54 protein-coding genes (2 of these 54 only partly in view) are annotated in these 56577 nt (G+C 68.8%); 28 read left to right on the forward strand and 26 right to left on the reverse strand.

Going from position 1 to position 56577, the window contains the following annotated elements:
• On the forward strand, positions 1–748 hold the 3' portion of the coding sequence (locus KXC42_RS05695) for a PhoH family protein (protein WP_198162483.1). The gene continues 617 nt to the left of window position 1, outside the view; the window shows 748 of its 1365 coding nt (coding positions 618–1365); its start codon lies beyond the left edge, outside the window; the stop codon is at positions 746–748.
• A gap of 54 nt (positions 749–802) precedes the next feature.
• Here the strand turns inward: KXC42_RS05695 and KXC42_RS05700 are convergent, their stop codons facing one another.
• Both KXC42_RS05700 and KXC42_RS05705 read right to left on the reverse strand, forming a co-directional pair.
• Entirely contained in the window at positions 803–1231 is a 429-nt protein-coding gene (locus KXC42_RS05700; protein WP_019288724.1) for a carboxymuconolactone decarboxylase family protein, read from the reverse strand.
• 91 nt (positions 1232–1322) lie between these two features.
• The gene (locus KXC42_RS05705) at positions 1323–1745 is read right to left on the reverse strand and encodes a limonene-1,2-epoxide hydrolase family protein (protein WP_019288723.1); all 423 of its coding nucleotides are present in this window, start codon (positions 1743–1745) and stop codon (positions 1323–1325) included.
• 160 nt (positions 1746–1905) lie between these two features.
• Between KXC42_RS05705 and KXC42_RS05710 the strand changes: the two genes are divergently transcribed.
• From KXC42_RS05710 to KXC42_RS05720, 3 genes are all read left to right on the forward strand, one after another.
• Positions 1906–2496, forward strand: coding sequence for an LGFP repeat-containing protein (locus KXC42_RS05710; protein ID WP_232238033.1), 591 nt, complete (start codon positions 1906–1908; stop codon positions 2494–2496).
• A gap of 126 nt (positions 2497–2622) precedes the next feature.
• A complete protein-coding gene (locus KXC42_RS05715) occupies positions 2623–3078 on the forward strand; it encodes a hypothetical protein (RefSeq protein WP_039583527.1) in 456 nt (151 codons plus the stop codon).
• Complete coding sequence (locus tag KXC42_RS05720) at positions 3051–4097, forward strand: DDE-type integrase/transposase/recombinase (protein WP_219129769.1); 1047 nt, start codon at positions 3051–3053, stop codon at positions 4095–4097. The genes KXC42_RS05715 and KXC42_RS05720 overlap by 28 nt, the downstream gene beginning before the upstream one ends.
• A 72-nt stretch (positions 4098–4169) precedes the next feature.
• Here KXC42_RS05720 and KXC42_RS05725 read toward each other — a convergent pair whose 3' ends face one another.
• On the reverse strand, positions 4170–5585 hold the full coding sequence (locus KXC42_RS05725; protein ID WP_006553903.1) for a class II fumarate hydratase: 1416 nt from the start codon (positions 5583–5585) through the stop codon (positions 4170–4172).
• Positions 5586–5704: 119 nt separating this feature from the next.
• A complete protein-coding gene (gene glpX, locus KXC42_RS05730) occupies positions 5705–6739 on the reverse strand; it encodes a class II fructose-bisphosphatase (RefSeq protein ID WP_006553904.1) in 1035 nt (344 codons plus the stop codon).
• A 183-nt stretch (positions 6740–6922) separates the two neighbouring features.
• Here glpX and KXC42_RS05735 point away from each other — a divergent pair, with 183 nt between their 5' ends.
• Positions 6923–7492, forward strand: coding sequence for a DUF4245 domain-containing protein (locus KXC42_RS05735; protein WP_024103281.1), 570 nt, complete (start codon positions 6923–6925; stop codon positions 7490–7492).
• Between the two features lie 44 nt (positions 7493–7536).
• Here the strand turns inward: KXC42_RS05735 and KXC42_RS05740 are convergent, their stop codons facing one another.
• From KXC42_RS05740 to KXC42_RS05750, 3 genes are read right to left on the reverse strand one after another with little or no spacing between them, the layout of a single operon-like run.
• Positions 7537–7800, reverse strand: a complete 264-nt coding sequence (locus KXC42_RS05740; protein WP_006553906.1) for an exodeoxyribonuclease VII small subunit — start codon at positions 7798–7800, stop codon at positions 7537–7539.
• Positions 7797–9062, reverse strand: a complete 1266-nt coding sequence (gene xseA / locus KXC42_RS05745) for an exodeoxyribonuclease VII large subunit (protein WP_033097245.1) — start codon at positions 9060–9062, stop codon at positions 7797–7799. Before xseA ends, KXC42_RS05740 begins: the two co-directional genes overlap by 4 nt.
• Entirely contained in the window at positions 9059–9763 is a 705-nt protein-coding gene (locus KXC42_RS05750) for a lipid droplet-associated protein (RefSeq protein ID WP_071934520.1), read from the reverse strand. Before KXC42_RS05750 ends, xseA begins: the two co-directional genes overlap by 4 nt.
• A gap of 99 nt (positions 9764–9862) precedes the next feature.
• Here KXC42_RS05750 and KXC42_RS05755 point away from each other — a divergent pair, with 99 nt between their 5' ends.
• A complete protein-coding gene (locus KXC42_RS05755; RefSeq protein ID WP_006553909.1) occupies positions 9863–10861 on the forward strand; it encodes a 4-hydroxy-3-methylbut-2-enyl diphosphate reductase in 999 nt (332 codons plus the stop codon).
• A 78-nt stretch (positions 10862–10939) separates the two neighbouring features.
• Here KXC42_RS05755 and KXC42_RS05760 read toward each other — a convergent pair whose 3' ends face one another.
• Both KXC42_RS05760 and KXC42_RS05765 read right to left on the reverse strand, forming a co-directional pair.
• A complete protein-coding gene (locus KXC42_RS05760) occupies positions 10940–11839 on the reverse strand; it encodes a DUF6542 domain-containing protein (protein WP_232238034.1) in 900 nt (299 codons plus the stop codon).
• A 24-nt stretch (positions 11840–11863) separates the two neighbouring features.
• Positions 11864–13027 carry a DNA recombination protein RmuC gene (locus KXC42_RS05765; RefSeq protein ID WP_219130009.1) on the reverse strand — a complete coding sequence of 388 codons (1164 nt, stop codon included), beginning with the start codon at positions 13025–13027 and terminating at the stop codon, positions 11864–11866.
• Positions 13028–13104: 77 nt separating this feature from the next.
• On the opposite strand from KXC42_RS05765, the gene KXC42_RS05770 reads away from it, so the two are divergent.
• Positions 13105–14283, forward strand: coding sequence for an exonuclease SbcCD subunit D (locus tag KXC42_RS05770; protein WP_219130010.1), 1179 nt, complete (start codon positions 13105–13107; stop codon positions 14281–14283).
• A complete protein-coding gene (locus KXC42_RS05775) occupies positions 14280–17258 on the forward strand; it encodes an AAA family ATPase (protein WP_219130011.1) in 2979 nt (992 codons plus the stop codon). Before KXC42_RS05770 ends, KXC42_RS05775 begins: the two co-directional genes overlap by 4 nt.
• 7 nt (positions 17259–17265) lie before the next feature.
• On the opposite strand, the gene KXC42_RS05780 is transcribed toward KXC42_RS05775, so the two are convergent.
• Entirely contained in the window at positions 17266–18483 is a 1218-nt protein-coding gene (locus tag KXC42_RS05780; RefSeq protein ID WP_235367203.1) for an AI-2E family transporter, read from the reverse strand.
• A 172-nt stretch (positions 18484–18655) separates the two neighbouring features.
• On the opposite strand from KXC42_RS05780, the gene KXC42_RS05785 reads away from it, so the two are divergent.
• The gene (locus tag KXC42_RS05785; protein WP_083543721.1) at positions 18656–19093 is read left to right on the forward strand and encodes a hypothetical protein; all 438 of its coding nucleotides are present in this window, start codon (positions 18656–18658) and stop codon (positions 19091–19093) included.
• Between the two features lie 36 nt (positions 19094–19129).
• Positions 19130–20209: a redox-regulated ATPase YchF gene (ychF, locus tag KXC42_RS05790; RefSeq protein WP_016693933.1), complete on the forward strand. Its 1080-nt coding sequence runs from the start codon at positions 19130–19132 to the stop codon at positions 20207–20209.
• Positions 20210–20308: 99 nt separating this feature from the next.
• Here ychF and KXC42_RS05795 read toward each other — a convergent pair whose 3' ends face one another.
• A complete protein-coding gene (locus KXC42_RS05795) occupies positions 20309–21088 on the reverse strand; it encodes an alpha/beta fold hydrolase (RefSeq protein ID WP_219130012.1) in 780 nt (259 codons plus the stop codon).
• A gap of 55 nt (positions 21089–21143) precedes the next feature.
• Here KXC42_RS05795 and KXC42_RS05800 point away from each other — a divergent pair, with 55 nt between their 5' ends.
• Positions 21144–22907 carry a GNAT family N-acetyltransferase gene (locus KXC42_RS05800; RefSeq protein ID WP_219130013.1) on the forward strand — a complete coding sequence of 588 codons (1764 nt, stop codon included), beginning with the start codon at positions 21144–21146 and terminating at the stop codon, positions 22905–22907.
• A 25-nt stretch (positions 22908–22932) separates the two neighbouring features.
• Here KXC42_RS05800 and KXC42_RS05805 read toward each other — a convergent pair whose 3' ends face one another.
• From KXC42_RS05805 to KXC42_RS05815, 3 genes are all read right to left on the reverse strand, one after another.
• The gene (locus KXC42_RS05805; protein ID WP_219130014.1) at positions 22933–24108 is read right to left on the reverse strand and encodes an NAD(P)/FAD-dependent oxidoreductase; all 1176 of its coding nucleotides are present in this window, start codon (positions 24106–24108) and stop codon (positions 22933–22935) included.
• Positions 24109–24222: 114 nt separating this feature from the next.
• On the reverse strand, positions 24223–25848 hold the full coding sequence (locus KXC42_RS05810) for a LuxR family transcriptional regulator (RefSeq protein WP_219130015.1): 1626 nt from the start codon (positions 25846–25848) through the stop codon (positions 24223–24225).
• Between the two features lie 87 nt (positions 25849–25935).
• On the reverse strand, positions 25936–26406 hold the full coding sequence (locus tag KXC42_RS05815) for a TetR/AcrR family transcriptional regulator (RefSeq protein ID WP_257606035.1): 471 nt from the start codon (positions 26404–26406) through the stop codon (positions 25936–25938).
• 3 nt (positions 26407–26409) lie between these two features.
• On the opposite strand from KXC42_RS05815, the gene KXC42_RS05820 reads away from it, so the two are divergent.
• A complete protein-coding gene (locus tag KXC42_RS05820; RefSeq protein WP_257606036.1) occupies positions 26410–27384 on the forward strand; it encodes an ABC transporter permease in 975 nt (324 codons plus the stop codon).
• Here KXC42_RS05820 and KXC42_RS05825 read toward each other — a convergent pair.
• The 3 genes from KXC42_RS05825 to KXC42_RS05835 form a co-directional block, all read right to left on the reverse strand.
• Positions 27381–27860, reverse strand: a complete 480-nt coding sequence (locus KXC42_RS05825) for an ATP-binding protein (RefSeq protein WP_232238039.1) — start codon at positions 27858–27860, stop codon at positions 27381–27383. The genes KXC42_RS05820 and KXC42_RS05825 overlap by 4 nt on opposite strands.
• Before the next feature lie 105 nt (positions 27861–27965).
• Positions 27966–28754: a hypothetical protein gene (locus tag KXC42_RS05830; protein WP_006550668.1), complete on the reverse strand. Its 789-nt coding sequence runs from the start codon at positions 28752–28754 to the stop codon at positions 27966–27968.
• 74 nt (positions 28755–28828) lie between these two features.
• Complete coding sequence (locus KXC42_RS05835; RefSeq protein WP_019287979.1) at positions 28829–29803, reverse strand: pseudouridine synthase; 975 nt, start codon at positions 29801–29803, stop codon at positions 28829–28831.
• Positions 29804–29925: 122 nt separating this feature from the next.
• On the opposite strand from KXC42_RS05835, the gene KXC42_RS05840 reads away from it, so the two are divergent.
• Entirely contained in the window at positions 29926–31197 is a 1272-nt protein-coding gene (locus tag KXC42_RS05840; protein WP_219130017.1) for an MFS transporter, read from the forward strand.
• 16 nt (positions 31198–31213) lie between these two features.
• On the opposite strand, the gene KXC42_RS05845 is transcribed toward KXC42_RS05840, so the two are convergent.
• The gene (locus KXC42_RS05845) at positions 31214–32128 is read right to left on the reverse strand and encodes a hypothetical protein (RefSeq protein WP_138842094.1); all 915 of its coding nucleotides are present in this window, start codon (positions 32126–32128) and stop codon (positions 31214–31216) included.
• A gap of 81 nt (positions 32129–32209) precedes the next feature.
• Positions 32210–32476, reverse strand: a complete 267-nt coding sequence (locus KXC42_RS05850) for a helix-turn-helix domain-containing protein (protein WP_006550664.1) — start codon at positions 32474–32476, stop codon at positions 32210–32212.
• Positions 32477–32568: 92 nt separating this feature from the next.
• Between KXC42_RS05850 and map the strand changes: the two genes are divergently transcribed.
• The 4 genes from map (at position 32569) to KXC42_RS05870 (ending at position 35597) form a co-directional block, all read left to right on the forward strand.
• Complete coding sequence (gene map / locus KXC42_RS05855; protein WP_019287982.1) at positions 32569–33348, forward strand: type I methionyl aminopeptidase; 780 nt, start codon at positions 32569–32571, stop codon at positions 33346–33348.
• An 89-nt stretch (positions 33349–33437) separates the two neighbouring features.
• Positions 33438–33728: an FmdB family zinc ribbon protein gene (locus KXC42_RS05860; protein WP_219130018.1), complete on the forward strand. Its 291-nt coding sequence runs from the start codon at positions 33438–33440 to the stop codon at positions 33726–33728.
• 40 nt (positions 33729–33768) lie between these two features.
• Complete coding sequence (gene fmdA / locus KXC42_RS05865; RefSeq protein ID WP_039586368.1) at positions 33769–35022, forward strand: formamidase; 1254 nt, start codon at positions 33769–33771, stop codon at positions 35020–35022.
• A gap of 86 nt (positions 35023–35108) precedes the next feature.
• Complete coding sequence (locus KXC42_RS05870; protein WP_006550660.1) at positions 35109–35597, forward strand: FBP domain-containing protein; 489 nt, start codon at positions 35109–35111, stop codon at positions 35595–35597.
• An 18-nt stretch (positions 35598–35615) separates the two neighbouring features.
• Here the strand turns inward: KXC42_RS05870 and KXC42_RS05875 are convergent, their stop codons facing one another.
• On the reverse strand, positions 35616–36200 hold the full coding sequence (locus KXC42_RS05875) for a helix-turn-helix domain-containing protein (protein WP_019287984.1): 585 nt from the start codon (positions 36198–36200) through the stop codon (positions 35616–35618).
• Positions 36201–36248: 48 nt separating this feature from the next.
• Here KXC42_RS05875 and KXC42_RS05880 point away from each other — a divergent pair, with 48 nt between their 5' ends.
• Both KXC42_RS05880 and KXC42_RS05885 read left to right on the forward strand, forming a co-directional pair.
• Positions 36249–37094 carry a trans-aconitate 2-methyltransferase gene (locus KXC42_RS05880; RefSeq protein ID WP_219130019.1) on the forward strand — a complete coding sequence of 282 codons (846 nt, stop codon included), beginning with the start codon at positions 36249–36251 and terminating at the stop codon, positions 37092–37094.
• On the forward strand, positions 37091–38068 hold the full coding sequence (locus KXC42_RS05885; RefSeq protein WP_006550657.1) for an NAD(P)/FAD-dependent oxidoreductase: 978 nt from the start codon (positions 37091–37093) through the stop codon (positions 38066–38068). Before KXC42_RS05880 ends, KXC42_RS05885 begins: the two co-directional genes overlap by 4 nt.
• Before the next feature lie 64 nt (positions 38069–38132).
• Here KXC42_RS05885 and KXC42_RS05890 read toward each other — a convergent pair whose 3' ends face one another.
• On the reverse strand, positions 38133–39590 hold the full coding sequence (locus KXC42_RS05890; RefSeq protein WP_006550656.1) for a benzaldehyde dehydrogenase: 1458 nt from the start codon (positions 39588–39590) through the stop codon (positions 38133–38135).
• A gap of 609 nt (positions 39591–40199) precedes the next feature.
• On the opposite strand from KXC42_RS05890, the gene KXC42_RS05895 reads away from it, so the two are divergent.
• Positions 40200–41222, forward strand: coding sequence for an alpha/beta hydrolase (locus KXC42_RS05895; RefSeq protein WP_033097259.1), 1023 nt, complete (start codon positions 40200–40202; stop codon positions 41220–41222).
• Here KXC42_RS05895 and KXC42_RS05900 read toward each other — a convergent pair.
• A complete protein-coding gene (locus tag KXC42_RS05900) occupies positions 41212–41925 on the reverse strand; it encodes a type 1 glutamine amidotransferase domain-containing protein (protein ID WP_059381546.1) in 714 nt (237 codons plus the stop codon). The genes KXC42_RS05895 and KXC42_RS05900 overlap by 11 nt on opposite strands.
• 129 nt (positions 41926–42054) lie before the next feature.
• Positions 42055–43014 carry a ferritin-like domain-containing protein gene (locus tag KXC42_RS05905; protein ID WP_219130020.1) on the reverse strand — a complete coding sequence of 320 codons (960 nt, stop codon included), beginning with the start codon at positions 43012–43014 and terminating at the stop codon, positions 42055–42057.
• A gap of 342 nt (positions 43015–43356) precedes the next feature.
• Here KXC42_RS05905 and KXC42_RS05910 point away from each other — a divergent pair, with 342 nt between their 5' ends.
• The 8 genes from KXC42_RS05910 to KXC42_RS05945 all read left to right on the forward strand — a co-directional run bounded on the left by KXC42_RS05910 (position 43357) and on the right by KXC42_RS05945 (position 55175).
• Positions 43357–43692 carry a hypothetical protein gene (locus tag KXC42_RS05910; protein ID WP_037215768.1) on the forward strand — a complete coding sequence of 112 codons (336 nt, stop codon included), beginning with the start codon at positions 43357–43359 and terminating at the stop codon, positions 43690–43692.
• 66 nt (positions 43693–43758) lie between these two features.
• Positions 43759–44259 carry a DUF2505 domain-containing protein gene (locus tag KXC42_RS05915; protein WP_006550651.1) on the forward strand — a complete coding sequence of 167 codons (501 nt, stop codon included), beginning with the start codon at positions 43759–43761 and terminating at the stop codon, positions 44257–44259.
• A 165-nt stretch (positions 44260–44424) separates the two neighbouring features.
• Positions 44425–44622: a hypothetical protein gene (locus KXC42_RS05920; protein ID WP_019287992.1), complete on the forward strand. Its 198-nt coding sequence runs from the start codon at positions 44425–44427 to the stop codon at positions 44620–44622.
• A gap of 99 nt (positions 44623–44721) precedes the next feature.
• Positions 44722–44952: an RNA-binding S4 domain-containing protein gene (locus KXC42_RS05925; protein WP_019287993.1), complete on the forward strand. Its 231-nt coding sequence runs from the start codon at positions 44722–44724 to the stop codon at positions 44950–44952.
• A 129-nt stretch (positions 44953–45081) separates the two neighbouring features.
• Positions 45082–48375 (forward strand): exodeoxyribonuclease V subunit gamma, encoded by a 3294-nt coding sequence (recC, locus tag KXC42_RS05930; protein WP_219130021.1) that lies wholly within the window; start codon positions 45082–45084, stop codon positions 48373–48375.
• Between the two features lie 14 nt (positions 48376–48389).
• A complete protein-coding gene (locus KXC42_RS05935) occupies positions 48390–51722 on the forward strand; it encodes a UvrD-helicase domain-containing protein (RefSeq protein ID WP_219130022.1) in 3333 nt (1110 codons plus the stop codon).
• A gap of 8 nt (positions 51723–51730) precedes the next feature.
• The gene (recD, locus tag KXC42_RS05940) at positions 51731–53608 is read left to right on the forward strand and encodes an exodeoxyribonuclease V subunit alpha (RefSeq protein WP_037215769.1); all 1878 of its coding nucleotides are present in this window, start codon (positions 51731–51733) and stop codon (positions 53606–53608) included.
• Positions 53609–53747: 139 nt separating this feature from the next.
• The gene (locus KXC42_RS05945) at positions 53748–55175 is read left to right on the forward strand and encodes a lipase maturation factor family protein (RefSeq protein WP_219130023.1); all 1428 of its coding nucleotides are present in this window, start codon (positions 53748–53750) and stop codon (positions 55173–55175) included.
• Between the two features lie 25 nt (positions 55176–55200).
• Here KXC42_RS05945 and KXC42_RS05950 read toward each other — a convergent pair whose 3' ends face one another.
• The 3 genes from KXC42_RS05950 to KXC42_RS05960 form a co-directional block, all read right to left on the reverse strand.
• Entirely contained in the window at positions 55201–55785 is a 585-nt protein-coding gene (locus KXC42_RS05950; protein WP_228044938.1) for a hypothetical protein, read from the reverse strand.
• A 76-nt stretch (positions 55786–55861) separates the two neighbouring features.
• Positions 55862–56416 (reverse strand): sugar O-acetyltransferase, encoded by a 555-nt coding sequence (locus tag KXC42_RS05955; protein ID WP_033097265.1) that lies wholly within the window; start codon positions 56414–56416, stop codon positions 55862–55864.
• 22 nt (positions 56417–56438) lie between these two features.
• Positions 56439–56577, reverse strand: the 3' end of a protein-coding gene (locus tag KXC42_RS05960; protein WP_016693896.1) for an ABC transporter ATP-binding protein. It continues 941 nt past the right edge of the window; the window shows 139 of its 1080 coding nt (coding positions 942–1080); the start codon falls outside the window, past its right edge; it ends in the stop codon at positions 56439–56441.

The following is a 56577-nucleotide window of genomic DNA, read 5'->3' on the forward strand; positions in this document are numbered from 1 at the left end:
GTGCCACACGGGGATCAGGCTTCTCGGTGGCTCCTCCAGCGCGCTCGGCCGGGTCACCGCCGACAAGCGGGTGCAGCTCGTCCGCGGCGACCGGGAGGCGTTCGGACTGCACGGGCGCTCCGCCGAACAGCGCGTCGCCCTCGACCTGCTGCTCGACGAATCCGTCGGCATCGTCTCCCTCGGCGGCAAGGCCGGAACCGGAAAGTCCGCGCTGGCACTGACGGCGGGACTCGAGGCCGTCCTGGAAAGACGAACCCACCGCAAGGTGGTGGTCTTCCGGCCGCTCTACGCGGTGGGTGGGCAGGAACTCGGCTACCTGCCGGGTACCGAGGCCGAGAAGATGAATCCGTGGGGGCAGGCGGTCTTCGACACCCTCGAAGGACTCGCCAGCCCGGCGGTGCTCGAGGAGGTGCTCAGCCGCGGAATGCTGGAAGTGCTGCCGCTCACGCACATTCGCGGCCGGTCGCTGCACGATTCGTTCGTCGTCGTCGACGAGGCACAGTCGCTCGAACGCAACGTGCTGCTCACCGTCCTGTCGCGGCTCGGTGCGGGATCGCGCGTCGTGCTCACCCACGACGTCGCCCAGCGCGACAACCTGCGTGTCGGCCGGCACGACGGTGTCGCGGCGGTCATCGAGAAGCTCAAGGGACATCCGCTGTTCGCGCACATCACGCTCACCCGCAGTGAGCGGTCGCCGATCGCGGCGCTGGTGACGGAGATGCTCGAGGAGTTCGCTCCGGGCGCCTGACGCCCGGGCACGGCCGACACGGCGCGTCCGGCAATGCCGGACGCGCCGTCGTCGTCAGGCCTCGTCGGAGGTGTCGGTGTCCTCGGGGAGAGGGCCGAGTTCGGTCTCGAGCACTTCCTGGACGACGCGCATCGCAGCGAGTCCGGCGGGAGCGCCGCAGTACGCCGAGCAGTGGATGACGGATTCGACGATCTCCGTGCGGTCGAGTCCGTTGCGCAGGGCACCGCGGACGTGTCCGCGCAGTTCGTTCTCGGCACGCAACGCGATGAGCATGCCCAGGTTGAGCAGGCTGCGGCTGCGGCGGTCCAGGCCGGGGCGCGACCACACGGCGCCCCAGGCGTGCTCGGTCACGAACTCCTGCATCGCCTCGGAGTCGGTGCCACGGGAACGCTCGAACGCCCGCTCGACGAAGTCGTCACCCATCACTTCGCGCCGGATCTCCAGACCCGTCGTGAATCCCGGAGTGTGCTCGGCGTCGGACATGTCATCGCTCCCTGCTGATCCGTCGCCGAACGGTTCGGCGACGAACGGATTCTATGCGGGCAGCCTCGGGAAGCGGTGAGGGCGAGGAGCGTCAGGAGCGACGCAGGACGGCGCGCAGGACGCCCACGACGGTTCCGCGGAGGAAGGTGAGGACGTCGAAGTGGTCGTCCCACAAGGCGATCCGCCCGTCGCGCAGTTCGAAGGTGCCGCACACCCAGAACTCGATGCGCACCGGCCCGAAGCGCAGGATGTCGGTGCGTTCGGTGAGCACGATGTCGCCCTCGGCTGCGATGTGGTGGACGACGACGCCGAAGCCCACCGACGGTCGCGCGAGACCGGCAAGGATCTTCCGGACCCGGGCGCCGCCGCGGACGGTGGGGAGCCAGGTGTTGTGCCACGCGATGTCGTCGGTGATCAGAGAGGCGGCGCGGTCGATGTCCTCGGCGGCCGTTGCCTCCAGGAAATCGGTCACCGTGGCGACGGCGTCGTGCGCGGTGACGGTCTGTGTGCTCATCGTTCTCCTCGGCGTCGGCTGCGTCGCATGGTAACGGCAGGAGACCTGGGGTGGGGCGGATTGGTGCACGGCACGGAATCACCGGAAACCGGGTTGTGTCGCCGAGGAGTCGGGCACCCTGAAATCAGGTACCCGTCCTCTCAGTGACAGGAGCGAACCGATGAATCGAATTCCCCGACGCAGAGCAGCGTTGGTGGCGGCCGCAGCGGCGATCGGACTGGTGGTCGCCGGTTGCAGCGACGACCAATCCGCGGAGGACACGGTGGGCAGCGCGACCAGCGCGGTCCAGTCCGCCGCGGAGAGCGTGGCATCCGGGGCGGAGAGCGCCGTCGAATCGATCACGCAGGGCGACGATTCGCCCGAGGCCGACGAGCCCGCGGCGGATCGGTCCAGTGCGGTGCCGGGACCGGACGGCGAGCAGGTCGAACTCAGCGGGCCGATCCTGCAGAAGTACGCCGAGGTCGGCGGTGCGTCCAGCCCGCTCGGCGCCGCGACCGGCCAGCAGGAGGAAGTCGGCGACGGTTACGTCGCGGAGTTCGAGGGCGGCATCATCGCGTGGAGCCCCGACACCGATTCCCACATCGTGTGGGGTGAGATCCGCACGGCCTGGGAGGCCGCGGGTGGTGCCGGTGGCGACCTGGGCTTCCCGATCACCGACGAGGAACAGACCCCCGACGGTGCGCGAAGCAACTTCCAGTTCGGTTACATCACGTGGGCGCCCGGCGCCGGGACCGAGGTGGTCCAGGAATGAGGTGACTCCCCGACTCGCTGAGCCCTCGCTATCCGCTCACGTTTTCGCCATCCGCTACAGCAATTCGCTGGTTGTCAGGATGTTCGTGAGACACCTGGCAATCAGCGCGGGGATCGGAGCACACCAATGATCGACATCCCTGTTGGGCGGACCCGCACCGGCAAACGCGCGTTCTCCATCGCCTACAAGATCGAGTTCCTACGGCAGTGGGACCAATGCATCGAAGTCGGTGCCAAGACCCGCCTACTGCGCGAGACCAACCTCGACTACGCCACCATCGCACGTTGGATCCACGCCCGGGATTCGGGAGACTTGGAAGCGTCGATGGTGACCGCAGCAGACAAGTCGAGGGACCGAGTGGACAGTCGAGACCGTGCGGAGCTGGCCAAACTCCGCAAAGAGAACGAACGCCTCCGCGAGAAGGTCGCCCAGGGCGACGCCGCCGTGGAAATCCTGGGAAAAGCATTCGAGCTCTTGCAAGGGATCACCAAGAGCTCGACCGACGAGGACCCGCAGATCCCGCCGTCGTTGATGAGTGCCCGCGAGTACGCGCAATGGCTCGAACGCCGAGGACTGTCCTGACCGACACCGTCACCGCGTTGGCCGCAGCCGGCGTGCCGATCGTGCGTGGCTGCGCATTGCTGGGGATCCCCCGGGCCCGCTACTACCGGGAGGTGCGCGGGTATCGGCACTATCGGCCGGTGTCCGATCCGATCCGGCAGCGGGACCGGCACCAGCCGGCCGCGTTGTCACCGGCCGAGAAGGACACCATCGTCGAGGTGATCCTCGCCGAGGGGAACACCCATCTGTCTGTGTGCCAACTGTATTGGCGGTCCTTCGATGAAGGGCTGGTGGAGTGTTCCCAGTCGAGTTTCTATCGAGTGGCGCACTCGCAGAACCTGGTCGGGGACCGACGCCGCAGCCGCAGCGGCGGCCCGGGATCGGGGATCAGCCGCCGCAAACCGGTCGTTCCGGCTCCGGCGGTGGGCACATTGTGGTCGTGGGACATCACTGTGCTCAAGGGGCCACGCACCCAGGACCGGTATCTGCTGTATCTGGTGATCGATGTGTATTCGCGGTTCCCGGTGGCCTGGCGCATCGAGTACGCCGAGACCGCCGCTGCGGCGGTGGAAATGTTCACCGAAGCGTTCACCGCGTTCGGGGCACCGACGGTGCTGCACGCCGACAACGGGGCCTCGATGCGCTCGACCGCACTGCTCGATGCGCTCGACGAGCAGCAGGTCCTGCCCTCGTACTCACGGCCGCGGGTCAGTGACGACAATCCGTTTTCCGAGTCGTTGTTCAAAACCATCAAGTACGACCTGTCGTGTCCGCACCGGTTCGACAGCATCGACCATGCCCGGCGGTGGACCGAGGAATTCATGACCCGATACGCCCTCGAACACCGCCACAGTGGGTTGGGTCGACACACCCCCGCGTCGGTGTTCCTCGGCACCGCCGTCGAGGAACACCGACGCCGGCAGGACCGACTCGACCGGATCCATGCCCGGCACCCGCAGCGGTTCCAGCGCCGGCCGCTGGCACCACCACTACCTCGACCGACCGGAATCAACATCACCCATCTGTCTCAGACAGGTTGACAACTTCCGAATTGCTGTAGCGGATGGCGAAAATCGTAGCGGATGCAGACAGGTCGATCGGAACCCTGCGGGTCAGGACTTCTCGTCCACCCGCGTCATCGCCAGGACGTCGAGGCGGCGGTCCAGTTCCTCCTCGCTCAGGCGGTCGCCGACGAGGCCGCGGTCCACGACGGTCTGACGGATCGTCTTCTTCTCCTTCAGCGCCTCCTTGGCGACGGCGGCCGCCTCCTCGTATCCGATCGCGGAGTTGAGGGGAGTGACGATCGACGGCGACGACTCCGCCAGTGTGCGCAGATGTTCGACGTTCGCGACCAGCCCGGTGATGCAGCGATCGGCGAACAGTCGGGAGACGTTGGCGAGCAAACGAATCGACTCGAGGACGTTGCGGGCCATCACCGGGATGTAGACGTTGAGTTCGAACGCCCCGGCGGCGCCGCTCCACGCCACAGTGGTGTCGTTGCCCACCACCTGTGCGGCGACCTGCGTAACCGCTTCGGGAAGAACGGGATTGACCTTGCCCGGCATGATCGAACTACCGGGCTGCAGATCGGGGAGCTGGATCTCGGCCAGACCCGTGAGCGGACCGGACCCCATCCAGCGGATGTCGTTGGCGATCTTCGTCAGCGACACGGCGACGGTGCGCAGCGCCCCGGACACCTCGACCAGAGCGTCACGCGCGGCCTGAGCCTCGAAACTGTTGCGGGCCCCCTGCAACTCGTCGAGCCCCGTGGTCTCGACGAGCACGGCCACGACACGCGCCCCGAAATCCGCCGGTGCGTTGAGGCCCGTGCCCACCGCGGTACCGCCGATCGGCAGTTCGCCGAGGCGGGGGAGGGTCGCGCGGAGACGTTCGATCCCGGCCTCGATCTGGCGGGCGTAACCACCGAACTCCTGGCCCAGGGTCACCGGGACCGCATCCATCAGGTGCGTACGACCCGACTTGACGACCGTGCGCCACTCCTTCGCCTTCTCGGCGAGGGCACCGTGCAGGTGCTCGAGGGCGGGGATCAGATCCTTCACCGTCGCCTCGGTCGCGGCGACATGCGTCGCGGTGGGGAAAGTGTCGTTCGACGACTGCGACATGTTGACGTCGTCGTTGGGGTGGACCGTGACGCCGGCCTTCGCGGCGAGCGACGCGATGACCTCGTTGGTGTTCATGTTCGAGCTCGTGCCCGAACCGGTCTGGAAGACGTCGATCGGGAACTGGTCGTCGTACTCACCCGCGGCGATGGCATCGGCGGCCGCGACGATCGCGTCGGCCTTGTCGGGGTCGAGCAGACCCAGGTCCTTGTTCACCCGGGCGCAGGCGCTCTTGAGCAGACCCAGCGCGCGGATCTGTGCGCGTTCGAGTCCACGGCCCGAGATCGGGAAGTTCTCCACGGCGCGCTGCGTCTGGGCGCGCCACAAGGCGTCGACCGGAACCTGGACCTCGCCCATCGTGTCGCGTTCGATACGGAACTGCTGAGAAGACTGTTCGGTGTCGGTCATGTCCTCCACGTTATGCCGCCGGAACGAACGAGGAGGGGCACTGCACCAGAACTCGGTGCAGTGCCCCTCCTCGGAAGGATCGGTGACGATCAGGGCAGTGATGATCAGGGCAGTGATGATCAGGGCATGGGCGGCGGGGAGCCGGCGACACCGTGGAAGTCGATGGACGAGAACTCGCTGAGCTTCTGCAGGCGGTGGTACGCCTCGATCATGCGGACCGTGCCCGACTTGCTGCGCATCACGATCGACTGCGTCTCCGCGCCCCCGGCGGAGTAGCGGACGCCGCGGAGCAGCTCACCGTCGGTGACGCCGGTCGCGCAGAAGAAGATGTTCTCGCCGGTGACGAGATCGGTGGTGGTGAGGACACGGTCGAGATCGTGTCCGGCGTCGATCGCCTTCTGGCGCTCGGCGTCGTCCTTCGGTGCCAGGCGACCCTGCAGCGCACCACCCATGCAGCGCATCGCGGCCGCGGCGATGATGCCCTCGGGGGTACCGCCGATGCCGAGCAGCATGTCGACACCCGAACCCGGACGTGCAGCGGCAATCGCGCCGGCGACGTCGCCGTCGGAGATCAAACGGATGCGGGCACCCGCCTCGCGCACCTCCCTGATGATCTGCGCGTGGCGCGGACGGTCGAGGATCGTCACGGTCAGGTCGGCGTGCGCGATGTTCTTCGCCTTCGCGACACGGCGGATGTTCTCCGCGATCGGGGCGGTGATGTCGATGACGTCGGCGGCCTCGGGACCGACGGCGATCTTCTCCATGTAGAACACGGCGGACGGATCGAACATCGCGCCCCGCTCGGCCACGGCGAGCACCGCGATCGCGCCGGGAGCGCCCTTCGACATGAGGGTCGTGCCGTCGATGGGGTCGACCGCGACGTCGCACAGCGGACCGTCGCCGTTGCCGACCTCCTCACCGTTGTACAGCATGGGCGCTTCGTCCTTCTCGCCCTCACCGATCACGACGACACCCTGCATCGACACGGAGCTGACCATGTGCCGCATCGCGTCGACGGCGGCGCCGTCGCCACCTTCCTTGTCGCCGCGTCCGACCCACCGGCCGGCCGCCATCGCCGCGGCTTCGGTGACGCGGACCAGTTCGAGCGCGAGGTTGCGGTCCGGAGCTTCGCGGCGTGGGGTGCTGGCCGTCATGGGCTACTGCCTCCTGGAGACTTTTCGGTCGACGCGGGTTGCGCCGGCAGAGGGAGCGGGCGCCGAGGGCGCCCGCACGATCCGTGTGTGTCGCGTGGCTATTGTCTCATCACGGCCGATGGTGTGGGCTGTCGGACCCGCCCGGCCTGAGCCTGCCCGTTTCGTAGCTGTCAGACTGGACGGGTGGCATCCAAGAAACCTCGCATCCTGCAAGACGGTCGAGATATGGCGTGGTCGCTGATCCCGCTGCTCGTGCTGATCCTCTTCATCGCGGCGATCGCCAGCCAGTGCGAGTTCAAGCCCGGCGGACCCACGGCGGGTCCCGTGCCGAGCTTCGACATCGATGCCGGCCTGAAGTACGACGCGGCGGAACTCGGATTCCCGATCCGCCACCCCGAGGTGCCCGAGGACTGGCAGCCCAACTCTGGTAGCCGCAGCATCGTTTCCGGTAACCAGGGCGGCGATTCGAGCACCGTCGGTTTCATCACTCCTGCAGGTCGCTACGTGCGCTTCACCCAATCGGATGCCGGTGAGGACGAACTGGTGCGATTCGTCGCCGGAGGTGCCCGCACCGCCACCGACACCAGGTCCGTCGAGGGCCACGACTGGGTGGTCTACGGCGGCGAGGGCGTCGAAGCGCTCTGGGTGTCGGACTTCGGCGACGTGCGCATCCTGATCGGTGGCTCCGGCGACGAGGCCGAGTTCACGACCCTGGCCACCGCCGCGGGCAGGGCCGAGCCCCTCGAACCCTGATCCGGGTCGGAGCGACCGAGCCCTGATCGTGAGCTCGGTCGAGGTCAGTCCTCGTCCTCGTACTCGTCGTCTTCGTCCTCGTCGTCCGTGAGGGAGAGCGCCTGCTCGACACGTTCGCGGGCGCCGGCGAGATGTTCCTCGCAGCGCTGCGCGAGTGCCTCGCCGCGCTCCCACAGCTGCAACGAGTCGTCGAGGTCGAGTCCGCCCTGCTCGAGCATCTTCACGACGTTGACGAGTTCGTCCCGAGCTCGCTCGTAGCCGAACTCCCGCACATCGGCGTTGGCGTCGTCGGTTCCCGCGTTCGTCACTGTCCTGATCTTCCTTGTCGTTCGTGTCCCATGACGGCGGCGCGGGCCGCGCCGTCCGCCACGCGCACTCGCAGCTGGGTGCCGATGGGCATCTCGTCGAGTGTGCGTACCACTTCGGGGGCGCTGCCCGGCACGATCCGCTGGACCACGGCGTAGCCACGCGCCAGGGTCGCCGCGGGCCCGAGGGTCGCCAACCGTGCCCGCAGATGTTCGAGCGTCGACGATTGCGACGAGATCAATCGCGTGACGTCGCGTCGTGCCGCGTGCTGCAACCGCTCGATCTCCTCGTTCCGCCGGTCGAGATCGCGGAATGGATCGGCCAGGACGGGACGGTCGCGCAACTGTGCGATCACGTGTTCCTCGCGCCGGACCCAGTTGCGCAGCGCCGCCGCCGACCGTGCTCTCAGTTCGTCGACGAGATCGAGTTCGGCAACCGCATCGGGTACGACGCGCTTCGCGGCGTCGGTCGGGGTCGCGGCCCGCAGGTCGGCGACGTGATCACAGAGCGGACTGTCGGGCTCGTGGCCGATCGCGCTGACCACGGGCGTCGTACACGCGGCGATCGCGCGGCACAGCGCCTCGTCGGAGAAGGGCAGCAGATCCTCGACGCTGCCGCCGCCGCGGGCGAGGACGATCACGTCGACGTCCGGGTCCTTGTCGAGTGCTTCGATGGCGTCGATGAGTTGCGTGACCGCGGTCGGGCCCTGCACCGTCGCGTGGCGGACGTCGAACTGCACGGCCGGCCAGCGACGCTGCGCGACCGACAGCACGTCGCGTTCGGCCGCGCTGCCGCGGCTGGTGACCAGACCGACGCGGCGCGGCAGGAAGGGGAGGGGGCGCTTCAACCGCGGGTCGAACAGTCCCTCGGCCGCGAGCAACGCACGCAGTCGTTCGAGCCGCGCGAGCAGTTCACCGATACCGACGGCCCGGATCTCCGTGACTCGCAGCGCCAGACTGCCGCGGCCGGGCCAGAAGGTCATCTTCCCGAACATGATCACGCGGCTGCCCTCGGTGAGCGGCACCCCCGATTGCTGCAACAACTGGGGTGAACAGGTCACCTGCAGGGACATGTCCACCGACGGGTCGCGCAGGGTCAAAAACGCCGTCCGCGTCCCGGGGCGGGCGTTGATCTGCGTGATCTGCCCTTCGACCCAGATGGTGCCGAGCTTGTCGATCCACCCGGCGACCTTCTGCGCCACGGTGCGGACGGGCCAGGGCTGCTCCGCGGAGTTCGGGCGTGCCGCGTTCTGTCCGGCCGTCACTTGTTACGCGCGCTCGTGATCCGGTTCGACAGCATCGTCACGAACGGAGTACGCGCGGCGTGAGCATTCTCGTATTCGAGCACCGCTGTGAGCTCGTCCACCGACAGTGCGCGCAGGCGGGCACGCAGTTGGGCGAGGGTCAGCGAGTCGTAGTCGAGGTATTCGACGATCTCGGAACGATCGTCGGAGGCGACCTTCGTGTCCGTGGTCTCGCCGATCTTCGTGACCTCGGCGTCTGCGGACTTCGCGGCGGCCTTCTTCGGAGCAGACTTCTCGGCTGCCGTCTTCTTCGCGGGCCCCTTCGTCGTCGCGGTGCCGGCCTTTACCGGTGCGGCCTGCTCGGCCACGGGTGCGTCGGCTTCGGTGGCCGGCGGGATCGAGTACAGGGCGAACCGGCCGGGAGCGCCGTTCGCGGCGCTGTTCGTCGAGGTCGCGGTCTCGTCCGAAGGGGTCGAGCCGTCGTCGTCGAAGGTCGCCCACTGTGCGGTCTCGGCGGGCTCCGCTCCGAAGATCTCGAAGAACTGGTCGCCCTTGATGGCGAACGAGGTCATGATCTGCTGCACTCGCATCGTCGTCTGCAGGATCTGGCTCACCGTCGTCATCGGCAACGAAACGGCTGTGCTCGGCAGCTTGAGGGTCTCTTCGTACGCGGTGACAGCAACGCCGGCAGCCACCCGTGCCAGGAACGGTGGACGGATCATGCCCCAAGACTGCCCGATGATCGGCGTGATTGGTAGCCGGGGAGCACGTCGGCTGCGAGCTGGAAAGCCACACTCCGACGCGCCCCGTACTCTGGAGGTATGTCTGCGCCTGTTCCTCTCGAAGTCGGGATCACACGGTCCGCCGGTCTCTCCACCTCCGGAAAGCGCGTCCTGCTCGCCGAGCCGCGCGGCTACTGCGCCGGCGTCGACCGCGCCGTCGAGACCGTCGAGAAGGCGCTCGACAAGTACGGTGCGCCGATCTACGTCCGCAAGGAGATCGTGCACAACCGCCACGTCGTCGACACGCTCGCCGACCGCGGCGTGGTGTTCGTCGACGAGACCGACGAGGTGCCCGAGGGTGCCGTGCTCGTGTTCTCGGCGCACGGTGTGTCGCCCGCGGTCCACGAATCGGCCGCTGCCCGGCAGCTGCGCACCATCGACGCGACCTGCCCGCTGGTGACGAAGGTCCACCAGGAGGCCAAGCGCTTCGCCCGCGACGACTTCGACATCCTGCTCATCGGTCACGAGGGCCACGAGGAGGTCGAGGGCACCGCAGGTGAGGCCCCCGACCATGTGCAGCTCGTCGACGGTCCCGACGCCGTCGATTCGGTGACCGTGCGCGATCCGTCGAAGGTCATCTGGCTGTCCCAGACCACCCTGAGCGTCGACGAGACGATGCAGACCGTGCAGCGTCTGCGCCAGAAGTTCCCGCAGCTGCAGGATCCGCCGAGCGACGACATCTGCTACGCCACGCAGAACCGCCAGGTCGCGGTGAAGGCGATGGCGCCCGAGTGCGATCTGGTGATCGTCGTGGGGTCGCGGAACTCGTCGAACTCCGTGCGGCTCGTCGAGGTCGCCCTCGGTGCGGGTGCCCGGGCAGCGCACCTGGTCGACTACGCCAAGGAGATCGATCCGGCCTGGCTCGAGGGTGTCGAGACCGTCGGCATCACCTCCGGCGCGTCGGTCCCCGAGATCCTCGTTCAGGGCGTCGTCCAGTTCCTCGACGAGCGCGGTTTCCACGACGTGCAGTCGGTGACGACCGCCAACGAGACCCTGGTGTTCGCTCTCCCGCGCGAACTGCGCGCGTCGCGTCGCTGAACCGGGTAGTTCCGTAGAGCGAAGACGACCGGTCACCGCCGTGAATCGGCACGTGACCGGTCGTCTTCGTCGTGTGGGTCAGTCCTCGTAGCGGTCGCGGTACCGCACGCGCGGCGGCTCGTAGCCCTGCGTGGGTGCGGGGGAGGGCGCCGGTCGACCGGTGTCCGGCTCGGGTGCCGGACGGCGCCGCGGCTCGCGGACCTCCGGCTGCACCGGGTCCGCAGGTCGGGGAGCGCGGGTACGCCGGGGAGCGGGCTGCTCGGCGGTCGGGGATTCGGGACGGACGCGGCGACGGGATCGGGTGTCGGCGACCTCCCGGACCGACGCCTTCGCGGCCGGCGTCCCGCGACCCGAAGCGGTGCGACGTGCATCCGCAGGGGTGGCCGTCGCCGGTCGCCCCCGGCCCGCACGCCTGGTCGGCCGGTCGTTTGCAGCGCGTGTCGGCCGGTCGCCCGCGGCGCGAGCGGGGCGGTCCTTCGCGGTTCCGGTCTTCGCTGCCCGCGGCTTCGCCCGCTCTCGCGGCGCACGGGCACGTACTCCCGTGTTCTGTCGGGTCACGAAGATCCGGAAACCGCCGATGGCCAGTGCCAGGAGTGTCGCCACCAGCATCGCCGGGAAGCGGTTCACCAGCGGATAGGCGACGTTGAGCGCGAGATCCTTCAATCCGCCGGTGCTGGCGGAGGAGACGATCTCCTGACCGATCGGCACCGCGAGGAGCAGCAGCAGAGGCGGCTGGGCCATGGCCGTGAACAGTCCGCGATAGCGCACCGCCACCACGGCCGCGACGCAGCCGAGCACGTAGAAGACAGTGAACGCAGAGGTCAGCTCGTTCCCGCGTGCGCTGTCGAGCAGCACCCCGAGAAGCGTCGTTCCGGCTGCGATCGCCACGGCACCCCACCAGGGCACACCGGGCACCGTAGGCACCAACGACCGCATGTCGAGCGGCACCGCCGAACGTGCACGTTGGGTTGCAGACACAACGTAGACATTAGCGTGGCGATGTCAGCTCGCTTCGTCGACAGGACCGTCCGCCACTGCTCTTTCTGCCAGAGTGCTGCGTCGCGGCCAAGCGTCGACACGCTGCACCTCGGGCACCTCACCGTCGAATATTTCCAGGTCGTGGAGTTTGCGGGCCGTCACGCCCACCCGGGTGTCCATCGACGAGACCGTCATGTTGAACGAATCGACGGCCTTGCCGAGCTGGTTGCCGAGCCGATCGAGGTGGGAACCGACCACACCGAGCCGTTGGTACAGTTCACGGCCCAATCGGTGGATGGTCGCGGCGTCGCGGGAGAGCGCCTCCTGCCGCCAGGTGTGTGCGATCGTGCGCAGCAACGCGACGAGCGTGGTCGGTGTGGCGAGGATGACGTTCCGGGCGAAAGCGTGCTCGAGCAGATCGGGATCGGCGCCGAGCGCGGCATCGAGGAACGGATCGCCGGGGACGAACAACACGACGAACTCGGGCGTCGGGTCGAACGACTCCCAGTAGGCCTTCGCCGCCAGTTGGTCGATGTGGGTGCGCAGTTGGCGTGCGTGGCGCGTGAGGTGCCGGTCGCGCTCGTCGGGCTCCTCGGCCTCGGCGGCATCCAGATAGGCGGCGAAGGGCACCTTCGCGTCGACGACGATCTGTTTGCCACCGGCGAGGTAGACGAGCAGGTCGGGGCGCACCCCGTCCTTGCTCACCTGGGTGTCGAAGTCGCAGTGCCGGACCATCCCGGCGAGCTCGACGACGCGTTCGAGCTGGATCTCGCCCCATCGTCCGCGGATCTGCGGCGCGCGCAGCGCGGTGACCAGCTGCTGGGTCCGCGTGGACAGCAGCTGCGACGCGCGGTGCATGCCCTCGACCTGCTCGCTCAGCCCGGCGTAGGCGTGCACGCGGTTGCGTTCGACGTGTTCGACCTGCCGGGCCAGCGCTCCGACGGCCTCGTTCAACGGGCCGACGAGCCGCGAGACCTGGTCGCCGATGGCACCGGACTGCCGGCGCGCGGCATCCTCGCTCACCGCTGCCAGCGACTGACGCAGCTGCTCCTCGTTGTCCCGCAGGGCTGCCAGCTGCGCCTCGGCACGGGCTGCGCGTTCGCCGTCGCGGGTGGCCCGCAACAGCCAGCCGAGCACCACCCCGAGACCGAGCGTGACGAGCAGGCCGAGTGCCGTGAGTGCTGTCATGTGGCGGATGATGCCTCATCGATGCGACATCCACCCGACATCCGGGGATGTCGGTCCTCTCCTCTACCGTCTGTCCCATGCGGATCCTGCACACCTCCGACTGGCACATCGGCCGCACCTTCCACGGTGTCGACCTGCTCGCCGACCAGGCGCGTGCGCTGCGGGCCATCGCCGATCTGGTGGCCGAACGCCGGATCGACGTGGTGGTCGTGCCGGGCGACGTGTACGACCGGTCGATCCCGAGTTCCGACGCGGTCGCCGTGTGCAACGCCGGCCTCGAGGCCATCCGTGAGGCAGGGGCGATCATCGTCGCCACCTCCGGCAACCACGACTCGCCGGTCCGGCTCGGTGCCGGCGCTGCCTTCGCCGCGCACGGGGGTCTGCACCTGATCACCCGCGTATCTCAGATCGACAGCCCTGTCGTCCTGCACGACGAGCACGGCCCGGTCCGCTTCTACGGCATCCCGTATCTCGAACCCGAGATCACCCGCGCCGAGCTCGGCGTGCCCGAGGCCCGTTCGCACCAGCAGGTCCTCGACGCGGCGATGGAACGCGTGCGCGCCGATGTCGCGGATCGGCACGGCCGCACGGTCGTCCTGGCGCACGCCTTCGTCGTCGGTGGCGAGCCCAGCGACTCCGAGCGGTCCATCTCCGTCGGCGGGGTCGAGACGGTCGCCGCGTCGTCGTTCGACGGTGTCGACTACGTCGCGCTCGGTCACCTGCATTCCCCGCAGACGGTGAGCGAGACGGTCCGGTACTCGGGATCGCCGTTGCCGTACTCCTTCGGCGAGCGCTCGCACCGCAAGGCGGTCTTCGTCGTCGACCTCGACGCCTCGGGTGCGGCGTCCGTCGAGCGGGTCGATCTCCCGGTGATCCGCGAATTGACTCGTCTCGAAGGCGAACTGGACGATCTGCTCGCCGATCCGGCGCATGCCGCCGTCGAGGAGCACTACGTCTCCGCGGTGCTGACCGACGCGATCCGCCCGCTCGACGCCATGCGTCGCCTGCAGGAGCGGTTCCCGTACGCCGTGCACGTCGAATGGCAGCGACCGGCCGGGTCCACGGAGGGCAGCTACCGCGACAAGGTGCGCGGGCGCAGTGATCGCGACATCGCCGCGTCGTTCCTCACCGATGTGCGTTCCGAGCCGTCCGAACGCGAGCGCGGCTGGATCGACGAAGCGTTGAGGGAGGTCGACCGTCGTCGTGGCATCGGCGACGAGACCGACACGCAGTGGCGGACGGACGTGCCGGCATGAGACTGCACCACCTCGAGATCACGGCCTTCGGTCCGTTCGCCGACACCGTCGAGATCGACTTCGACGAGCTCGGCGCCGATGGGTTGTTCCTACTGCACGGGCAGACGGGCGCGGGCAAGACGTCGATCCTCGACGCGGTCGCGTTCGCGCTCTACGGCACCGTCCCCGGTGCTCGCTCCGAGGGGCGCCGGTTGCTGTCCGACCACGCACGGGTGGGTGCTGTGCCGACGGTCCGGCTCGAGGCGACCATCGCGGGTCGCCGTCTGGCCATCGAACGCAGCCCCGAGTTCGAACGCCCGAAGAAGCGCGGCACCGGAACGATCAAGCAGCAGGCCAAGGCGAATCTCACCTGGCTCGACGGGTCGGGGGAGAACCTGTCCCGCGCCCAGGAGATCGGCGACGTCGTCAAGTCGTTGCTCGGGATGAGCGCCGAACAGTTCTTCCAGGTGGTGCTCCTTCCGCAGGGCGACTTCGCCCGGTTCCTGCGTGCGAACAGCGAGGAGCGCGGCAGGCTGCTCGAGCGTCTGTTCGACACCACCCGTTTCGGCGACGTCGAGCAGTGGTTCCGCGATCGGCGCGGTGCCGGAACGAAACTGCTTGCCGAGCAACAGAAGAAGGTCGAAGTGCTCGCGGCGAAGGTGGCCGCGTCGGCCGGGATCGAGGCGGGAGCCGACGCCGATCCGGTGGAATGGGCGGGCCGCCTGCTCGCCGAGGCCGCCGAGAGCCGCGACGACGCCGCCGCAGCGCTTGCACGAGTCCGCGCCGTCGACGAGGTCAACCGGCGCAGGCTCGACGAGACCGTCGCTCTCGCCGACCGACTCCGCCGCCGCCGCGACGCCCTGAACATCCTTGCCGAACTCGAGCAGACGCAGACGCAGCGCGTCGCCGTGACAGCCGAACGCGACGCCGCGCATCGCGCGGTGAGCGTCGCGGTCGTCGATCGGGAGGCCGACCGTCTTGCACGCGAGGCCGATGCCGCCGCAGCGCGCGCCGAGACGGCCGCCGCGCCGCTCCGCAACGAGGACGAAGGACGCGATCTCCTCGACGCTGTCGGGCCGATGTCGTCCGCCGCCGACCGCGACATCATCCGACCTCGATGCGAGGAATGGTCCTCGGAGGCAGCGCGACTCGACGTCCTACTCGATCGCCGTCGTCGTCTCACCGAGCTCGAGAACGAACGCGAGAAGTTCGCCGGACGTCGCCGTGCCCTCACCGACGAGCGTCGGCAGGTGATCGACGAGCGCGCCGCGCTGCCCGAACGATCGACCGCCGCTGCTGATGCGGTCGCCGAGGCCGAACGCGCAGCCGCGATGCTCCCCGGCCTGTCCACCGCACGCGACCGTGCCGCCGACGCGCTCGACGCCGCCACCGAACTCGCTTCGCGCCGAAACGAACTCGAACGGCTCGAAGCCCGGGTACTGCAACTGCACTCCGAACACAACCACGCACGCGACGCGCACCTCGACGTCCGGCAGCGCCGGATCGACGGAATGGCAGCCGAACTCGCCGCGCGTCTCACCGACGGCGAACCGTGCGTGGTCTGCGGTTCCACCGAACATCCCGAGCCTGCCCGCCCGGCGCCCGACACCGCGACGAAGGCCGACGAGGAACGCGCCCATGCCGCCGAGCAACGCGCCGCCGCCGCGCTGAGCGAAGCACGCGAGGCCGTCACCGAACTCTCCGGGATCGCGGCCGTCCTCCGGCAGCGTTGCGGCGATGCCGAACTCGCCGAACTCACCACCGCCCACGCCGAGGCGGTCCGCGTCCACAACGAGGCCGCTACCGTCGCCGGTCGGCTCGACCATCTGCGCGCGACGGTCGAGGATCTGCGCAAACTCGACACGGTGCTGGCCGAACAGGAGAAGCGGCTCGACGCCGAACTGTCCGAACTCGCCCGCGAGGACGCGGTCCGCGCAGCCGAGATCACGGAGATCCGCGAGCGCATCGTCGAGGCCGTCGGCGACCTCGACCTGCTCGCCCCGCGACGGAGGACGGTCGCGGCACTGTCCGCCGCCGCCACCGCGCTGCTCGACGCCCGCACCGCCGCCCTGCAGGCGCGCACGGCCGCCGACGAACGCGCCGCCGACGCCCGCACCGCAGCCGCGGAGGCGGGCTTCACCGACCTCGACAGCGCCCGCGCAGCTGTCCGGACACCCGAGCGGCTCGCCGAGATCGACCGCGTCCTGCGCGCCGCCGACGACGAACGCGCGGTGGCTACCTCCACGCTGAACGACCCGGCGATCGCGGCCCTCACCGGCGACGAGGTCGCTGACGTGACGGCCGCGCGCGCAGCGGTGGACGACGGTGCCGCGGCGGTCGAGGCCGCCCTGAGCGCGGCCACCGAGGCCGAGCGCCGGCACCTCGACATCGAGAACTACTCCCGGCGACTCGAGCGTGCCTGCGCCGAACTCGTCCCGCTGCTCGACGAACACGCCGAACTCTCCGCGCTCGCCGACGTCGTCGCCGGAATGGGGTCGAACGCCAAGAAGATGTCGTTGCGCTCGTACGTGCTCGCGGCGCGACTCGAGGAGGTCGCCGACGCCGCCTCCGAACGCCTGCGCAGGATGTCCGGCGGTCGCTACGAGTTCGTGCACTCCGACGCGGCCGAAAGCAGGGGGCGTCGCGGCGGTCTCGGTCTCGACATCCACGACGAGTACACCGGCGCCGTGCGATCGACGAAGACACTGTCGGGCGGCGAGTCCTTCCAGGCGTCCCTCGCCCTTGCCCTCGGCCTCGCCGACGTCGTCGCCGCCGAGGCCGGCGGGCTCGTGCTCGACACGATGTTCATCGACGAAGGGTTCGGTTCACTCGACGCCGACGCCCTCGAAGCGGTCATGGGGGTGCTCGACGAACTGCGCGCGGGAGGCCGCGTGGTGGGCGTGGTCAGTCACGTCGACGAGATGCGGCAGCGGATCCCGAGCAGGCTGCACGTCATCCGTGGCCGCTCGGGATCCACCGTCCGCGTCGCGAGCTGACCGCCCCTCAGTCCTCGGAGGCGGCCGGTGCCGGAGAGGCCGGCTTCGGATCGGGCACCGAGGTGTCGCCCGGAGCCGGGAGTGCCTTCGTCTCGTCGTCCTCGCCTTCACTGGCGCGCTCGTCGATCTGTTCGCCGATGTAGCGGATGACCACCGCGGCCACCGCCGCGACCGGCACCGCCAGGAACGCACCGATGATCCCGAACAGCGACGATCCGGCCGTCACCGCGAGCAGCACCACGGCTGCGTGCAGGTTCATCGACCGCGACTGCAGCACCGGCTGCAGCACGTTCCCCTCGATCTGCTGCACGGCGATGATGAGGACCAGCACGATGATCGCGGTTGTGAAACCGTTGGCGACGAGTGCGACCAGCACTGCCAGCGCACCGGCGACGAACGCACCGACGATGGGAATGAATCCGCCGATGAAGGTCAGGATCGCCAGCACGGGTGCGAGCGGGACTCCGAGGATCAGCAGGCCGATACCGATGAAGAGGGCGTCGATGAAGCTCACCAGGGCCTGCGTGCGGATGAACCCGCCCAGCGTGTCCCACATGCGGCCGAGTACCGCTTCGAGGTGACGTCCGGCGCGGCCGCCGCTCACACGGTGCAGCCACGGCACGAAGCGCGGGCCGTCCTTGATGAAGAAGAAGGTCAGCACGAGGACGAGAGCGAGCGTGACGAGCAGCGAGCCCGCCGTGCTCACACCGGAGAAGACACCGCCCGCGATGGTGGCGGCACTGCCCTGCACTCGTTCGACCACCGCGTGGACGGCGTTGTCGAGTTGTTCGTCGCGCAGGTTGATCGGGGGTCCCTTCACCCATTCCTGCACGGTGTTGATGCCTTCGGTGGCCTTGTTGGCCAGGTCGGGCATCTGGGAGACCACCGACGGGACGATGCCGGCGATGATGCCGCCGACGATCGCGAAGAACATCACGAGGGTCAGGCCGGCCGCAGCAGCCGGAGGAACGCCGCGTTTGGTCATGAAGCGGGTGGGCGGCCACAGGATCGTGGAGACGACGATCGCGAGGGCGACCGGCAGCACGATCACCCACATCTTCTCGATGATCCAGCCGATCACCACCGCACCGGCGGCGATGACGACCAGGCAGGCCGACCACTTGGCGAGCCAGATTCCGCCCGTGCCCAGCAGGCTTCCGCGGTCGGGTTCAGCCGACGGCTTCCCACTGCTGTTTCCGCTGGGCGCGGTCTTCGATTCGGTCAACGACGGTCCTTCCGACATGTATCGAGCTCGATACCGATCGACAGTCGCCAATCTACGGTCACCGAGCGCCGCGCGTGGTCCGGACGACACGCCGGAAACGGCGCTGAAGGGTCCCCTGCCGTGGCATTCTCGAAACGTGACGAACCGAACGAGCACGACCCGACTCCTGCGTGTGTCCGCTGCGACTGTGGCGATCGCCGCCGCCTTCGCGCTCACCGCGTGCAGCTCCGACGACACTCCCAGCGACGAGGACGTGCGCTCCTCGGCGGATGTCGCGGTCACGAGCGTTCAGGAGCAGGCAGAGGGCGCCATCTCGTCGGTGCAGAGCGTCGCGTCCAGCGCGGCCGAGCGGGCCGGCGACATCTTCGACAAGGCGAAGCTCGATGTCTTCGTCGCGGCCTTCCGCACCGGTTACCCGCAGCTGTCGGCCGACCGGGAGACGCAGGACATCGAGTCCATCGTCACCGAGACCTGCCCTCTCATCGACGATGGTGCATCCGACCAGGAAGTGAACGCGAAGGTTCAGGAAGTCGCGGCCAACGGATCGACCGTGCCCGACGGGGACCAGGCAGCGCGCATCGCACAACTGGTGCGGGTGGCGTGCGGGTGAAATGAGCGGCGGACGGCCGCGTAGAATACCGATTCCGTGAGCCTTACCCTCGGAATCGTCGGTCTTCCCAACGTCGGCAAGTCGACGCTGTTCAATGCGCTGACCAAGAACGATGTGCTGGCAGCGAACTATCCGTTCGCCACCATCGAGCCCAATGTCGGCGTCGTCGAACTGCCCGATCCGCGACTGAACCGGCTCGCCGAGATCTTCGGTTCCGAGCGCATCCTCCCGGCCACGGTGTCGTTCGTCGACATCGCCGGCATCGTCAAGGGGGCCTCCGCCGGTGAGGGCATGGGCAACAAGTTCCTCGCCAACATCCGTGAGGCGGACGCCATCTGTCAGGTCGTGCGCGTGTTCGACGATCCCGACGTGGTCCACGTCGAGGGCAAGGTCGACCCGATGGCCGACATCGAGGTCATCGCGACCGAGCTGATCCTCGCCGACCTGGAGACGATCGAGCGAGCGCTGCCGCGGCTCGAGAAGGAGTCCCGGAAGAACAAGGAACTCGTCGCTCAGCTGGAGGAGACGAAGAAGGCTCAGGCGATCCTCGAGGACGGCCGCACCATCTTCTCCGCCCAGGCGGAGGTGAAGGGCGAGCTGCTGCGCGACCTGCACCTGCTCACCGCCAAGCCGTTCCTGTACGTCTTCAACGCCGACGAGGCCGTCCTCACCAACGAGGAGCGCAAGGAGGAGCTGCGCAAGGCCGTCGCACCGGCCGACGCCGTCTTCCTCGATGCCAAGGTCGAGTCCGAGCTCCTCGAGCTCGACGAGGACGAGGCGATGGAGCTGCTCGAATCCATCGGCCAGACCGAGGCCGGTCTGAAGCAGCTCGCGCGCGCCGGTTTCCACACGCTCGGCCTGCAGACCTACCTGACGGCGGGTCCGAAGGAATCGCGTGCCTGGACCATCCGCAAGGGTGACACCGCCCCCAAGGCGGCCGGCGTGATCCACACCGACTTCGAGCGCGGCTTCATCAAGGCCGAGATCGTCTCGTTCGCCGACCTCGACGCGGCCGGTTCGATGGCCGAGGCGAAGGCCAAGGGCAAGGTCCGCATGGAGGGCAAGGACTACGTCATGGCCGACGGCGACGTGGTGGAGTTCCGCTTCAACGTCTGACGAACGCCATCGGGGCGTTCCTCCGTAGTCATCCGCATTTCGGTGTTCTCGACCCCGTATATCGAGGTCGGGAACACCGAAATCGTTATGCCGACGGAATCAACCGTGCCGGGCGACGTCCTCGCAGAGGATGCTCGGCCACTGCGCGAGATCGGCCGGGGTGTGCGCGATCTCCAGCTTCGCGTGGGGGAGCAGACCCACGAGCGTTTCCGCCGTGGACACCGGATGGGCGGGGTCGTCGATCCACGCCAGCACCGTCACCGGAATGTCGATGTCGGACACGGCCTCCGGATCGGGCAGGTCGCTCAGCGCGGCGCCCCGGAACAGCGAGGGCAGCAGTTCCTCGGTGACGTCGGGGACGGTCTCCGGCGCGTCGACGGTGGCCGGCGGTCGTGGCGCGGTCAGATCGCGCGTGAGGAACGCCGCGAGTCCCTGCTGCTCGATGAGATCGGCGGCGGCCCGGTACTCGGCGGCCTTCGCGGCGCGGGTGGCCCAGGCGGTCGCCGGCACCAGCAGGGTGAGGCTGCTGAAGCGCTCCGGATCCTTCACCGCCGCGTGCAGCAGGGTTCCGGTGCCCATCGACGGCCCCACCCCGTGTACCCGCTCGCCGGGGAAGTAGTGGTCGAGCAGCCGCAGCAGGTCGTCGGCGAGCACCGGCCAGCGGTAGTCCTCCCGCACCGCACGACCGGTCGAGCGGCCGTGCCCCCGCGCGTCGTAGCGCAGCAGTCGGGTGCCGCTGAGCCCGCGGCCCAGGTCGAGGTCCATGAGGCGGTCGCGGTGGCGGCTCGAGGTCAGGCCGTGGAGCTGGACGACCGGGTGGCCACCCTCGTCGCTCAGCTCCACGTCGAGTTCGGCCCCCGGCACACTGAAGGTCGGCACATCGTCTCCCGACGTCGGAAAGCGGTTGCTGGGGAAGGCGCCTAGGATACCCGGCATGCGGCTGACAAATGTGGCGCACCTGCGCCTGCCGTTCGGCCGACTGCTCGGTTACGACGTGACCGTCGCGGGGCTCGGCCGGGCGCTTCCCGTGTCGTTCGACCAGCGGCGGCATGTCGGCGCGGGCGAACGTCCCGGCTCCTGGATGGCTCTGTCCTTCCGCCTGTTCGAGCCGGTTTCGCCCGACGACCTCGCGACCGCCTGGCTGGCGGTGATCGCGCGGCACGGCACCCTGCGCTCGGTGTTCACGCACGGCGACGACGGTGAGCCGCTTCTGCACGAGGCCGAGATCCGCCCGGGCGGCTGGGTCGAACATCCGATCGGTCCCGGTCAGGCCGTCAACGACGCCCTCCGGGACGTCCTCGACAGTGCATGTTCGCCCTACAATCGGCCGTCGCACCGACTATGCGTGCTCGAGACCGCTACGGAACCGACCGTCGTGGTGGCCGCCGATCACTCGCACGTCGACATGTGGTCGATGTTGGTGATGGCTCGCGACCTGCTCGCCGCCCTCGCCGCCGTACGCGCGGGACGGGAACCGTCCCTGTCGCCGACACCGGCCTTCGCGGAACACACCCGGGCACTGCAGGACCGTCCGGCCGCACCCGCCGAGGTCCACGAGCGCTGGGCCGAGGTGCTCGCCGCCAGCGGTGACGTGATGCCGCGCTTCCCGCTCTCCCTCGGAGTGGCGAGTCTCCAACGCGAACGAGTGGAGGTGCGCGACGTGCTCGACGTCGACGACAGCGCCGCCTTCTCCTCCCAGGCCAAGGACGACGGGGTGTCCACCCTCGCGCTGGTGGTCGCGGCCATGACCGAGGTGACCCTCGAACTGGCCGGAGTCCCGTTGCGGGCGGTGTTCCCGGTGCACAGCCGGTACGACGCCACCTGGCACGACTCCGTCGGCTGGTTCATCACCAATTCGGTGCTCGAATCGGCCGTCCCCGAACCTCGCGCGGCCGCGGACGCGGTCAAGGAGGCGGTCAGGCTCGGATCCTGGCCCCTCGAGGACATCCTGCGCCCGTGGGAGGGCATGCCGGAGGCGCCGGGCATGTTCGCGATCTCCTGGTTGGACCTGCGCCGGCTTCCCGTCCGGGTCGACGCTACCGGCCTCGAGGCGCAGTACGTCGGCGCGACCATCCGCACCGACGGGGTGATGTTGTGGTTCATCCTCGACGACTCGGGACTGCACCTGCGGTGCCGCTATCCCGACACCACCGAGGCCCGGCGGCACGTCGGTGGCTGGCTGGACCTGCTCGTCGCCCGGCTACAGGCACGCGCCCGTGAATCGGTCGGTGGTCTGATCCGATTGGGCGACAGGATTTATCGGGTGCAACGTGCCGGCCGACCCGACGTACCGGCGATCGTCGGGTTGCTCTCCGGCGACGAGCAGAGCGCCTGCGACGGTGTGGAACTCGCCCGTTACGAAGAGGCCTACGACGCTGTCGCCCGCGACCCTTCGCACTATCTTGCGGTGGTACGCGACGAGGTGGGCCGGATCGTCGGCACGATGCAGTTGACGATCGTGCCGGGTCTGTTCCGTGGCGGTGCCACCCGCCTGCTCGTCGAAGGAATCCGGGTCGCCCCGTCCGAACGTTCCCGCGGCATCGGTACGGCCATGCTCGAGTGGGCCCACGATCACGGCCGGAACCGGGGTGCCACGCTCGCGCAGATCGCCGTCGACCCGGACGACGAGCGGGTTCGGACGTTCGGGGCGCGGCTCGGCTACGACTGCACCCACGCCGGATTCGAGCGGGCGCTCTGACATCGGCCGACTCGACGGCCGAGGGCTACGTCGTGGCCGACTGCGACGTGGTGGAGTTCCGCTTCACCGGGTAGTGCGGCGTGTGCCGACCCGGATCCGTTCCGGCGGACGCGGGGGCGCCGTGCGCGACGAGGTGACGGACGACGTACTCCGCGTCCGCACCGGCCCCGCCGACGAGCATCGACCGGAACGACGACTGGAAGCACAGACCGGTGAAGTACAGACCGGGCACCGAGGGGACCACGCCGCGTTCCTCGCGCGGCCAGCCGTCCGTATCGAACACCGGTAGGTCAATCCAGTCGTACTTCTGGCGGAAACCGGTGCACCACACCACATTCGTCACGTCGAGAATCCGGCCGTCGGACAACACGGGGCGGAGTTCGGCCACGCCGGTCACGCGCTCGGTGACCCGGGTGACGCCGCGTGCGGCCAGCTCCCGCCGACGGATCCGCAGCAGGGGCGCCCCGTGGCGCCGTTCGTCCTCGCGAGCATGTCGTCCCATCGGGGTGCGCACGGACAGCACATGTCCCCACACGAACCACAGGATCGGGAACAGCACGCGCATGGCGGGACTGTCCACGCGCACCGGCAGCTGCCCGGTGTCGCGGCCGCACAGAGTCGTCGGATGGGACGCCGCCAGCTCGTAGGCGATCTCGCTGCCGGAATGGGAAGCCCCCACTACGAGTACCGGACCGTCGCGCAACTGCGACGGATCGTGATACTCGCTCGAATGCAGCTGCACGATGCCGGGATCCAGCTCGGAGGCGAAGCTGGGGACGTGTGGGGTTCGACCGAACGTGCCCGTGGCCACGACGACGTTGTTCGCCTCGATCCGCGTGTCGCCGCAGTCGAGGACGAACCGGTCGCCGTCGCGGGAGAGCCGGCGGACCTGGGTGTTGCCGAGCACGGGCAGGTCGAAGCGGGAGGCGTAGGACTCGAGGTAGTCGGCGAGCTCGTCCTTGGTGGGGGAGTGGTGCGGGTCGCCCGGGAACGGCATGCCGGGCAGGCCGTCGTATCCGGCGGGGCTGTACAGGCGTAGCGAGTCCCAGTGGCAGCGCCAGTTGTCGCCGATGCGTCGGTTCGCGTCGACGATGAGGAACGGACGGCCGCGTCGGGCCAGATGGTAACCGGCGGACAGGCCTGCCTGACCTGCGCCGACGACGACGGTGTCGATCTGCTGGGGTGCGTTGTGGACGGTCATGACGACTCCCCGAGGTGAGGGAACTACACCGACGACGTTAGGCACTGCCGCCCCTCGGCCGCGTCGGGAGGAGTGTGCAGTCGAAGGTGGCAGCGTATGGGCAGTTCTACCCAGTCAGAGCAGGCGATGCTCGTACGCGTAGGCCGTCGCCGCCGCTCGTGAGGACACCTCGAGCTTGGTGAATATGTTGCTCAGGTGCCGGGCCACCGTCTTCTCGCTGATGACGAACTCGTGGGCGATGGCTCGATTCGTCTTGCCCGTGGCAACGGCGCGCAGCACCTGGACCTCCCGGGGCGTCAGCCCGTTCGGTGCGTCGGCGAGTTCGGGACCGCGGAGCTCACGCAGATCCGGCAACGCGTGCAGATCGTGGAAAATCGATGCTGCCGAGTCGAATTCGAGCCGGGCGTCATCGTCGTCGCCGAGTGCGGCGCAGCATCGACCCTGCAGCACTCGTACCCGGGCACGTTCGTAGGGTGCACCGAGGTCACGCCAGCGCCTGCCGGATCGCCGCAGCCGTTCGAGGGCGCCGCAGGGGTCACCTTCGGCGAGCAGGACCGAGCCCTGCGCGTGGTCGGCCATCGCTGCCAGTGCAGTGGCGTCCTGCGTCCGGGTCAGCGCCTCGAGTTCGTCGGTGCTGCGCCGGGCTGCGGCGACATCTCCGGTGGCGAGCGCGATCTCCGTGTGGGCGGCGAGCATCCGCGGCCTGTCGAGATTCGAGGCTTCGCCGAGACCCCGGAGGATTCCGGCGACCGCTGCGGTGGTGTCGCCCTGTCTCAGACGCAGCAGAGCAAGACCCGGCTGTACCTCCTGCCCGTACATGCCCGCTGACCTGTAGGCGGCTTCCGCCTCGGCGAACTCACCGCGTAGACGATGCAGTTCGCCCTGCTCGTACAGGGCCATTCCCATCGCGGGTTGACCGGGCGGATCCGACAGCCGCTGCAGTGCGAGGCGGGCGAGGTCCATCGCCTGCGACCAGTCGCCCTCGAGTTGCAGCATCTGGGCGCGATGGACCAGGCACTGTCCCCGGAAGGGCGCGAGTCCGGACTGATCGTCGCACCAGCGGCCGAGGGCCCGAGTCCACTCTTTCGCCCGTTGCAGATGATATGTGCCGTAGCAGGTCTCGATGACCGCGCAGTACACCAGGCCGGAGACGACGGGCGAGACCTCGCCCAATCCGACGGCGACGAGCACCTCGTCGAGTGTCCGCAGCCCGCCGTCGACGTCGCCGAGCAGGACTCGGCACTGTCCGATGCCCAGTGAGCCGAGAGCGAGAAGGTCGGCGTCGTGGCAGGCCCGTCCGATGCGCTGAGCTGCGGTGAAGATCGGCAGTGCCTCGGTCGGCCGGTTCGCGTACATCTGCTGTACTGCTCCGGGGATCATCAGGAAGCCGCTGGTCGCGCAGTCCGGTCGGTCCGGGACACCCGACTGTCGGGCTCGCTCCAGCCAACCTCCGGCCCGTGCTGCTTCACCGCGTCCCATCAGCAGGAAGCACAACCAGAAGGCGCTGATACCCGCGCTCTCGGTTTCGCCGGCTTCGAGATGTGCGGCGAAGGCGCGCTCGTACAGTGCGACGCTGTCGTCGTCGTGGCCCGCGAGGTACGCGGCTCGGGCGAACAGATCGAGGTCGTCCGCGGACAGGGCAGCGAGTGTGTCGGCGCTGCGGAATCCGTCCAGGGCACGCGGCCACTCGCGCGCGCGGTACGCTGCCCGCGCGTGGTCCAGGACCGCCGACCTGCCCATGTTCGCTCCCGCGATCGAGCGCCGCCGACACCGGCTGATTGCGATCCTACGCCCGCAGATACGCAGGGTCGTCGGTGTGCGCGCGGCTCACGACGGTCGCATGCCCGCCAGAACGATCGACACCAATCGTGGAGCGAGATCCGGTGTCACCGCACGGATCGCGTCGGGTAAGGGGCGGGTGATCAGGCCGATCGCCAGGACCAGTTCCAGCGCGTCGAGGTCGGGGCGCACGATGCCGGCGGATCGCACCGCGTCGAGCAGTTCCTCGACCCCGGCGAGCGTCTGCGCCTGGGCGTCGCGCACCGATTCGGAGATCTCGTCGGTCACGAATTCGGCGAGGGTGGCCGAGAGTGCACCCAGGTCGAGTTCGACCAGCCGTTGCACGTAGCCCACCCAGGCGTCCTCGGGTGAGGAGCCGACGCGCTCCAGGGCCTCGGTGCCCGCTGCGCGCATGTCGGCGAGGATCGTCAGCGCGACCTCGTCGGCCAGCGCGCGATGGCAGACGCCGCTACGACGACAGTTCCCGACGCGGGTGACTCCACCGCGCGCAAGCGTCATCCCGTGCTGTCGCTGCTGGGAATGACGTGCGGGCTCGGGGTGATCCTGGTGCTGATGCTGCTGGTCTTCATCATGCCGTCGCTGAAGAGCGGACCGCACGACCTGCAGGTCGGTATCGTCGGGACCTCCGCAGCGGCAGAAGAATTCGAGACGTCGCTCGCGACGGCCGCCCCCGACGCATACACCTCGCAGCGATTCGCCTTCGAGCAGGAACTGCGCGACGCCATCCACGACCGCGACGTCATCGGAGGGTTCGTCGTCGACGAGTCGGGCGTCCGCACGCTGGTCGCCGGCGCGGGCTCGACCGCCATCTCCGGTTCGCTCGCCGGAACCTCGCAGGCGGTCGGCGGAGCACTCGGGGCCGATGTGAGCGTCGAGGACGTCGTCCCGCTGCCGGAATCCGACCCCACCGGTATCGGCATCGGTGGCCTCGCCTTCCCGCTCGTCTTCGGTGGCATCGTCCCGGTCGTCGCATTCCGGAAGATCCTGCCGCGCAGCAACGGCTGGTACCTGACCGGCCTGCTCGTCTTCGCCGCCGTCGGTGGCATCGTCGTCGCGTCCATCCTCACCTTCGCCTTCGGAAGCATCGAATCGACCTTCTGGCCGGTCGCGGGATCCATGGCCCTCGGTATCGCCGCCCTTGCACTCCCGTTGGCCGGACTCCAGAAGGCCTTCGGCGCCAAAGGGTTCACCATCGGTGCGATGGCCATGATGTTCCTCGGCAATCCGCTGGCCGGTATCGCGACGACGTCGGCATGGCTGCCGTCCGGACTCGGTACCTTCGGTCAGATCCTTCCCCCGGGGGCTGCCGGAACCCTCGTGCGCTCCGCGGCATACTTCGACGGTGCCGGCGGATTCGTCGCGCTGTCGACCCTCGCCGCGTGGATCGTCGTGGGACTCGTGCTCTACGTGGTGGGCATGCGACGTGCGGTGGGTGAGGAAGCGACAGAGCGTCCTTCGGCGCAGGTCGCGGCCTAGCGGACCACGTCGAGCGGTCCTTCCTCGGGCGTCGGCGGCTCGAACCGCTCGAAGTACTCCGTCGCCGTCCGCTCGGTCAGCGGCCAATCGTCCGCCCACCTCCCGTGCCGGTCGCCGACCCGGCTCAGGATGGTCTCGAGCTCCGTCGCGATGTACACGGTCTCCGGCACGATGCCCTGCGGTGCGAGCAGTGCGCGGAACTCGTCACGTTGTCGACGGAACCAGAATCCGAAGTCGAGCACGACATCGTTCCCGGCCGTGACATGGCGAAGCAAACGCGCCTTCAGATCTGCTGATACCTCGGCCACCACGTCGGCGGAGGGCATGGTCGTGATCCCGCGATCCCAGAACTCCACCTCGTACGACAGACGCAACCAACCCCCGCGCTCCAGGCGCTTGGCATAGGTGGTCTTACCGGCACCGGCCGGGCCGCACATCATCACGACGCGAGACACTCGGGTCCTGTTCGCTGCCACCGGCCCGACGGTACACACCGCCACCGAGATCGAGACCGATAACGCTCATCGCTGATCCGAATCGAATCGGGCCCGATCCGCACCCCTGGGCGCCAGGGCACCGCGTCACGTGGAGGCCTTCTCGGTCTTCGGTGAGAGTCTGCCGATCACGGCGCTTCCGATGATGCCGACGACGATCATGCCGATCCCGACCGCGTCCGGTATCGAGTCGGTGACCCACCCGAAGATCCCCGCGACCAGCACGAACGTCGGTATCCAGTCGATCAGCTTCAGGAGCGACGGGGCGGGTTCGGACTCGCCCTGCGACGCCGCGAACTTCGCACCGGCGTAGTCCGGATAGAACTCGGTGAAGGAGACCGCGAAGAAGATCGCCGCGAGCTGGAGCACCCAGCCGGTCCAGAAGTTGCCCGGGTCGCGCATCACGGCGTCGCCGATGAACCCGACGATGGCGGAGAAGGTGAACGCACCGGCCCAGACCGCGGAGATCACGTAGTTGATCTTCATGAACAGGGGAGACGTCCAGTACTCCTGGGGCGTGTCCTCTTTCGCGTAGGGGAGTGTGAACGGCCTACGCGCGATCAGGGTGGCGACGACGAACACCGCGAGCGCGATGTTGGTGAGTTCACCGGCCCAGATCTCCATCCAGTCGATGACGCCGTCCGACGCGATGAGGCCCACCGCGGCCAGCACGACGAAGAACGCCGCGCCGAACACGTCGAGGGCGTGTATCTTGATGCCGCGTCGCGCGCCCACCCACATCGTCAGCAGGACGAGGCCGAGAGCGAAACACACCGCTTCCTCGAACCGTCCCGGGGCCGACAGGACGGACATGAGGATCCACGGTGCGATGCCCGACAGTGGCGACCGGAGGTAACCGTCGACGACCTTGGTCATGCCTACCAGCGTATTTCGTGAAGCCGGGCATGTCGGAGTTTTCGGAGGATCGACCAGGATCCGCTCGGGCGCACTCAGTCCTGCGTGGTCGGTGCTTCGGCCAGGCTGCGCCGGGTGGCGAAGCGACGCTCGACCCCCGACAAGGGGTCGACGAATTCGAGTTCCCGCGCGAGCAATTGGAGAGGAAGCGAATGGTCGTCCGGTGTCTCGGGCAGCAGCACGGGATACCAGTGGTCGCCGAGGATCCCGATACCGAGCGCCGCCAGGTGCACTCGCAGCTGATGCATCCGACCGGTGTGCGGGCGCAGCAGGGTGTGCAGAACGGCCCGTCCCGACCCGCTCACCCCGGATCCGAGCACCTCGATCAGGGTCTCGGAGTTGGGTTCGCGGGTGTCGTCGGCGACGACGCGCAACTCACCGCGTCGCGCCTCGATGTGATTGCGGTACAGCACGGGGACCGGACGTCCGGCGATCTGCGGCGCTGCCGGATCCCACTCCGCCGGCAGTGCGGACACCGCCTCGTACACCTTGGTGACCCGGCGCTTCTCGAACAACGACTGGTAGGCGCCGCGCGTCTCGGGCCGGGCCGAGAACATCACGAGCCCGGCGGTCGCCCGGTCGAGCCGGTGGATCGGTGTCAGATCGGGGTTGTCGAGGCGGGTCCGCAGACGGACCAGTGCCGATTCGCGCAGGTAGCGCCCGCCCGGAGTGGTGGGCAGGAAGTGCGGTTTGTCGACCACGACGAGGTCGTCGTCGATATGCAGGATCTCCTCGTGGAACGGCACCGGTTCCTCGACAGGCAGATCGCGGTAGTACCAGACGAACCGGTGCGCTCCGAGTTCGGTGCCGCGACCGATGGGTTCTCCGTCGATCCCCACGATCTCGCCGGCGTCGAAGCGGCGGTAGAGATCGTCGGCGTCGAGATGGTCGAAGCGTGCGACGACGTACTCGGCGACCGTCGACCACGGACCGGAGGTCGGAACACGCAGTCGCGTGGGCCCGACCCCGTTCCTGACGGGCAACGGTGAGGGCATCGGCACGGGCACCATCCTCCCATCGGCCGCGACGTGAGCTGCGCCTCGGGTGATCGGCGGTGGCGCGATCGGAGAGCGAGGCGCGGTTCACAGATGCTCGTCGGGGACGGCCGACACCGTTCTGCCACCATGTCCGCATGACTGCACCGGCCCGGCTCGGCATCCCGACCGGCACGCTCGCGCTGCTGGCTGCTCTGTACTTCGCGCAGGGCCTGCCGTACGGGTTCTTCACCCAGGCGCTTCCGGTGGTGCTCCGCGAGTCCGGCTTCTCGCTGATCGCGATCAGCGCGACGGGTGTGCTGTTCGCACCGTGGGCGCTGAAGTTCCTGTGGGCGCCGTACGTCGACCACTACGGAACGCGGCGGCAGTGGCTGCTCTCGCTCCAGCTCGCGGCGTCGGCGGTGTCGTTGATCCTGGCGTGCCTCGACCTGTCGTCGACGCTGCGGTGGCTGCTCGTCGGCATCGCGGTGGTCAACGCCCTCTCGGCAACGCAGGACGTCGCGACCGACGGTCTGGCCGTGCAACTGCTCGGACCGACACAGCGCGGGCTGGGGAACGGCATCCAGGTCGGCGCGTATCGCATCGGCATGATCGTCGGCGGAGGAGCGCTGCTGTGGGTGTTCTCCCTCGCGGGTTGGCGCAGCCTGTTCCTCGCGATGGCGTTCCTGCTGGTGCTGACGACGATCCCGGTGTGGCGACTGCCGCGCACGGAGCGACGAGCCACGACGGATCGGGAACCGCGAAGCGCGACCCGCATGACGGTCGCGTGGTGGACGCGTCTGCGCCGCCCCGGGATGCTCGCGTTCATCCTGCTCATCGGCGGCTTCAAGTTCGGTGACTCGATGGGCTCGGCGATGGTCGGTCCGTTCATGTCCGACTCGGGACTCACCCTCGGGCAGATCGCGCTGGTCAAGGGTGTGCTGTCCTCGGCAGGCGCTCTCGGCGGTGCCGCCCTCGGTGGGTGGCTGTGCTTCCGTCGCGGTCGTCGGCAAGCCCTGCTGATCGGTGGCGTGACCCAGACGGCGAGCCTCGCCTTGTACGTCGTCGCGTCGCTCGGCTACGGCGGGTTCGGGCTCATCGTCTCCGCGAGCCTGGCCGAACACGTCCTCGGCGGCGCCGCGACGGTCGCGGTGTTCACGCTCATGATGGACGCCGCGGACAGGGACCACGCCGGCAGCGACTACACCCTGCTCGCGTGCGCGATCGTCGTGGTGCAGGGCATCGCGGGCTTCACCGCCGGTGTGGTCGGAGACGTGTTCGGTTATCCCGCGCTGTTCGGCACGAGCCTGGTGCTGTCGGGAATCGGATGTGCCGTCCTGCTGCTCGCTCTTGATCGAGGCATCGGGCCGAGCGGGGTGCACGGTGTGTGGCAGAGCGGCGCGGGGCGGGCGGCCTCGCGGTACCGGTGATCACCGGTACCGCCGATCACTGCGACCAGTACTGCAGCATCGGCTCCTCGGCGAGCACCGTCGACCCCTCGGAGATGACGAGAGCACGCGACGAGATGCTGTACTGCACACCGGCGTTCGTGGCGGTGAAACCGTCGCCCGAGGGCACGGGGTCGTCGATCTCGATCGCCGCACCGTCGTTCGTACGAACGCCCTTGTAGTAGTACCGGCCGGCCCCGGTCTCGCACACCACGACGAGCGAGTCGGCCGTCTGGCCGATGGCGACGGCGGGATTCGTGTGGTTGCACCGCGCCTCGGGGATGCCGACGAAACCCTGGGGGTCGGTGTCCTCGGAGGCCGACACGGGCGGTAGTGGACGTGCGGGTCCGGTCGCGGGCGCGGGATTGCCGGTTGCTGTGAGTTCGAGATCCTCGATCCGCAGGGCCAGGTCGCCCGGCAGCACGGTGACGTAGCTGTTGCCCTGCACGATGCTGTTGGCCGTGATGCACTCGAAGTCGCCCGTGAGGCACGACAGCCGTTCCCAGTAGCCGCCGAGCGAATCCGTCGGGCGTAGCGCGTATTCGCCGGGGGTGATGTCGACTCCGACCTTCAGGGTGCCGTTGGTCGGGAAGCCGCTCGGGGTGGCAGGCCGGCTCGTCTGCGCTCGCGGGGTGGGCGGATCCGCCTCGGTCTGCGGGGCTGCGGATGGCGACACGGTGACCGTCACGGTCGACGGGGACGGGCTCGCGGCGACGGCGCTCTCCGATCCCGGATCGGACGAGCGGGTCAGGACGACGACCAGGGCGGCGACTGCGGCGACGACGGCGACGAGCAGGGCACCGCCCACGAGCCACGGCCACTTCGGTCGTCGCGGCGGGGTCGGGGTGGGCCAGGGTGGCGGGGGAGCGCCGTAGCCGTAGCCGTATCCGTCCGGCGGAGGCTGCATCGACATTCGGGTCCCTTCGCTGTCGCGGTGTTACGCCTCCTGATATCGCTGCCGATGTCTGCTGCTGTTACGTCATGCGGGGTGGGATCACCCGGTTTGCTGCAGGTCGTCACAGGGAAGGGTCAGTTCGGCCAGATCATCGAGGGAAACGGGCAGCACCCGTGCGAGGGCGGCGATCGTCGCGAAGGCCGGCGTCGCCAGTCGTCCGGTCTCGATCTTCCGAAGGGTCTCCGGCGAGATGTCGGCGGCCTGAGCCACCTCGGTGAGCGTCCTGCTGCCTCGGGCATCGCGCAGCCGTCCACCCAGGCGTTTGCCGGCGGCCAGCTGTTCCGGGGTCAGAGGGAGTCGCACCATGACCCGCAGTCTAACCGCGTCGGTATGAAAATACCGATCGTCGCGATAGGGTGGTATTTAAATACCGTCTCGTGATCCTGAGGAGTGCCCACGTGTTGGAACTGAAGACCCCCGGTGAGATCGCGGCAATGGATGTGACCGGTACGTTCATCGCCGAGTTGCTCGACGACCTGACGGGCCGCGCCCGTCCCGGCGTGAACCTGCTCGACCTCGAACAGCGCGCACGGGACATGATCGAGGAACGTGGCGCGGTCTCGTGCTACTGGGATTACGCGCCGTCGTTCGGGAGCGGACCGTTCCGCAACGTCATCTGCCTGTCCGTCAACGACGCAGTGCTGCACGGACTCCCGCACGACTACGTGCTCCGGGACGGCGACCTGCTCAGCATGGACATCGCGGTCTCGATCGACGGCTGGGTCGCCGATTCGGCGCGCAGCATCATCGTCGGCGCGGAGCGTCCCGAGGACCGGCATCTCGTCGAGGCGACCGAGGTGGCACTGGCCGCGGGTATCGCCGTCGCGCTCCCCGGCAACCGCCTGGGCGACATCTCCGCGGCGATCGGCGCCGTCGCCGCCGAGTACGGCTATCCCGTCAACACCGAGTTCGGTGGTCACGGTCTCGGCCGCACCATGCACGAGGATCCGCACGTGGCGAACGCCGGGCGTAAGGGGCGTGGGCTCGTGCTGCGTCCCGGCTTGACGCTCGCCCTCGAACCGTGGTTCGCGGCGGGGACGGACAAGATCGTCTACGATCCGGACGGCTGGACCATCCGCTCCGCCGACGGCTCGCGTACCGCGCACAGCGAACACACGATCGCGATCACCGAAGGTGAACCGCTGGTGCTGACGAAACGGGAGCGCGTCACCGAATAGATCCGGACGGCAGGAAGATTCGAAGTAGACACGCGGGTTTCCGCTCGGTCCGTTATGGTCGGTGCACCGACGCGCGAGAGGCGATGCAGATGCCGCTGTACGAGTTCCGATGTGCCGACTGCGGGCCCTTCGACGTCTCCGTTCCCATGAGTGAAGTCTCCGCATCGGCTCCGTGCCCGCGGTGCGAGCAACAGTCTCGTCGTTCTCTCACCCCACCGCGTCTCGGCCGCGGCGGTTCGGCAGCGATGCGCCTGCACGACGCCACGGCACGGACCGCATCCGAACCCGACGTCGTCTCGGGCGCCCTGCCGGGTGTGCCGAGGCGTCCGTCACGGCCGGTCACCACCGACCCCCGACACCGATCCTTACCACGTCCCTGATCGTCACAGCCCCTGATCCGTCACCGCTGCAGGAGGTCCCGTGCCCGACGTCGTGTTCCCCCTCGATTCGACCCGCCGGTTCACCGATCAGGAGAAGATCGGCCACAACCGCTGGCACCCGGATATCCCGCCCGTCGCGACGCTGAAACCGGGGGATTCCTTCCGCGTGCACTGCCGCGAATGGTTCGACGGTGAGATCCACAACGACGATTCCGCCGACGACATCCGCAATGCCCCGCTGCACATCGTGCACGCGTTGTCGGGACCGTTCGCGGTGGAAGGAGCCAAGCCCGGCGACCTGCTCATCGTCGACATCCTCGACCTCGGCCCGATCCCGCAGGAGGACTCGGGTCCGCTCGCCGGGCAGGGCTGGGGTTACACCGGCATCTTCGCGAAGACGAACGGCGGGGGATTCCTCACCGACCAGTTCCCCGACGCCTACAAGGCGATCTGGGACTTCTCCGGGCAGAAGGCGACGAGCCGCCACGTGCCCCACGTGTCGTTCACCGGCATCGTGCATCCCGGCCTGATGGGGACGGCGCCCTCGCACGAACTGCTGTCGACGTGGAACACCCGGGAAGCAGCGCTGATCGCGACGGATCCCGACCGCGAACCGGCGCTGGCGCTGCCGCCCGAACCGAACGGAGCCATCCTCGGCAGCCTGTCGGGCGCCGATTTCGACCGGGTCGCGGCGGAGGCGGCGCGCACCGCTCCGCCGCGGGAGAACGGCGGCAACCAGGACATCAAGAACCTCACGAAGGGAAGCCGGATCTTCTATCCGGTGTTCGTCGACGGGGCGAATCTGTCGGTCGGCGACCTGCACTTCTCGCAGGGTGACGGCGAGATCACCTTCTGCGGTGCCATCGAGATGGGCGGGTTCATCGACCTGCGCGTCGACCTGATCCCCGGTGGCATGGAGACCTACGGGGTGAGCGAGAACGCCATCTTCATGCCGGGCAACACCGACCCGCAGTACTCCGAGTGGCTCGCGTTCTCCGGCACGTCCGTGACGCTCGACGGCGAACAGCGGTATCTGGATTCGCAATTGGCGTACCAGCGGGCGTGTCTGCACGCCATCGACTATCTGACGAAATTCGGCTACAGCCCCGAGCAGGCGTATCTCCTGCTCGGGGCTGCACCCATCGAGGGACGCTTGTCGGGTGTCGTGGACATCCCGAATTCGTGTGCCACGGTATATCTTCCGACGGCGATCTTCGACTTCCCGGTCGCGCCCACCGCGTCCGGTCCGGTGACGATCGATCCGGGTATCGGAGCGCCGCGTTCGTCGGCGTGAGGGCCGCGAAAATCGTTTGTCCGGAGTGAGCGGTGCGCGTACCGTCCTCGGGTCGGTACATACGCGAACGAAAGGTGGTCCCGGCCATGGACCCGCTTACCGAACGGGACATTCGAACATCCTTCGTCAACTGCTCCAAGGGTGATGCGAAGCGGCTTCCGGTGCCGCGCGATCTCGACGACCGGCCGTGGGACGAACTCGACTTCCTCGGCTGGACCGACCCGTCGTTCCCCGGTCGCGGCTACATCGTGGTCCCCCGCGACGGCGAACTCGTGGGTGTCGCCATGCGGTTCGAACAGCAGGGCTCGGGCAAGACGCAGATGTGCACGATCTGCCTCACCACCCACACCCGGGGTGGCATCGCTTTGATGACGGCGAACAAGGTCGGCGATGCGGGTCGAGCGGGCAACGCGGTCGGAACCTACATGTGCATCGACCTGCAGTGCTCGCTGTACGCGCGCGGCAAGAAGAAGCCCGCACTGGGCAGCCGGTACCGCGAGGATCTCGAGCCGGAGGAGAAGGCCGAGCGCGTCCGCGAGAATCTCGGCGCGTTCGTCGATCGCCTGTATGCCTGACGGGCGAACCCGGCCCTTTCAGTGCGATGCGGGGTTGCGCAGGTGCGCACGCTCCCCGTTCTGATCGAGGATCGTGAGGATCTCCACCGGTCCGTCGTGCGCGCTGATGGCGTGCGGTGTCATCGTCGAGAACTCGGCTGCGTTGCCCTCCTGGATGAGGATCGTCCGTTCGCCGAGTTGGAGCCGGGCGGTGCCGGTCAGGACGGTGAACCATTCGTGCCCCGGGTGCACGGGGAGCGTGTCGGCCGGCACCGGCTCCTGCTTCGTGATCCGCATCTTGGCGATGGTGACGCCGCCCAGTGATCGTTCCCGCGACAATAGCCAGGTCGTGTACCCCGGGGTGTCGCACGCCTGGGGCCTGATCACCACGTCCTGGTCCTCGCCGGATTCGACGAGCTGGTCGATCGTGGTGTCGAGTGCCCGCGCGATGGGAACGAGCTGGTCGAGTGCGATCCTGCGACGGCCCGTCTCGATGCGGCTCAGGTTGGACGGGCTGATGTGGCACCGGCCTGCGAGAGTGTCGAGGGTCCACCCCCGCGCGAGCCGCAGGCTGCGGATGCGCTGACGGATGAGTTGGTCCAGATCGGACGATTCTTGCTCCATAGGCAAGAGTATATGCCGAAACTGGATGACGCGTCCTAACGTGGAGTCATGCACCACCACGCCCACCACGCACCGCACGACCACGCGCACGACGAGTCGATGGCCGAGGTGCTCGACCTCGACGCCGCGATGAACCGGCCCTACTTCGAGTCGTTGCTCGACCGGGTCGCCGGACAGCTCGAGCGCGAACCGCGCACCGTCGTCGACATCGGCGCCGGCACAGGAACAGGCACACTCGCCCTGGCGCGCCGGTTCCCTCACGCGCAGCTCGTCGCTCTCGACCGGTCCGCCGGGATGCTCGAACGACTCCGCAAGACCGCCGCGTACAACGGGTTCGGTGATCGGATCCGGACCGTCGAGGCCGACCTCGATGCAGGACTTCCGGCCGTCGGTGCGATCGACCTCGCCTGGGCGGCGCTGTCCCTGCACCACGTCGAGGATCCGGATGCAACGCTCCGGCAACTCGCCGAGGCGATGGCACCCGGGGGGACGGTGGTCGTCACCGAGATGGAGTCGCAACCACGATTCCTGCCCGACGACATCGGTATCGGTACACCGGGACTCGAAGCGAGATGTCACGAGGCCGCGGCGTCCCGAGGGTGGAACAGGTGGCCCGACTGGAGCGACAACCTGCGTCGCGCCGGGTTCGGGATGGTCGAGATGCGCCGCGACGAACTCGGTGCCGACGTCGACGACACCGCACGCCGATACGCCCACGCGGTGCTGAGCCGGATGCGGACCGGCCTCGACAACGCCGTGTCCGACGAGGATTTCGACACGCTCGATCGGCTCGTCGGCGACGGTCCCGACTCGGTGCTGCACCGGGCAGATCTGGTGGTGCGTGGATCCCGAACCGTGTGGATCGCACAGGCAATCAAGGAGGAGAACCGATGAACACCCAGGAGAACCCCACACAGGACGGTTACGACGTCGTCGTGATCGGCGGCGGCTCCGCCGGACTGAGTGCCGCCACAGCGCTGGCACGCTCACGCCGCTCGGTGCTTGTCGTCGATGCCGGAGAACCGCGCAACGCCCCTGCCGCGGCCGCGCACAACGTGATCGGACACGAAGGCATCGCGCCGACCGAACTGCTGGCTCTCGGACGGAAGGAGGCCGCCGGATACGGCGCCGAAATCCTGTCCGCACGAGCAGAATCCGCTCGTCGCAGCGACACGGGATTCGAGATCGGTCTCTCCGGCGGCACCACCGTGCAGGCACGTCGACTGATCCTCGCGACGGGACTGGTCGACGAGCTGCCCGACCTGCCCGGAGTCCGCGAACTGTGGGGGAAGAGTGTCCTGCACTGCCCGTACTGCCACGGCTGGGAGGTTCGGGACCGGCGCGTCGGCGTGATCTCGTCGGGGCCGATGAGCGTGCACCAGACCCTGTTGTTCCGTCAGCTCAGCGACGACGTCGCCTTCTTCACCCACTCGGCGCCCGCCCTGGAGAGCGAGGCCCGCGACCAGCTCGAGGCGCGCGACGTGCGGATCGTCGACGGCACCGTCGCGGAACTGCGAGCGGACGGCGAGGAGGTCCGTGCCGTGGTGCTCGAGGACGGCACCGAGGTCGAGGTCGACGCCGTGGTGGTCGCACCGCGTTTCGTCGCCCGCGCCGACCTGTACGAGCAGCTCGGCGGAACGGTCACCGACCATCCCGTGGGGACCCTCATCGAGACCGATCCGACGGGGAAGACCGCTCTGCCCGGCGTATGGGCGGCGGGCAACTCCGCCGACCTCTCCGCGGTGGTCGTGGTCGCTGCAGGCGCCGGCGTGATGACAGGGGCGGCCGTGAACGCCGACCTGATCGCGGAGGAGACGGCCGCGGCGGTGGAGGAACGAGCCGCCCGCGGACTCACCTTCGCCGAATAGTCCTGTCGGGCATACGAGAACGGCCGGGTGAGCACACGCTCGCCCGGCCGATTCGCGATCTGCGTCAGAACGGGTAGGGCGCGATGTCGGGACGCACCGTGACCCACTGGGTCTCGGTGAACGCCTCGATGTTCGCGGCTGGACCGCCGAAACGGGAACCGGTACCGGATGCCCCGACCCCGCCGAAGGGAGCGTTGGCCTCGTCGGCGACGGTCATCTCGTTGATGTGGATCTTGCCCGAGTGGATCCGGTCGGCGATCTTCATCGCTTGTCCCACGTCGCCGACGATGCTCACCGACAGGCCGTACTCGGACGCATTGGCCAGTTCGACGGCCTCGTCCGGGTCGGAGAACTTCAGCACCGGCGCGACGGGACCGAAGATCTCCTGGCCCCAGGCGGGCATCTCGGTGGTCAGATCGGTCAGGACGGTGGGCCGGTAGAACAACCCCTCGTGCGTGCCTCCGGCAGCGAGAGTGCCGCCCGCGGCGACGGTGTCCTGCACGATCGTGTCGATGTTCGCCAGCTGACGCTCGTCGATGATCGGGCCCAGGTGAACCGGGCCGCCTGCGGGATCGCCGACGACGAGCGCATCCGCCTTCGCGGCGAGGGCGCGCACGTAGTCGTCGTAGACGGACTCGTGCACCAGGTGCCGGCCGGTGGTCATGCAGATCTGGCCCTGGTGGAAGAACGATCCCATCGCTCCGACACCGGCAGCGAGATCGACGTCGGCGCCGGGGAGCACGATCATCGCGTTGTTGCCGCCGAGTTCGAGGTGGGTGCGCTTGAGATGTTCCGCGCCGGCCTTGCCGACGTGGCGTCCGGCGGCGGTGGATCCGGTGAACGAGACCACCCGCACCTCGGGAGCATCGACGGTTGCGGCGCCGACGTCACCACCACCGGGCAGCACCTGCAGCACACCGGCGGGTAGTCCGGCCTCCTCGAAGATCCGGGCCACGGCGACACCACCGATGACGGTGGTCCGCGGATCCGGCTTGAGCAGCACCGCATTGCCGAGGGCGAGAGCCGGGGCAACCGAGCGCATCGCGAGCAGCAACGGGAAGTTGAACGGTGCGATCACCGAGACGACGCCGGCGGGCAGGCGGCGCGCGATGGACCAGTGACCGTTGTCCGACGGCAGGTACTCACCGTGCGGATGGGTGGGCAGCGCCGACGCCTCGAAGCACTCGGTGGCGGAACCGAACACCTCCATGGCGGCCTTGTCCGGAATGGACCCGGCCTCGCGGAGTCCCCAGCCGATGAGTTCGTCGGCGTGCTCACGGAACTTCTCGCCGGCGCGACGGAGGATCTCCGCACGCTCGGACGGCGCCGTGGCGGCCCAGGACTTCTGTGCGGCGGCGGCAGCGCGGGCGGCGGCGTAGACGTCATCGGGGTCGGCCAGGCCGATCTCGGCGATTTGTTCCCCGGTCGCGGGGTTGGTGACCTTCGTGGTGCCGCCGTTGCCGGGGCGCCAGCCGTCGAGATGGATCTTTCCCGTCCACAGGGCTTCGTCGAGCAAGGCCATAGAGTTCTCCTCAGCGTGGTCGTCGCCGTCCCGCGCGCGTGGGACACCGATGTGTTCCACGAGTGTGGGAGCGATGACGGCTCGTAGGATCGATTCTTCTCATTCAACGAGAAAGCCCGCGATATCCGTCTACGCACGACGAACACCACGTGCACCGCTCCGCGGCCGAAGGGTCATGAGCGAGCACGATGATCCGAATGGATCTGGCTCTCATGGCAGTGGTCGGCATCGCCGGCACCGTGAGCATCGCGGCTGTACTCGGCCGCGCTGAGCATGCCGGCCCAGGACTTCCGCCGGAACTTCAAGGCCATCAGCGGACTCGGGGTCCTTCTCGTCGTCGTGACCACTGCGGCTGCTCACCATCGCGGCCGAACGCGGGGCCCTGCTCGAGGGCCGGGCGCGCGGTACCTACAGTTCGCAGACGCTCGGTGCGGCCCAGCGCCGCCTCGACCTCGAGGAGACCCGATTGCAGGCGCTGAGCGAACAACCCTGACGGTCGTCTCGCGGCGCGGACGCCCCGCCCGAGAACCCGCATCCCGCCGCACTGTTTGACATGATCGTTCGGTCCGGATCCGCCCGGGCGCGTCGTGACCCGGGTAGGAGTGACAGGTGTCGGAGGGCAGTACGGACAGAGCGCCGCGTCGGCGCGTCGGTCGATGGATCCTGATCGTCTTCGTCGTGGTGCTCGTCGGCGTGGCGGCGGCGTTCGTCCTCACCCCTGTGCCGGGATCACTGGTGGTGCGGAAGGTCTTCGAACGCGACGCGCGGGAGCAGACCGCGAAGCTCGCGGTGGACGCTCCGGAGACGGACTTCGTCGCCGACCTCCACTACGGGGAGGACGACCCGGACGCCTATCTCGACGTGTACACACCGCCGGGGACCACCGAGGCGCTGCCGACGATCGTGTGGACGCACGGCGGCGCGTGGTTGTCGGGCAACCGCACCAACTACGCGGGCTACTACAGGCGTCTCGCGGCCGCCGGATTCACCGTGGTGTCGGTCGGCTACTCGCTCGCACCGGGCCACCGCTATCCGACCCCGGTGCGGCAACTCGTCGATGCGCAGCGCTACCTGCTCGAGCACGCCGACGAACTGCACATCGACACCGACCGGATCGTGCTCGCCGGTGATTCGGCCGGGGCGCAACTGTCCGCGCAGATCGCCGCCGCGATCACAGATCCCGACTACGCCGCGACCCTCGGTGTCGACCCGGCCTTCACTCCGGAGAACGTTCGCGGTGTCGTGCTCAACTGCGGCATCTACGACGTGTCCGCGATCGGTGGGAGCGGCGGGCTGATCGGATGGGGCGTGGAGCAGGCGATGTGGGCCTACACCGGCGCCCGGGAGTTCGCCACTTCGGATGCGGCGGGCCAGATGTCGGTGTTGAACTCGGTCACCGAGAACTTCCCGGCCACCTACATCTCCGGTGGCAACGCCGATCCGCTCACCGCCACCCAGTCCGAGAGGCTCGCGCAGCGGCTCACCGGACTGGGTGTGCAGGTGGATGCGTTGTTCTATCCGGACGATCACACACCGGAACTGGCACACGAGTACCAGTTCGATCTGTCGACACCGGATGCGCGTGCCGCGCTCGAGCGGACGATCGATTTCGTCCGCAAGGTCACGACGTAGCGCGCGCGGGGATCTCGGCGACGACGCGTTCGGCGAGCGGCCGCGAGGAGGCCGGGTTCTGGCCCGTGTACAGGACGCGGTCGACCACCACGTGCGGCTGCCAGGCGTCCGTGGACGAGAAGACCGCGCCCGCCTCCTGGAGTCGGTCCTGCAGCAGCCAGGGTGCCTTGTCGGCCAGTCCTGCCTGGACCTCCTCGATGTTCGTGAACGCCGTCAGGCTGTAACCCTCGAACAGCCAACGGCCGCCGGACTCGTGGGCGGTGAGCAGGGCCGCCGGGGCGTGGCACACCATCGCGACGACCTTGTCGGCCTCGACGAAGTGCCGCACGAGTTCACCGAACCGCTCGTCGACGGCCAGATCCTCCATCGGGCCGTGGCCACCGGGCACGAACAGCAGGTCGAAGTCCTCTGCTCGCTGGTCCTCGAGCACCGCCGCACCGGCGAGCACCGGCTGCAGCTTCTCGAGCGACGACTTCAACTCGGCCACGCGGTCCTCGCCGCCCGCAGCGTCGGGTTCGAGGCTGGCCTGGTCGACGACGGGCGTGCGGCCGCCCGGAGTGGCAACGGTGATGTCGTAGCCGGCCTCGTCGAAGACGGTGTACGGCTCGACGAGTTCCTCCGCCCAGAAGCCCGTGGGATGGCGGGTGCCGTCCTGCAACGTCCAATGATCGGCGGAGCTGACGACGAACAGGATGCGGGTCATGGCGTGTCCTTTCGAATGAACGTAGAGGTCGCGTACCCGCTGTGAACGGGACCGACACAGGGGGTGACGACGATCGCCGGGCCCACGAGGAACCCGGCGATCGTGTGACGTGACTGGGGGTGCGGCGGATCAGACGCCGACCACCTCCTGCGCGATGGCGGCCAGACGGGTCTGGGCCGCGGAGATCACGCCGTGTCGTGCCTTGTGCGCTTCCTCGTAGGCGACGATCGCCCGGATGTCCGCCGGCTCGGTCAGTTCCTTGACCGCCGCCACGGCCTTCGGGACGGTGAGATCGTCGTAGTTCCGGATCGGCAGCTCCTCCTCGGTGAGGACACCCGAGGCGCTGCGTGCCTTGTGCAGAGCGTCGGCGGTGCCGTCGGCACCTTCACGACGGCTCACGCGCTCGGCCGTCTCGAGAGCCGCATCGCGCGACGCACCGATGGTCTTGGCTGCGACGTCACCGGCGTGTGCGCCGCGCGAGAGCAGCGACTCGATGCGGGGACGCGTCGAGCGGGCGACGTCGATCGCTCGATCGATGCTGCGCGCCGACCAGGTGACCGGCGTGTTGACCAGGCGCACCGCTGCGCCGGCCGCGGCCTGCAGGGGAGTACGACGCAGAGCGGCAGGACCGCCGAGCGCCTCCTCCGCGATGACGGTGGTGAGCCACTCGACCGTCGCCGTGTGAGCCGTGATCAGACGGTCCGCCAGCGACACGATCGACTTGTGTCCGCCCGCGGTGGCCAGCGCCTTCACGTAACGGGCACGGTCGAGGAGCTGATGTTCGAGGGCGAGGTCGGACAGCAGTGCTTCGTCGAACGGCTGCGCCTGTTCGGTGAGGGTCTTCACCATGATGGCGGCGCGGCCGATGAACGGCCCGACCACATCGGGAAGTCCGCCCAGATCGCGGATCGCCTCTTCGATCGCCACCGCACGGATGCGACAGTTCTCGGCGTTCTCGGTCAGCTCCCTGCGTACCGCTTCGGTGCGGGCCTGCGCGACACGCGTTTCGGCGACCTGGGTCTCTGCATGGGTCAGTTCGTGGAGAGTGCGCAACTGGGTGAGCAACGCGGGAGTTCGGTTCTCGGTCATCGTGCGTTCGCCTCCTTCGCACTGGAAGAGTCGGTGATCTACCGACGAATTCACATCCATCGAGAAAATGACGTGACAACTGTCGGCTACCCGACCCCCGGAACTGCTAACGTCTATGTGATCCATAACACACCCTCTGGTCGGGTTCGTTGCTGCAGTGACCACTCGGCGCACGCGAGTCGCACGGGTCTCGGTTTGAGCCGGTTGCTCGCGGGGAAACTTCGGAGCACACCTTGACGTGAGAGATCGAGGCCGGGACGAGACGCGGTCCGCCTGACTCCTCAGGTGATCGGCGACCGTGAGACGGCCGCAAGCAGCACAAAGGAAAGCGGGGACGACACGATGACCACGGCAGCACCCGTCATGCCCACGGACGTGATCACCGCTCCGGCGACGGTTGCTCCGTCGCAGTCGGCCGACATTCCGGCGCAGACGATCGACGCGCGGTCCGTCGAGGCCCCGCCGTCGGCCGCCGTGGCGTCGAGGGAGGTGGAACCTCCGGCGACAGAGGAGATGCCGGCCCTGCTCGAGCACCCGATCGCGGGCATGCTGATGTTCGTCGTCCTCGCCGTCTGCGGATTCGCAGCCGCCGCGGTGGTCGCAGGATCCCTGGCGGCCGGGCTCGCTCTGGTGGGTGTCGTCGGAGGAGCGGCGGCGACCCTCGTCGCTGTTCTCTGACGTGGCAGAACGACACCGGTAGGCCCGTTTCGTCCAGATCCGAGCGGGAGGATATCGTCTCCGGTCATGTCCAAGGAATTCGTTTTCACGTCCACGCTCGACCACAGCGTCGAACGCGTCCACGGCGCTTTGACCAGCGAGGACTTCTGGAACAGCCGACTGGCTGCGAGCCAGACCGGCGTGGCGCAGCTCGAGGTCGGCTCCGGCCCCGGAACCTTCCGCGCGAAGGTCTCCGACCAGATCGACACCTCTGCTCTGCCCGCGGTCGTCCGGGGCGTGGTGCGAGGACCTCTGATCATCGAGCGCACCGACGAGTGGGGCGGACTCGAGGGCGGTACGGCGCAGGGAACGCTCGCCGGCAGCACGTCGGGACTGCCGATCACGATCGCGGCCCGTTCGGAACTGCGGGGCAACGCGGCCGGCGGGACCGAGATCGAGGTGCGTGGCGAGGCCACCGTCAAGGTCCCCGTCGTCGGCGGGCAGATCGAGGGCCTGATCGTCCAGCTCGTCGAGAACATCGTCCAGAACGATCGGACCGACCTCGACAAGTGGCTCACGGAGAACTGATTCGCAGGGGCGCCCGATCGATCGGCTTCCGATCGACGGATCATCTGGTCCGATGCCGTCGTTCCTCTTCCGAGGTACGGCGGCATCGTCGTTCCCGCCGGATTCGTCGGCGACACACCGGGTCAGGTCGTTGAACAGGGGTGTGACCCAGGCCACCATCGAATCATGTCGATGCCGTGGGACGAGGACGGCGGCTACGCGTGGGAACGCCGCGAGGCCGGATACACCTGGGAGCAGATCGGCAGCGAACTCGGTTGCCCTGCCCATGTCGCACAGAATCTGGGGGAGCGCTACCGCGCGGATATCACTGCCGAGATGACGAGGAACCAGTTGTCGTTGTTCGACATCTCGACCGAGACCTGAATCCCGGCCGCCGGTGTTCGCCGTGTGTTCATCGGATGTGCACCCGCACGGACCCCGTGTGAGGAGGAATCGTCGCCTCCGGAGGGGACCGTAGGTGTCATGGAGGCACTCGTGCGCGACTCCCTGTTCGGTTTCCTCCAGGAGAGCGGACTGGCCGGCTCGGGCGGTGAAGCGGCGGCGCTGCTCATGGAAGGTCTCGTCCGCGTCAATCATCGCCAGGTCCGCAGTCCCCGTACTCCACTTCGTGCCGGGGACGTCGTCTCGATCGCGGGTACGCGATCGATGGCGGTCTTCGGCGTCTCTCCCGGCGGGGTTCGTCCCGTCCTGTAGCTCGTCCGTCGCACGCAGCGCCCGCAACCTCCGGCACGGAGCACTCGCGACCTGCGACGCAGTCGCCTGTCCGGGCGGTGTGATAAGCCGTACCGGACGGGAACGAGCGACGACGAGGGGGAGCGACGCGTGCTGATACTGCACCGTGCCGAGCGCACCGGCATCCTGGCGGATGCGCTGGCCGAGGTGCTCGCCGAGCCCCTCGACGATCCGTTCGCGCGGGAGGTCGTCGCGGTGCCCGCGCGCGGTGTCGAAAGATGGCTCACCCAGCGGTTGTCGGGAATGCTCGGTTCCTCCGCCGGCGACGGGGTGGCCGCCAACATCGACTTCCCGTCCCCGTCCCGCCTCGTCGACGAAGCGCTCGCCGAGGCCTCCGGCATCACCGCCGACGACGATCCGTGGCATCCCTCCCGCATGTTGTGGTCGCTGCTCGGGGTGATCGACGAGTGCGTCGGCGAACCGTGGTGCGCCACCCTCGCGCGGCATCTCGGTCACGGCGCCGACGACCACCGGGCCGGACGCCGGTACGCCACCGCAGCGCATCTCACCGGCCTTCTCCGCAGTTACGGACTCCAGCGCCCCGGGATGATCTCCCAGTGGGCGGCGGGGAACGACACCGACGGCACGGGTGCGCCTCTCGACGACCATCTGCGTTGGCAAGCCGAGCTGTGGCGACGGCTGCGCGCCCGCATCGGCGTCGACAGCCCGTCGCAGCGACTCGACGAACTGTGCGGCCGGCTGCGAGACGACCCCGACGTCGTCGACCTGCCCGAACGACTCTCGATCTTCGGTCCCACCCGCCTCGACACCGTCCTCGTCGAGGTGCTGACCGCGCTCGGGCACCACCGCGACGTGCACATCTGGCTTCCGCATCCGAGCCCGGTGATGTGGGACGGACTGACCCGGCGTCCGGAGTCGATGCGTCGCGCCGACGACCACAGCGCTCTCGGGGTGCAGCACCCGCTGCTGGCCGCGCTCGGCCGCGACGTGCGCGAACTTCAGAGCCGGCTCTCCGGCCTCGAGTGCACCGACCTTCCGCATCCCTCACCCCGGCCGCCGGCGACGCTCCTCGGCCGGTTGCAGGCCGATCTCCGCGACGACCGCGCCCCCGCACACGGATCGGCCGCGCCCGACGGGACCGTGATGATCCATGCCTGCCACGGCCCCACCCGGCAGGTCGAGGTGCTCCGAGAGTGCCTGCTGCACCTGTTCCGCGATGACCCCACGCTCGAACCGCGCGACGTCGTCGTCATGTGCCCCGACGTCGAGACGTACGCGCCGCTCGTCCATGCCGCCTTCGGTGCCGGGGTCGGCGAGCATCCCGGCCACACGCTGCGGGTCCGTCTCGCCGATCGCGGCCTGCGCCGCACCGATCCGATCCTTGCGGTGGTGTCCGAACTGCTCGCGCTCGCCGACGGCCGGGTCACCGCCAGCGAAGTCCTCGACCTCGCCGCGTCGGCTCCGGTGCGCCGCAAGTTCGGATTCGACGACGACGAACTCGAACGCCTGCAGGAGTGGACCACCGAGACCGGTGCCCGTTGGGGTCTCGGCCCGTGGCAGCGCAAGAGTTTCGGTCTCGGCGACTTCATGCAGAACACTTTCGGTGCGGCACTCGACCGTATCCTGCTCGGTGTCGCCGCAGACGGCGCGGACGGGGAGTGGCTGTCCCTGTCGCTGCCCCTCGACGACGTCGACAGCAACGACATCGACCTCGCCGGGCGGTTCGCCGAGTTCATCGACCGGCTGACGGTGGTGCTGCTCCGGCTGCGCGGCCCGCACCCGGCGGGGCGGTGGTCGGACGAACTCGGTTACGGCATCGATCTGCTCGCCGACGTTCCCGCCGCCGACGCATGGCAGCTCACCCGCGCGCGGCGCGAGATCGGCGACGCCGTCGCGCACGCCGGCGACACGCAGTTGTCCCTGAGCGACGTCCGGTCCATGCTCTCCTCCCGGCTCGCCGGGCGTCCGTCGCGCTCGAACTTCCGTACCGGCGAACTGACCGTGTGCACGATGGTGCCGATGCGCTCGGTGCCCCATCGCGTGGTGGTTCTCCTCGGTCTCGACGACGACGTCTTCCCTCGCACGGCCCACATCGACGGCGACGATGTCCTGACCCAGAATCCCTGTGTGGGAGAGCGTGATCCGCGCAGCGAGGACCGGCAGCTGCTGCTCGACGCGCTGATGGCCGCGGAGGAGCGTGTGCTGTTGTTCCACACCGGCGCCGACGCCGTCACCGGAGCACTGCGCCCACCGGCGATTCCGCTCACCGAGGTGCGCGACGTGGTGTCGACGATGACGGGAGTCGACGTCGACGACGAGCGCATCGTGCGGCGACATCCCCTGCAGCCCTTCGATCCGCGCAATTTCCGGGCCGACGACCCGTTCGGGTTCGGTGTCACCGCACTCGCGGGAGCCCGTGCCGGACAAGGAGGTTCGGTGGAGCGCGACCGGTCGGGTGCGCTCCTCGTCGACGACCTTCCGGCCCCGGCACGCACCGATGTCGATCTCGACGAACTCGTTTCCTTCCTGACACATCCGACGCAGGGATTCCTCCGGCAGCGACTCGGTCTGCGGATCCCCGACACCGACGAGGGCATCGCCGACGCACTCGACGTCGAACTCGACGGTCTCGCCCAGTGGCAACTGGGCGACCGCATGCTCGAAGCGCGATTGGCGGGCATGTCCGCGGGTGCCTTCCAGGACGCGGAATGGCGTCGCGGCACGCTCCCGCCGTTCGCGCTCGGCCGCAGGACCCTCGACGAGGTGAGCGACAACGTCGACCGCCTCGTGCACGCCTGCGCCGGTGTGCACACCGGGCAGGCCCGCACCGTCGACATCCGCGTCGATCTCGGCGACGGTCGTCGGCTCACCGGCACCGTCGGAGGTGTACACGGCGAGGTACTGGCCCGCAGCACCTATTCCAAGCTGTCCCCGAAACACCGGCTGGAAGCATGGATCCGGTTGCTCGCCGTCGTCGCCTCGGGTCATCCCGGACAGTGGCGTGCGGTGACCACCGGGCGCAGCCGTTCGCGCTCGTATCCGGCCTGGCGCTCGACCCTTCTGGCTCCCGCCGATCCCGTCGCGCTGCTCGCCGCACTCGTCGATCTGCGCGATCGTGGACTGTGCCGGCCGCTGCCGCTCGTGACGGGCGCGTCGGCCGAGTACGCCGATCGCCGCCACCGCGGTGATTCCGTGGAGATGGCACTGTCGGCCGCCGGGAAGGCGTTCGGTGGCGCGTTCGGCGACGGCAAGGACCGTCACGTGCAGTATCTGTACGGGCCCGACGTCACGTTCGGGCAGCTCACCGCCGACGCACCGGAGGGTGTCGAGGCCGGCTGGTTCGACGAGCCCACCCGTTTCGGTGTGCTCGCCCGACGGTTGTGGGAACCCCTGCTCGCCTCCGAGAACCAGGGACGCCCGTGAGAGAAGGACGCAGCGTGCCCGATACCGCCATCACCGATTTGCGCGCCGCGGGCGGTCCGCCGCCGGCAGGCTTCGATCTGCTCGGCCGGCTCCCGAGCGGCACCACCGTTCTCGAGGCCAGCGCGGGAACGGGGAAGACGTACGCGATCGTCGGGCTCGCCACCCGGTTCGTCGCCGAAGGGCGCGCCCACCTGTCGGATCTGCTGCTCGTCACCTTCAGCCGGGCTGCGACGCAGGAACTGCGCGAACGTACCCGGAACCGGTTCGCGCAGGTCGCCACCGCCCTCGCCGATCCCGAGAGTGCGCGGGCGAGCACCGACATGCTCGTCCGTCATCTCGCGAGCGAGGACGTCGACGCGCGGCGGGCCCGCCTACGACAGGCGTTGTCCGACTTCGACTCCGGCACCATTTCCACCACGCACGGCTTCTGCCGCCGCATGCTCGACGAACTCGGGATCGCCGGTGAACGCGAACCCGACGTCACGGTCGTCGAGGACGTCGACGACCTGCGGGTGGAGGTCGTCGACGATCTCTACCTGCGGCGCTACGGCAGGGGACAGGCCCCCATCACCTACGCCGAGGCGGCCGTCGCCGCGAAGGAGGCAATCTTCGACCCGCAGGCCGAACTCGCACCGAACGACGCCGACGGCACCGCGGCAGGCGAGCGTGTGGAATTCGCGCGTGCGGTCCGCGAGGAGGTCGAACGGCGCAAGCGCCGGCTCGGACTGCGCGACTTCGACGACCAGTTGTCCCTACTGCACGCGGTGCTCGGCGATCCGGAGCACGGCGACGCCGCCTGCCGGCGGATGCGTGCGCGCTTCTCCGTCGTCCTCGTCGACGAGTTCCAGGACACCGACCCCAAGCAGTGGGAGATCCTGCGCCGGGCGTTCCACGGGCACAGCACGCTCGTGCTCGTCGGCGACCCGAAACAGGCGATCTACGCCTTCCGCGGCGCGGAGGTGCTCAGCTATCTCGACGCCGTCTCCGAATCCGACACCTACTGCGAGCTGACCACCAATTGGCGCAGCGACGGCGATCTCGTCCGGGCGCTCGAACACGTCCATCTCGGTGCGGCTCTCGGTGATCCCCGCATCGTGGTGAACCCGGTGAAGGCGGCAGCCGCCGATTCCCGGCTCTCGGGTATCGCGCCCCTGCGGGTGCGTCACCTGCCCCGCGCCGGTGCCGGTCCGCTCAACGACTGGGGTTTCCCGCAGAACCTCGACGGCTTACGTGGGCGGGTCGCTCGCGACGTGGCGGCCGACATCGTGCGCCTGCTCGACGACGAGAACGTCACCGTCGACCTCGGTTCCGGGCCCGAGCGTGTGCAACCCGGGCACATCGCGGTCCTCGTGCGCAAACACAAACAGGTGACGCTCGTCCACGACGCGCTGACGAAGGCGAACGTGCCGTGCGTGGTCGCCGGGGGCACGAGTGTGTTCGCCACACCGTCCGCACAGCACTGGCTGTGGGTTCTCTATGCGCTCGAGCAGCCCCATCGCGCCGATCGCGTCCGGCTCGCCGCGCTCACCCCGCTGCTCGGCCGCACGATGACCGACATCGATTCGGAGGGCGAAGCGCTGGTCGTGGAGGTCGGCGGACTGCTCCGCGAACTGAACGACGTCTACGCCCGCACCGGCTTCGCCGCCGTCTTCGAACGCCTCGCGTCCTTCGGTTCGGTCGAGGCCCGCCTCCTCGATCAGCCGTCCGGGGAACGCACCCTCACAGACATCCGGCACGTCGCACAGCTGCTCGAGGACGTCGCCTCGGCACAGTCGCTGGGGCTGGCCGCACTCACCCGCTGGCTCGAGGATCGCATCAACGACCCCGACCGAGGCGGAGCCGACCGGATCCGGCGCCTCGACAGCGACGCCGCGGCGGTCCAGATCCTCACCGTGCACGGCAGCAAGGGACTCGAATTCCCCGTCGTCCACGTCCCGTACGGGTGGGATGCCGCGAAGAACCCCGAGCCCGACAAGCTGCTGCTGCACGAGAACGGCCGACGCATCCTCGATGTGGGCGGCAAGAGCGGTCCCGGTTATGTCGCGCGGCGGCGTCAGCACGAACTCGAGGAGGCGGGAGAGGAACTGCGCCTGCTGTACGTGGCGGTGACGCGCGCGCAGTGTGCGCTCACCCTCTGGTGGGCGCCGTCCACCCCCACCTCGCGGTCTCCGCTGCACCGGTTGCTGTTCGCCCGCGATCCCGGTTCGGCAGAGGTCTCCGCGGAAGGCCGGATCGGCCACGACGAGGCCATGGCCGAGGAATTCGACCGGTGGGCCGCGCGCGCCGACGGGGTCATCGCCGCCGAAGCGGTCGGGCCGCACCCGATTCCGGTGTTGCGCTGGACCCGCCCCCGCGTGGAGACCGGCCCACTCGCCGCCGCGCGCTTCGATCGGGTCGTCGACGAGAACTGGCGCAGGACCTCCTATTCGGCGCTCACCGCCTCGGTGCACGATGCGCCCGTGGTGAGCGGTGAGGTGGAGGAACCGGTGACGACCGACGAGCCTGCCGAGCCTCCGCTGAGCGCACCGGAAGCGGCGCGCGAAGGCATTCCGTCACCGATGAACGGACTGCCCGGCGGCACGATCTTCGGCACGCTGGTGCACGCCGTCCTCGAGGTCGTCGACACCTCCGCCGCCGACCTCGAGGCCGAACTGCTCGACTGCTGCCACGAGACGGTGCGACGCCAGATGTCGCCGATCGACCCCGTCCAGCTCGCGGCGGCGTTGCTCCCGGTGATGCGCACCCCGCTCGGGCCACTCGGCCGGACCCTCGCCGACTTCACGCCGTCCGACCGGCTTTCCGAACTCGACTTCGAGTTGCCGCTCACCGGAGGCGACAGCCCGGTGCCCGTCACCGTCACCCTCGACGCGGTCGGTGGGTTGCTGCGCCGGCACCTGCCCGCCGACGATCCGATGGCGACCTACGCCGATCTGGTGCGCACCCTCGAGTCCGTGCCGCTGCGGGGTTACCTCAACGGCAGTATCGACGCCGTGCTGCGCACCGACGGTCCGCGATTCGTCGTCGTCGACTACAAGACCAACCGGCTCGCGCCCGTCGACGAACTGACCACCGCCCACTACACCCGCGAGTCGATGGCGGCGGAGATGCTCCGCGCGCACTATCCGATGCAGGCTCTGCTCTATTCCGTTGCCCTGCACCGTTATCTGCGGTGGCGGATGCGCGACTACGACCCGCACGTCCACCTCGGTGGTGTGCAGTACCTGTTCGTCCGCGGCATGGCCGGACCGGACAGTCCACCCGGCAGTGGCGTGTTCGACTGGCATCCGCCGGCCGATCTCGTCACCGACCTGTCCGACCTCCTCGCCGGAAAGGCCATGATTTCGTGATCGAGTCCATGACCGACGTTCGGATCGCCCAGCGCGGCAAGGGCGCTCTGCGGCAGTTCAACGAGGTGGGCGCACTCTCCGCCGCCGACGTGCACGTCGCCCTGCGACTCGCGGCGCTCGGCGGCGAGGACGACCCGCACGTGCATCTCGCCACCGCGCTGGCAGTGCGTGCCGTGCGATCCGGGTCGGTGTGCCTCGACCTCACCCGTTTCCGCGAGGTCACGGTCGACGAGGACGCGGACGGCCATCCCGTCGTCGACCCCGCGAGCCTGCCGTGGCCTCGCGACGAGGACGTGCTCGCGGCGCTGCGTCGCAGCCCCCTCGTGGTCGGTGGCGACCGCGGACCTCTGCGTCCGCTGCGTCTCGTCGATACCGCCGAAGGTCCGCTGCTGTATCTCGACCGGTACTTCCGGCAGGAGCAGACGATCCGCCGGGTGCTCGCCGAGCGCACGGCGACGTTCCCCGACCTCGACGAGGAGCGCATCGCGGCGACACTCGACGAGCTGTTCCACCATCCCGAGGATCCCTCCCGGCCCGCGCCGGCACCCGATCGTCAGCGCGTCGCGGCGGCACTCGCCGCCACCCGACCGACCACGGTGATCGCGGGCGGGCCGGGCACCGGCAAGACCCACACCGTGGCGCGGATCCTCGCGCTGCTCACCCGCCTGTACGGACACGAACTGCGCATCGGCCTGGCCGCTCCCACCGGCAAGGCCGCTGCGCGCCTCCAGGAATCGGTGCGCGAGCAGGAGACCGAGCTGGGTCTGCCGCCGAATCTCACCGCCATGACCGTGCACCGGATGCTCGGCTGGCAGCGCGGCCGCACCCGCTTCCGCTACCACGCGGGCAACCACCTGCCGTACGACGTGATCGTCGTCGACGAGACGTCGATGGTGTCGCTGACGATGATGTGCCGCCTGCTCGAGGCGGTGCGGCCCGACACCCGGCTCGTCCTCGTGGGCGACCCCGACCAGCTCGCCTCGGTCGACGCCGGTGCGGTGCTTGCCGACCTCGTGGGGCGCCCGGTCAGCGGCACCCTCGATCCGGTCTTCGAACGGGTCGTCGCCCGCGATGTGGCGGCCGCCGACGACCCCGCCGAGGCGGCCTTCACTCCGGCCCAACGCGCCCGGCTCGGTGGCGGTGTCGTGCGGCTGAGTCGCGGCCGCCGCTTCGGTGGTGCGATCGCCGAGCTGGCGGTGGCCGTCCGTAAGGGCGCCGGCGACGAGGTGCTCGACATCCTGCGCAGGGGCGACCCGGAGGTCTCGTTCGTGGCCCCCTCCGACCTCGACGCCCTACGCGACGACATCGTCCGCTCCGCCGCTGAGGTCACCAAGTCCGCCGAGACGGGGGACGTCGAGACGGCGCTGAAGCGGTTCGAGGAACATCGGTTGCTGTGCGCGCACCGCGACGGCCCGGCCGGCGTGCAGTGGTGGGCGCGGCAGGCCGCCGAGTGGATCGGGGAGGCCGCGGGGCAGCGACTCGATCCCGAGAGCTGGTATCCGGGCCGACCGTTGCTCGTCACCGCGAACGACCACGACATGCAGATCTACAACGGCGACACCGGCGTGGTCGTGCGGCGCGGCGACGAACTCGTCGCGGCGTTCGCACGCGGCGAGACGCCGTTCGAACTGCGCCCGAGTCAGCTCCCGGCGGTGAGCACCGTCTACGCGATGACGATCCACCGCAGCCAGGGCAGTCAGTACGGCACCGTCTCGGTGGTGCTGCCCGATTCCGGATCGGCGCTGCTCACCCGCGAACTGCTGTACACCGCGATCACGCGTGCGCGGTCGCACGTGCGGATCATCGGGACCGAGGATGCGGTACGCGCGGGCGTGGCACGGCAGGTGCTCCGAGCGAGTGGGCTGCGGCGGGAGATCCGCGTGTAGCCGGTCCGTCTCCGCACCCGTATCGAGTGAGGACGAGGCCCGATCCCGTCGACCCATCGTCGCAACACTGTCTCCGTCGGCGAACCGGACGTGGCATGCTCGAGATGGCGCGCACGACAGACGACGAACGAGCCGAGCGATGGGCTGGTTGGACGCGGACGGGTACACGATCGGGCGGCTGCTGGTCACCCGTGGACTCGCGGTGCTGTACGCCGTGGCTTTCCTCGCGGCCCTGCTGCAGTTCCGGGCGCTGATCGGCGAACGCGGCATCCTTCCCGCCCCGCGCTTCCTGGCGCTCACATCGTTCCGGCAGTCGCCGAGCCTGTTCCACTGGAGATACTCCGACGCTCTGTTCACCGCGGTTGCCGCGGTGGGTCTCGTGTTGTCGGTGGTGACGGTGCTCGGTGTCACCGAGCAGTTGCCGCTCGTGGTCTGCATGCTCGTGTGGTTCGTGATGTGGCTGCTGTACCTGTCGATCGTCAACGTCGGCCAGGTCTGGTACTCGTTCGGCTGGGAGTCGCTGCTGCTCGAGGGCGGTGTGCTCGCGATCTTCCTGGGCAACGCCGATACCGCGCCTCCGCTGCTCGTGCTGATCCTGCTGCGCTGGTTGCTGTTTCGCCTGGAGTTCGGTGCCGGACTGATCAAGATGCGTGGCGACCGGTGCTGGCGCGATCTGACGTGCCTGTACTACCACCACGAAACCCAGCCGATGCCCGGCCCGCTCAGCCGCTACTTCCACCTGATCCCGCGGCCGCTGCACAAGGTGGAGGTGGCGGGTAACCACTTCACCCAACTCGTCGTGCCGTTCGGATTGTTCCTGCCGCAACCGGTCGCCGGGATCGCCGCACTGATCATGATCGTCACGCAGTTGTGGCTGGTGACGAGCGGCAATTTCGCGTGGCTCAACTGGATCACCATCGTCATCGCGCTGTCGGTGGTGCCCGACAGCTTCTACGGGTTGCTGATCGACTCCACCACGACCTACGGTCCGACACCGATCGCGTTCACCGTCGCCGTGGTGGCGCTGACCGTGCTGGTCGCGGTGCTCAGCTACTGGCCGGTGTCGAATCTGATGTCGCATCGGCAGGCGATGAACGCCTCGTTCAACAAGTGGCACTTCGTGAACACCTACGGCGCGTTCGGCACCGTCACACGCACCCGGCGGGAAGTGATCGTCGAAGGCACCACCGATGCGGTGGTGACACCGGCGACGGAGTGGCGCGAGTACGAGTTCAAGGGCAAACCGGGCGACGTGTATCGCAGGCCTCGTCAGTACGCGCCGTACCACCTGCGTCTGGACTGGTTGATGTGGTTCGCGGGGATCTCGCGCGACTACGCCGCGGGGTGGTTCCCGCGGTTCGCGGGAAAACTGCTGGAGAACGATCCGGCCACCGTGAAGTTGCTCCGGCACAACCCGTTCCCGGACGACCCGCCCCGTCTGGTGCGGGCCCGCCTGTTCCGCTACCGCTTCGCCACGCGCGCCGAACGACGCGCGACGCGCCAGTGGTGGATGCGGGACGAGATCGGCGATTTCATGATGCCGATGGCGCGGGACGACCTGCCCTGACCGCGCTCCTTGATCGCCGATGCGGTCACCACACCTCGCCACCGGTCTCCGACACGGTGAAGCCATGGGTGTCCGTCTCGCACGTGACAGCGGTCTTCTCGTCGACGGTGCACGTGAACGGATCAACGGTGAGAGTGCTGCCGTGGGGCAGCGTATTCGGGGCACCTCCGAGATCCGTGAACGCGATGTCGCCGATGCTGACCCACTCTCCGGGGCCGTCCCCTTCGAGCATCAGGGCGTTCGCGGGCACCAGCACGTCGGGCGCGCCGCTGCCGGGGACCCGGGGTGCACTCGCCGGCATCGTGCCCTGGCAGCCCGTCAGGGGGGCGGTGTGGACGAGGATGGCGCATCCGAACTGCCCGCCCGGCGAGGCGAAGTAGTACACGCCCTCGCTGGTCGCCGCGTAGTCGTCGGGGTCGACCGGCTTCGGTGCGGCCGTGGTGGTCGCGGTCGTGGTCGGCGCCGACGAGGTCGCCGTGGTGCTCGACGGCTCGGGGGGTGCTTCGGATGCGGTGGCCTCACCCTCCACGCTGCGCGAACACCCTGCCGCGACGAGTGCCGCACCCGCGACGACGACGAAGCTGACGAGGCGTGCGCGGCGACTGATCATGCGGGGCAGCATAGCGAGCGTCGGGATCGACGCAAGTTCCGCTCCGATCGACTCGGAGGCGGTGGCTTCGATCGGCTCAGAGCCGGCGCGTCACCCGAGCAGGTACGCCCGTCGCCACGACGTTCGGCGGCAGGTCGCGGGTGACCACCGCGCCGGCTCCCACGACCGTGTTCTCGCCGATAGTGACGCCCGGTCCGACGATTGCGCCACCGCCGAGCCACACGTTGTCGCCGATCGTGATGGGTTGCGCCGATTCCCACTTCGCGCGGCGGAGATCGGGATCGAGGGGATGAGTGGGGGTGAGGAGTTGCACGTTCGGGCCGATCTGCACGTCCGAGCCGATCGTGATCGGCGCGACGTCGAGCATGATCGCGCCGAAGTTGACGAATGTCCCGTCCCCCACGGTGATCCGATACCCGTAGTCCACCTGCAGTGGCGGCCGGATCTCCACGTCGTCACCGATCGAGTCGAACAACTCCTCGAGGAGTGCGCGACGCGCATCCGTATCCGCTGCACTCGACGCGTTGTACTTCTCGGTCAGCAGCGCTGCCCGCAGCGCGTCGGCGGCGAGTTCGGGGTCGTCGGCGATGTAGAGTTCGCCGGCCAGCATCCGTTCCTTCTGCTCGCCCACTGAGGATCCTTCCGTCGCCGGGTCAGTCGCCCACTCGCTCTCCGGTGTCGACGTGGAACAGGTGCACCGTACCTTCGCGCTTGCGCAGGTGCACGGTGTCGGCGAGGCGTGCGGGGGTGCGGACGAGGGCCCGCGCGACCACCTGATTGCCGGTGCCGGGC

Origin of the sequence: Rhodococcus sp. LW-XY12, assembly GCF_019317345.1 — a bacterium.
Lineage (GTDB): Bacteria > Actinomycetota > Actinomycetes > Mycobacteriales > Mycobacteriaceae > Rhodococcus > Rhodococcus pyridinivorans.

Excerpts from the sequence above, each read along its gene's own strand:
- KXC42_RS05700 (WP_019288724.1), bottom strand. The coding sequence starts at position 1,231 with ATGTCCGACGCCGAGCACACTCCGGGATTCACGACGGGTCTGGAGATC.
- KXC42_RS05705 (WP_019288723.1), bottom strand. The coding sequence starts at position 1,745 with ATGAGCACACAGACCGTCACCGCGCACGACGCCGTCGCCACGGTGACC.
- KXC42_RS05710 (WP_232238033.1), top strand. The coding sequence starts at position 1,906 with ATGAATCGAATTCCCCGACGCAGAGCAGCGTTGGTGGCGGCCGCAGCG.
- KXC42_RS05715 (WP_039583527.1), top strand. The coding sequence starts at position 2,623 with ATGATCGACATCCCTGTTGGGCGGACCCGCACCGGCAAACGCGCGTTC.
- KXC42_RS05720 (WP_219129769.1), top strand. The coding sequence starts at position 3,051 with ATGGCTCGAACGCCGAGGACTGTCCTGACCGACACCGTCACCGCGTTG.
- KXC42_RS05725 (WP_006553903.1), bottom strand. The coding sequence starts at position 5,585 with ATGACCGACACCGAACAGTCTTCTCAGCAGTTCCGTATCGAACGCGAC.
- glpX (WP_006553904.1), bottom strand. The coding sequence starts at position 6,739 with ATGACGGCCAGCACCCCACGCCGCGAAGCTCCGGACCGCAACCTCGCG.
- KXC42_RS05750 (WP_071934520.1), bottom strand. The coding sequence starts at position 9,763 with ATGATCCGTCCACCGTTCCTGGCACGGGTGGCTGCCGGCGTTGCTGTC.
- KXC42_RS05755 (WP_006553909.1), top strand. The coding sequence starts at position 9,863 with ATGTCTGCGCCTGTTCCTCTCGAAGTCGGGATCACACGGTCCGCCGGT.
- KXC42_RS05765 (WP_219130009.1), bottom strand. The coding sequence starts at position 13,027 with ATGACAGCACTCACGGCACTCGGCCTGCTCGTCACGCTCGGTCTCGGG.
- KXC42_RS05770 (WP_219130010.1), top strand. The coding sequence starts at position 13,105 with ATGCGGATCCTGCACACCTCCGACTGGCACATCGGCCGCACCTTCCAC.
- KXC42_RS05775 (WP_219130011.1), top strand. The coding sequence starts at position 14,280 with ATGAGACTGCACCACCTCGAGATCACGGCCTTCGGTCCGTTCGCCGAC.
- KXC42_RS05800 (WP_219130013.1), top strand. The coding sequence starts at position 21,144 with ATGCGGCTGACAAATGTGGCGCACCTGCGCCTGCCGTTCGGCCGACTG.
- KXC42_RS05805 (WP_219130014.1), bottom strand. The coding sequence starts at position 24,108 with ATGACCGTCCACAACGCACCCCAGCAGATCGACACCGTCGTCGTCGGC.
- KXC42_RS05810 (WP_219130015.1), bottom strand. The coding sequence starts at position 25,848 with ATGGGCAGGTCGGCGGTCCTGGACCACGCGCGGGCAGCGTACCGCGCG.
- KXC42_RS05815 (WP_257606035.1), bottom strand. The coding sequence starts at position 26,406 with ATGACGCTTGCGCGCGGTGGAGTCACCCGCGTCGGGAACTGTCGTCGT.
- KXC42_RS05830 (WP_006550668.1), bottom strand. The coding sequence starts at position 28,754 with ATGACCAAGGTCGTCGACGGTTACCTCCGGTCGCCACTGTCGGGCATC.
- KXC42_RS05835 (WP_019287979.1), bottom strand. The coding sequence starts at position 29,803 with ATGGTGCCCGTGCCGATGCCCTCACCGTTGCCCGTCAGGAACGGGGTC.
- KXC42_RS05840 (WP_219130017.1), top strand. The coding sequence starts at position 29,926 with ATGACTGCACCGGCCCGGCTCGGCATCCCGACCGGCACGCTCGCGCTG.
- KXC42_RS05845 (WP_138842094.1), bottom strand. The coding sequence starts at position 32,128 with ATGTCGATGCAGCCTCCGCCGGACGGATACGGCTACGGCTACGGCGCT.
- KXC42_RS05850 (WP_006550664.1), bottom strand. The coding sequence starts at position 32,476 with ATGGTGCGACTCCCTCTGACCCCGGAACAGCTGGCCGCCGGCAAACGC.
- KXC42_RS05860 (WP_219130018.1), top strand. The coding sequence starts at position 33,438 with ATGCCGCTGTACGAGTTCCGATGTGCCGACTGCGGGCCCTTCGACGTC.
- KXC42_RS05870 (WP_006550660.1), top strand. The coding sequence starts at position 35,109 with ATGGACCCGCTTACCGAACGGGACATTCGAACATCCTTCGTCAACTGC.
- KXC42_RS05875 (WP_019287984.1), bottom strand. The coding sequence starts at position 36,200 with ATGGAGCAAGAATCGTCCGATCTGGACCAACTCATCCGTCAGCGCATC.
- KXC42_RS05880 (WP_219130019.1), top strand. The coding sequence starts at position 36,249 with ATGCACCACCACGCCCACCACGCACCGCACGACCACGCGCACGACGAG.
- KXC42_RS05885 (WP_006550657.1), top strand. The coding sequence starts at position 37,091 with ATGAACACCCAGGAGAACCCCACACAGGACGGTTACGACGTCGTCGTG.
- KXC42_RS05890 (WP_006550656.1), bottom strand. The coding sequence starts at position 39,590 with ATGGCCTTGCTCGACGAAGCCCTGTGGACGGGAAAGATCCATCTCGAC.
- KXC42_RS05900 (WP_059381546.1), bottom strand. The coding sequence starts at position 41,925 with ATGACCCGCATCCTGTTCGTCGTCAGCTCCGCCGATCATTGGACGTTG.
- KXC42_RS05905 (WP_219130020.1), bottom strand. The coding sequence starts at position 43,014 with ATGACCGAGAACCGAACTCCCGCGTTGCTCACCCAGTTGCGCACTCTC.
- KXC42_RS05910 (WP_037215768.1), top strand. The coding sequence starts at position 43,357 with ATGACCACGGCAGCACCCGTCATGCCCACGGACGTGATCACCGCTCCG.
- KXC42_RS05915 (WP_006550651.1), top strand. The coding sequence starts at position 43,759 with ATGTCCAAGGAATTCGTTTTCACGTCCACGCTCGACCACAGCGTCGAA.
- KXC42_RS05920 (WP_019287992.1), top strand. The coding sequence starts at position 44,425 with ATGTCGATGCCGTGGGACGAGGACGGCGGCTACGCGTGGGAACGCCGC.
- KXC42_RS05925 (WP_019287993.1), top strand. The coding sequence starts at position 44,722 with ATGGAGGCACTCGTGCGCGACTCCCTGTTCGGTTTCCTCCAGGAGAGC.
- recD (WP_037215769.1), top strand. The coding sequence starts at position 51,731 with ATGACCGACGTTCGGATCGCCCAGCGCGGCAAGGGCGCTCTGCGGCAG.
- KXC42_RS05945 (WP_219130023.1), top strand. The coding sequence starts at position 53,748 with ATGGGCTGGTTGGACGCGGACGGGTACACGATCGGGCGGCTGCTGGTC.
- KXC42_RS05950 (WP_228044938.1), bottom strand. The coding sequence starts at position 55,785 with ATGATCAGTCGCCGCGCACGCCTCGTCAGCTTCGTCGTCGTCGCGGGT.